Annotated in this window: 36 protein-coding genes and 2 pseudogenes; 15 read left to right on the plus strand and 23 right to left on the minus strand. The window is 68.3% G+C overall.

What is annotated here, in order from left to right; all coding sequences use genetic code 11:
- The first annotated feature begins 168 nt into the window (after window positions 1-168).
- The 3 genes from BT264_RS07015 to BT264_RS07025 all read left to right on the plus strand — a co-directional run bounded on the left by BT264_RS07015 (window position 169) and on the right by BT264_RS07025 (window position 3,671).
- Window positions 169-1,392 (plus strand): RtcB family protein, encoded by a 1,224-nt coding sequence (locus BT264_RS07015; protein WP_072442291.1) that lies wholly within the window; start codon window positions 169-171, stop codon window positions 1,390-1,392.
- A gap of 55 nt (window positions 1,393-1,447) precedes the next feature.
- Complete coding sequence (locus BT264_RS07020; protein ID WP_072442066.1) at window positions 1,448-2,263, plus strand: nucleotidyltransferase domain-containing protein; 816 nt, start codon at window positions 1,448-1,450, stop codon at window positions 2,261-2,263.
- Window positions 2,264-2,522: 259 nt separating this feature from the next.
- Window positions 2,523-3,671 (plus strand): DUF1176 domain-containing protein, encoded by a 1,149-nt coding sequence (locus BT264_RS07025; RefSeq protein WP_072442068.1) that lies wholly within the window; start codon window positions 2,523-2,525, stop codon window positions 3,669-3,671.
- A 24-nt stretch (window positions 3,672-3,695) separates the two neighbouring features.
- Here the strand turns inward: BT264_RS07025 and BT264_RS37930 are convergent.
- A pseudogene (locus BT264_RS37930) lies at window positions 3,696-3,797 on the minus strand (methyltransferase); the annotation flags it as partial.
- A gap of 150 nt (window positions 3,798-3,947) precedes the next feature.
- Here BT264_RS37930 and BT264_RS07030 point away from each other — a divergent pair.
- The gene (locus BT264_RS07030) at window positions 3,948-5,243 is read left to right on the plus strand and encodes an O-acetylhomoserine aminocarboxypropyltransferase/cysteine synthase family protein (protein WP_072442070.1); all 1,296 of its coding nucleotides are present in this window, start codon (window positions 3,948-3,950) and stop codon (window positions 5,241-5,243) included.
- 18 nt (window positions 5,244-5,261) lie between these two features.
- Here BT264_RS07030 and BT264_RS07035 read toward each other — a convergent pair whose 3' ends face one another.
- From BT264_RS07035 to BT264_RS39805, 3 genes are all read right to left on the minus strand, one after another.
- A complete protein-coding gene (locus BT264_RS07035) occupies window positions 5,262-5,765 on the minus strand; it encodes a hypothetical protein (protein ID WP_072442072.1) in 504 nt (167 codons plus the stop codon).
- A 66-nt stretch (window positions 5,766-5,831) separates the two neighbouring features.
- Entirely contained in the window at window positions 5,832-6,107 is a 276-nt protein-coding gene (locus BT264_RS07040; protein ID WP_072442073.1) for a DUF4148 domain-containing protein, read from the minus strand.
- Window positions 6,108-6,540: 433 nt separating this feature from the next.
- Entirely contained in the window at window positions 6,541-6,963 is a 423-nt protein-coding gene (locus BT264_RS39805) for a hypothetical protein (RefSeq protein WP_256260580.1), read from the minus strand.
- 114 nt (window positions 6,964-7,077) lie between these two features.
- On the opposite strand from BT264_RS39805, the gene BT264_RS07050 reads away from it, so the two are divergent.
- Window positions 7,078-7,362: a DUF4148 domain-containing protein gene (locus tag BT264_RS07050; protein ID WP_072442077.1), complete on the plus strand. Its 285-nt coding sequence runs from the start codon at window positions 7,078-7,080 to the stop codon at window positions 7,360-7,362.
- 82 nt (window positions 7,363-7,444) lie between these two features.
- On the opposite strand, the gene BT264_RS07055 is transcribed toward BT264_RS07050, so the two are convergent.
- From BT264_RS07055 to BT264_RS07105, 11 genes are all read right to left on the minus strand, one after another.
- A complete protein-coding gene (locus tag BT264_RS07055) occupies window positions 7,445-8,869 on the minus strand; it encodes a heavy metal sensor histidine kinase (RefSeq protein WP_072442078.1) in 1,425 nt (474 codons plus the stop codon).
- Window positions 8,866-9,549 carry a heavy metal response regulator transcription factor IrlR gene (gene irlR, locus BT264_RS07060; protein WP_006490455.1) on the minus strand — a complete coding sequence of 228 codons (684 nt, stop codon included), beginning with the start codon at window positions 9,547-9,549 and terminating at the stop codon, window positions 8,866-8,868. The genes BT264_RS07055 and irlR overlap by 4 nt, the downstream gene beginning before the upstream one ends.
- Window positions 9,549-12,773 (minus strand): efflux RND transporter permease subunit, encoded by a 3,225-nt coding sequence (locus BT264_RS07065; RefSeq protein WP_072442080.1) that lies wholly within the window; start codon window positions 12,771-12,773, stop codon window positions 9,549-9,551. Before BT264_RS07065 ends, irlR begins: the two co-directional genes overlap by 1 nt.
- A gap of 137 nt (window positions 12,774-12,910) precedes the next feature.
- Complete coding sequence (locus BT264_RS07070) at window positions 12,911-14,377, minus strand: efflux RND transporter periplasmic adaptor subunit (protein ID WP_072442082.1); 1,467 nt, start codon at window positions 14,375-14,377, stop codon at window positions 12,911-12,913.
- A gap of 26 nt (window positions 14,378-14,403) precedes the next feature.
- Window positions 14,404-15,705 carry a TolC family protein gene (locus BT264_RS07075; RefSeq protein ID WP_072442292.1) on the minus strand — a complete coding sequence of 434 codons (1,302 nt, stop codon included), beginning with the start codon at window positions 15,703-15,705 and terminating at the stop codon, window positions 14,404-14,406.
- A gap of 231 nt (window positions 15,706-15,936) precedes the next feature.
- Window positions 15,937-17,127, minus strand: coding sequence for a phosphotransferase enzyme family protein (locus tag BT264_RS07080; RefSeq protein ID WP_072442084.1), 1,191 nt, complete (start codon window positions 17,125-17,127; stop codon window positions 15,937-15,939).
- Window positions 17,128-17,163: 36 nt separating this feature from the next.
- Window positions 17,164-17,796 carry a nicotinamide riboside transporter PnuC gene (pnuC, locus tag BT264_RS07085; RefSeq protein WP_072442086.1) on the minus strand — a complete coding sequence of 211 codons (633 nt, stop codon included), beginning with the start codon at window positions 17,794-17,796 and terminating at the stop codon, window positions 17,164-17,166.
- A gap of 59 nt (window positions 17,797-17,855) precedes the next feature.
- Window positions 17,856-20,087, minus strand: a complete 2,232-nt coding sequence (locus BT264_RS07090) for a TonB-dependent siderophore receptor (protein ID WP_072442087.1) — start codon at window positions 20,085-20,087, stop codon at window positions 17,856-17,858.
- A 601-nt stretch (window positions 20,088-20,688) separates the two neighbouring features.
- Window positions 20,689-20,892: a DUF2970 domain-containing protein gene (locus tag BT264_RS07095; RefSeq protein ID WP_034182111.1), complete on the minus strand. Its 204-nt coding sequence runs from the start codon at window positions 20,890-20,892 to the stop codon at window positions 20,689-20,691.
- A gap of 121 nt (window positions 20,893-21,013) precedes the next feature.
- Window positions 21,014-23,086 (minus strand): pyridoxamine 5'-phosphate oxidase family protein, encoded by a 2,073-nt coding sequence (locus tag BT264_RS07100; RefSeq protein WP_072442089.1) that lies wholly within the window; start codon window positions 23,084-23,086, stop codon window positions 21,014-21,016.
- Between the two features lie 35 nt (window positions 23,087-23,121).
- Window positions 23,122-23,796, minus strand: coding sequence for a glutathione S-transferase family protein (locus tag BT264_RS07105; RefSeq protein WP_072442091.1), 675 nt, complete (start codon window positions 23,794-23,796; stop codon window positions 23,122-23,124).
- Between the two features lie 127 nt (window positions 23,797-23,923).
- Between BT264_RS07105 and BT264_RS07110 the strand changes: the two genes are divergently transcribed.
- On the plus strand, window positions 23,924-24,877 hold the full coding sequence (locus tag BT264_RS07110) for a LysR family transcriptional regulator (protein WP_072442093.1): 954 nt from the start codon (window positions 23,924-23,926) through the stop codon (window positions 24,875-24,877).
- Between the two features lie 208 nt (window positions 24,878-25,085).
- Complete coding sequence (locus BT264_RS07115; RefSeq protein ID WP_072442095.1) at window positions 25,086-25,349, plus strand: fucose-binding lectin; 264 nt, start codon at window positions 25,086-25,088, stop codon at window positions 25,347-25,349.
- Between the two features lie 315 nt (window positions 25,350-25,664).
- Here BT264_RS07115 and BT264_RS07120 read toward each other — a convergent pair whose 3' ends face one another.
- The gene (locus BT264_RS07120; RefSeq protein ID WP_072442097.1) at window positions 25,665-26,321 is read right to left on the minus strand and encodes a TetR/AcrR family transcriptional regulator; all 657 of its coding nucleotides are present in this window, start codon (window positions 26,319-26,321) and stop codon (window positions 25,665-25,667) included.
- Between the two features lie 88 nt (window positions 26,322-26,409).
- On the opposite strand from BT264_RS07120, the gene BT264_RS07125 reads away from it, so the two are divergent.
- Genes BT264_RS07125 through BT264_RS07135 form a run of 3 tightly spaced genes read left to right on the plus strand, consistent with a single transcriptional unit; the run spans window position 26,410 to window position 29,910 of the window.
- Window positions 26,410-27,336: an SDR family NAD(P)-dependent oxidoreductase gene (locus tag BT264_RS07125; RefSeq protein ID WP_072442099.1), complete on the plus strand. Its 927-nt coding sequence runs from the start codon at window positions 26,410-26,412 to the stop codon at window positions 27,334-27,336.
- Window positions 27,333-28,916: a flavin-containing monooxygenase gene (locus BT264_RS07130; RefSeq protein ID WP_072442102.1), complete on the plus strand. Its 1,584-nt coding sequence runs from the start codon at window positions 27,333-27,335 to the stop codon at window positions 28,914-28,916. Before BT264_RS07125 ends, BT264_RS07130 begins: the two co-directional genes overlap by 4 nt.
- A 7-nt stretch (window positions 28,917-28,923) precedes the next feature.
- Window positions 28,924-29,910, plus strand: a complete 987-nt coding sequence (locus tag BT264_RS07135) for an alpha/beta fold hydrolase (protein WP_072442104.1) — start codon at window positions 28,924-28,926, stop codon at window positions 29,908-29,910.
- Between the two features lie 54 nt (window positions 29,911-29,964).
- Here the strand turns inward: BT264_RS07135 and BT264_RS07140 are convergent, their stop codons facing one another.
- Window positions 29,965-30,363 (minus strand): carboxymuconolactone decarboxylase family protein, encoded by a 399-nt coding sequence (locus BT264_RS07140; RefSeq protein WP_072442106.1) that lies wholly within the window; start codon window positions 30,361-30,363, stop codon window positions 29,965-29,967.
- A gap of 370 nt (window positions 30,364-30,733) precedes the next feature.
- On the opposite strand from BT264_RS07140, the gene BT264_RS07145 reads away from it, so the two are divergent.
- Entirely contained in the window at window positions 30,734-32,818 is a 2,085-nt protein-coding gene (locus tag BT264_RS07145) for a collagen-like triple helix repeat-containing protein (protein ID WP_072467026.1), read from the plus strand.
- A 120-nt stretch (window positions 32,819-32,938) separates the two neighbouring features.
- A complete protein-coding gene (locus tag BT264_RS07150) occupies window positions 32,939-34,222 on the plus strand; it encodes an isoprenylcysteine carboxylmethyltransferase family protein (RefSeq protein WP_072442109.1) in 1,284 nt (427 codons plus the stop codon).
- Window positions 34,223-34,287: 65 nt separating this feature from the next.
- Here the strand turns inward: BT264_RS07150 and cml are convergent, their stop codons facing one another.
- Window positions 34,288-35,481, minus strand: a complete 1,194-nt coding sequence (gene cml, locus BT264_RS07155; RefSeq protein ID WP_072442111.1) for a CmlA/FloR family chloramphenicol efflux MFS transporter — start codon at window positions 35,479-35,481, stop codon at window positions 34,288-34,290.
- 410 nt (window positions 35,482-35,891) lie between these two features.
- A complete protein-coding gene (locus BT264_RS37935) occupies window positions 35,892-36,140 on the minus strand; it encodes a hypothetical protein (RefSeq protein WP_143155766.1) in 249 nt (82 codons plus the stop codon).
- Between BT264_RS37935 and BT264_RS07160 the strand changes: the two genes are divergently transcribed.
- Together BT264_RS07160 and BT264_RS07165 are read left to right on the plus strand one after the other, a co-directional pair.
- Complete coding sequence (locus BT264_RS07160; protein ID WP_072442113.1) at window positions 36,139-36,765, plus strand: histone acetyltransferase; 627 nt, start codon at window positions 36,139-36,141, stop codon at window positions 36,763-36,765. The two genes, BT264_RS37935 and BT264_RS07160, sit on opposite strands and share 2 nt — an antisense overlap.
- 104 nt (window positions 36,766-36,869) lie before the next feature.
- Window positions 36,870-37,442 (plus strand): NADPH-dependent FMN reductase, encoded by a 573-nt coding sequence (locus BT264_RS07165; RefSeq protein ID WP_072442115.1) that lies wholly within the window; start codon window positions 36,870-36,872, stop codon window positions 37,440-37,442.
- 79 nt (window positions 37,443-37,521) lie between these two features.
- On the opposite strand, the gene BT264_RS07170 is transcribed toward BT264_RS07165, so the two are convergent.
- The gene (locus BT264_RS07170) at window positions 37,522-37,827 is read right to left on the minus strand and encodes a DUF4148 domain-containing protein (protein ID WP_072442117.1); all 306 of its coding nucleotides are present in this window, start codon (window positions 37,825-37,827) and stop codon (window positions 37,522-37,524) included.
- 250 nt (window positions 37,828-38,077) lie between these two features.
- Here BT264_RS07170 and BT264_RS07175 point away from each other — a divergent pair, with 250 nt between their 5' ends.
- Complete coding sequence (locus BT264_RS07175) at window positions 38,078-38,581, plus strand: DM13 domain-containing protein (protein WP_072442293.1); 504 nt, start codon at window positions 38,078-38,080, stop codon at window positions 38,579-38,581.
- Window positions 38,582-38,614: 33 nt separating this feature from the next.
- Here BT264_RS07175 and BT264_RS07180 read toward each other — a convergent pair whose 3' ends face one another.
- The 3 genes and pseudogenes from BT264_RS07180 to BT264_RS07190 all read right to left on the minus strand — a co-directional run.
- On the minus strand, window positions 38,615-39,232 hold the full coding sequence (locus BT264_RS07180; protein WP_072442119.1) for a DUF2894 domain-containing protein: 618 nt from the start codon (window positions 39,230-39,232) through the stop codon (window positions 38,615-38,617).
- Entirely contained in the window at window positions 39,229-39,873 is a 645-nt protein-coding gene (locus BT264_RS07185; RefSeq protein ID WP_072442121.1) for an OmpA family protein, read from the minus strand. Before BT264_RS07185 ends, BT264_RS07180 begins: the two co-directional genes overlap by 4 nt.
- Window positions 39,874-39,876: 3 nt before the next feature.
- A pseudogene (locus tag BT264_RS07190) lies at window positions 39,877-40,740 on the minus strand (DUF802 domain-containing protein); the annotation flags it as partial.

Raw genomic sequence — 40,740 nt, forward strand, 5'->3', positions numbered from 1 at the left:
CCCATCTCCTCGGCCTCGGTTGTTCCGATGCCTGAGGTTAACAGCTCGCCGCACAAGTTAACAGCCCCAAACAGCCTTTTTGAAACCGTCTCTTAGGGTATGAAACGGCGCGGCGCATGTGTGCATGTGTACCGCGCCGGGCAAATGAATGAATGAATGGTGAAGCAAATGACTGACATGGATTATCAGGTGATGGAACTGGCGAACGGCAAGCCGGTGAAGATGTGGACGCAAGGTGTCGCCGTCGAGGACGAAGCGCGCGCGCAACTGCGCAACACCGCACAGATGCCGTTCATCTTCCGCCACGTCGCGGTGATGCCGGACGTCCACCTCGGCAAGGGCTCGACGATCGGCAGCGTGATTCCGACGAAGGGCGCGATCATTCCGGCCGCGGTCGGCGTCGACATCGGCTGCGGGATGATGGCCGCGCGCACGACGCTGACGGCGTCCGACCTGCCGGACTCGCTTGGCGGGCTGCGCAGCGCGATCGAACGCGCGGTGCCGCACGGCCGTGCGCCGGGCCGCCGCGATCCGGGCGCGTGGGGCGATCGCACGCCGGCCGCCGTGACCGAATCGTGGAAATCGCTGCTGCCGGGTTTCCAGCGAATCGTCGACAAGTATCCGAAGCTGGAAAAGACGAACCACTACGCGCATCTCGGCACGCTCGGCACCGGCAATCACTTCATCGAGGTGTGCGTCGATGAAGCGGACCACGTGTGGTTCATGCTGCACAGCGGCTCGCGCGGCGTCGGCAACGCGATCGGCAGCCTGTTCATCGAACTCGCGCAGGCCGACATGCGCCAGCACATCGCGAACCTGCCGGACCGCAACCTCGCGTATTTCACCGAGGGTAGCCGGCACTTCGACGATTACGTCGAAGCGGTCGGCTGGGCGCAGGACTACGCGCGGCGTAACCGGCAGGCGATGATGGACGCGGTGATCGGCGCGGCGCGCGGCGTGATCGGCAAGCCGTTCGCGGTCGACGAGCACGCGGTGAACTGCCACCACAACTACGTGCAGCGCGAACGCCACTTCGGCGAAGACGTGCTCGTGACGCGCAAGGGCGCGGTGTCCGCTCAGAAGGGGCAGCTCGGGATCATTCCGGGTTCGATGGGCGCGAAGAGCTTCATCGTGCGCGGGCTCGGCAACCCGGAAAGCTTCTGCTCGTGCAGCCACGGCGCGGGCCGGACGATGAGCCGCACCGAAGCGAAGCGCCGCTTCACGGCCGACGACCAGGCGAAGGCGACGCAAGGCGTCGAATGCCGGAAGGACGCCGGTGTCGTCGACGAGATTCCGATGGCCTATAAGGACATCGACGCGGTGATGGCAGCCCAGCGCAGCCTCGTGGAAGTGGTGCATACGCTGCGCCAGGTGGTGTGCGTGAAAGGATAGCGCGGCGCGCGGCCGATGGCCGGCGGCCGCGCGCAACGAAAGGGAAACAACAAAAATGAAAACGGAAAAGGCAATGACAACCGTGCGCAGCGCGCATCCGGTCGATCCGGCCGTGCGGGCGCGCGTGATGACGGAACTCGCGGAAGTCGAGCGCCGCCACGACGTGAGCGTGCTGTTCGCCTGCGAATCGGGCAGCCGCGGCTGGGGCTTCGCATCGCCTGACAGCGACTACGACGTGCGTTTCGTGTACGTGCACCGGCGCGACTGGTACCTGCGTGTCGAACCGCAACGCGACGTGATCGAGCGGCCGCTCGACGACGAGCTCGACGTAAGCGGCTGGGAGCTGCGCAAGGCGCTGCAACTGCTGCGCCGGTCGAACCCGACGCTGCTCGAATGGCTCGACTCGCCTATCGTCTATCGCGAAGACACGCGCTGGGCGCCGCGGCTCAGGTCGCTGGCGTCGGCGTTCTTCTCGCCGGTGCGCGGGCGCCATCACTACCTCGCGATGGCAAAGAAGAACTTTCGCGGCTACCTGCAAGGCGACACGGTGCGTTACAAGAAGTACCTGTACGTGCTGCGGCCGCTGCTCGCGGTGCGCTGGATCGACATGGGGCTCGGCATGCCGCCGATGCGCTTCGCGGATCTCGTCGAAGGCACCGTGCGCGAGCCGGCGGTGCGCGCGGAACTCGATGCGTTGCTCGCGTTGAAGATGAGCGCGAACGAAAGCGAATACGGGCCGCGCCGGCCCGCGATCCACTCGCTCGTCGAGACGATGCTCGCCGATGCCGAACACGATCGCGAATACAAGCGGCCGTGGGGCGATGTGGCGATGCTCGATACGTTCCTGCGCGACGTGGTCGACGGTCGATGAAAGACGAACGGCGCGATGCCTGTGGGCATCGCGCCGTTTCCGCATCTGCATGCGCCCGGACGCTGCCGGTGAGCAACGTGCGTGCCCGCACACTACGCGTCGTCGCGCCGAACGCTGCCCGTTGCGGCTGTATACTTGATCCCGTTCTGCAAAGCCCACCGCGTCATACGCCACTGCACTCCACGTGCACCGCTTGCCGACGATGCGCCTGCAGCGCCGACGTCTTCCGCCCGCCCGTTCACAGCCGATACGAACCGTCATGTCGCACCGCCTTTCGCTTGCCCTCGCCGCCCTCCTCGCCGCTTCTCCGCTCGCCGCACAGGCACGCCCGCTCGCGCGGCCGCCGGTCGAGCGCGACTTCAAGAGCTGGTCGGTCGTCTGCGATAACGGCAAACGCTGCATTGCCGAAAGCCACGCCGACGATATCGACGACGCGCGCCCCAACCTCATCCTGCGCGTGACGCGCGATGCCGGCCCCGACGCGCAACCGTCGCTCGACATCTTCGCGTCGGCGCCACTGGATCTGCGCACGGCACGCACCGATGGCCGCCCGTTCGATGCGATGCCGGCCCAATGGCATGCGTTCGGCGACAAGCCGGACAATGACGACGCGCACCCGTTCCGGATCCGGACGAGCGATCCGGCAACGGTTGCCGCATGGCTCGCCGCGTCGCGCAATGCGCAACTGCTGAGCTTCGGCGATCCGGCGTCGGCGCAAACGCCGCGCACGCCGCTGTCGGGATTGAATGCCGCGCTGCTGCTGATCGACGACACGCAGGGCCGCGTCGGCACGGTCACGGCGCTGCTGCGCCCCGGCAACCGGCCCGCGTCGTCGGTGCCGGCCGCGCCGGCACTGCCGCCCGCCGTCGTTCCGGCGCCGCCCGTCGCCGGCCTGTCGGCCGCCGAACAGCGCCCGCTCGTCGATGCCGTGCTCGCGAAGTTCGGCACCGACGTGAAGCAATGCGCGGCCGATGTCGAAGACGAAATGTCGGCCGGCGATCGCAGGAAGGCGTCGCGCGCCGTGGCGATCTCGGCCGACGAGGCGCTCGTCGCGATCCCGTGCCAGACCAGCAGCCTGTATAACCACACCGACCTGTGGTACCGCGTGCGGCGGTCGGCGCCGTATGCGCCGACGGCGATGAACTTCGGCGAGAACGCGAACGCCGGCCTCGACTCGGCGTCGTTCGCGAACGAACTGACCGACGCCGGCTACGATCCCGTCAGCGCGATGCTGTCGAGCAAGGTCCGCTTGCGCAGTGCCGGCGATTGCGGCTCGACCGCGTCGTGGGTCTTCGACGGCCGGCGCTTCCTGCTCGCCGACATTGCAACGCACGGCACCTGCAACGGCCTGTTCCAGGATCAATGGCCACGCCTGTATCGCCGGGCCGATGCGACGGGAAAGCGCTGACGCGCGTGGCGTGCCACCGTCACGTCACTCGCCGACGATCGAGATCGAGAATCCGTCCCAGCCCTTCTGCCCGACCGTCTGCACGGCCGTCGTCGTGAGCTTCGGCTCGGCAGCGAGACGCGCGAAGCACTGGTCCTGATCCATCGCGCGCCTCCTGTCTGCGGAAAACCGCATTCCATGCGCGGCATCCCCATAAGCAACACACCATTCGTTCTAAGGACAGCAGCACACGTGCTCCTATAATCGCTCGACATCACAACAACAGACGGAGCACCCATGACCGATCAGGCCTCTTCGAACTGGCGCCTCGAAACCATCGCCGTGCACGGCGGTTATCGTCCCGACCCGACCACGCGCGCGGTCGCCGTACCGATCTACCAGACCGTTGCGTACGCATTCGACGACACGCAGCACGGCGCCGACCTGTTCGATCTGAAGGTCCAGGGCAACATCTACACGCGGATCATGAACCCGACGACGGACGTGCTCGAGCAACGGATCGCCGCGCTCGAGGGCGGCATCGGCGCGCTTGCGCTCGCGTCGGGGCAATCCGCTGTCACGTACGCGATCCAGACGATCGCCGAAGCCGGCGACAACATCGTGTCCGCGAGTTCGCTGTACGGCGGCACCTACAACCTGTTCGCGCACACGCTGCCGCAATACGGGATCACGACGCGCTTCGCCGATCCGCGCGACCCCGCGTCGTTCGAGCCGCTGATCGACTCACGCACGAAGGCGATCTTCGCGGAATCGGTCGGCAACCCGCTCGGCAACGTCACCGACATCGCCGCGCTCGCGGAAGTCGCGCATCGCCACGGGATCCCGCTGATCGTCGACAACACGGTGCCGTCGCCGTACCTGCTGCGCCCGTTCGAGCACGGCGCGGACATCGTCGTGCACTCGCTGACGAAGTATCTCGGCGGGCACGGCACGAGCCTCGGCGGCGCGATCGTCGATTCGGGCAAGTTCCCGTGGGCCGAGCACGCGGACCGCTTCAAGCGGCTGAACGAGCCGGACGTCAGCTATCACGGCGTCGTCTATACGGAAGCATTCGGGCCGGCCGCCTATATCGGCCGCGCGCGCGTGGTGCCGCTGCGCAACATGGGCGCGGCAATCTCGCCGTTCAACGCGTTCCAGATCCTGCAGGGCATCGAAACGCTCGCGTTGCGCGTCGAACGGATCAGCGACAACGCACTGAAGATCGCGCAGCATCTCGCGCGCCACGAGCACGTCGAATGGGTGAACTACGCGGGGCTGCCCGATCACCCGGACCATCCGCTCGTCGCACGCTACCTGTCGGGCCGCGCGCCGGGCATCCTGACGTTCGGCGTGAAGGGCGGCCGCGACGGCGGCGCGAAGTTCCAGGACGCGCTGAAGCTGTTCACGCGGCTCGTCAACATCGGCGATACGAAGTCGCTCGCGACGCACCCGGCATCGACGACGCACCGGCAACTGTCGCCGGCCGAACTCGCGAAGGCCGGCGTGAAGGAGGAAACGGTGCGGCTGTCGATCGGCATCGAGCATATCGACGACCTGCTCGCCGATCTCGACCAGGCGCTCGCGCAGCTTTGACCGGAACAGGCGCGCCGGCTACCACGTCGTCGCGCCCGCCGGATACGTGTCGACGATGCGTGAGCCGTTGGCGGGCGTGACGCCCGCGTTGCGCAACGCGGTCCACAAGTCGATCGCACGCTCGCGCGACTTGCGGCTGCCGTCGTCGGTCAGCACGTTCAGTGCGATCACTTCGTCGCGTGTCGTCAGTTGCAGTTGTTCCTTCAACTTGCGCGACTGATACGACGCGGTACGGACATCGCCCAGCACGATCCGCTTCTCCGCGACATTCGGCTCGCCGCCCGTGTCGGCCGGCACGAACGTCAGCCGGCCGTTGTCGAGCTCGCATTGCCCGCGCGTGAACGTCGCGCTCCACTCGCCCGACGGAACGGCCGCGAACTCGCAGCGCATCCGCTCGTTCGCGCGGCGGCCGGCGTCGTGCGCCGACGCATGCGACAGCGCCCGTTCCGGCCAGCCGGCCGCCATCGCGGCCGGCGACATCAAACAGACAGCCAGCATGATTCCTGTTGCGATAGTGCGCATGGCATGCTCCTTTTCATATGGAAAACCGGCCGAGCAGCGGCGTCGCATCCGGCCGCGGATGAACGATCAACGCACCGCGAAGCGGTTGTCGTGCGCATCGACCGTCGGTGCGTTCTCGCCGCGGTGAACCGTCGATCGATGGATTTCCTGATTGCGCGCAACGGCGGCCGGGCTCGCCGGGTAGTCGTGATTCGGGCTCGGGATCACGCCGTCGTGCCGCGCGCGCATCAGTTCCCGACGCACTTCCTGACGGGTCTTCGCCTGCGCGGCCACGGTCTGCGAGAAGGCCGCGATCGACAGAGCGGCAACGGTCATGGCGATCATCGGTCGCGGAATGTTCATGTCGTTCGCTCCTTGCCTGGAATCCGTGACAGGAGCCGTCACTTTGATCCGGCGGCGGTGCGGCATCGTGATCCCGGCATGACGGATTCGTCATGGTTCGCGCATTCATCGCGTCGCAGTACGAAGTAAACTCGTCTCGAACAACGGCGCAGGCATCGATCGGCTCCTATGGCTACGGCGGAACGCGCACGCAAGGCATCGTCAATCTCGGGTTTCGCCATCGATTCTGATCGCGGCGACGGCACGCTCGCGCCTGCGTGACAAAAAATTCATGTTCCGATCAGGTTCACGATGCGTCGTTTCGCTACCATCGGAACGGTAACGGGCCATGCCCGTTCCCATCCACGCAGCGGGTCGCTGTCGCACGGCACGATCACGCGTTAGGCCCGGACTCATCGAGTACCGGGCCTTTTTTTGATCGCAAGGCAGACGATCAGCGTGCTGGATTGCGTCGCGGGAACAGACACGGATGCGTCTTCACGTACAGGTTCGGATTGCCGCAACGATGCCCCGCATAGTCGATCTGCTCGCCGGGCATGAGGTCGGCCGGCACCGGCTTGCGCGCGGCGGACGACGCGGTCGTGCCGGTGTCGGAACGTGGCGATTCGCAGCCCGCGAGAAACGGGACGATCAGGACTGCGATCAACGATAGGAGAATGGCGGGACGATGCAATTTCCGGTCCGAAATGAAAGCCTGAACATGACCGCCCGCTTTCGATTCTGCTGTCGCGAACGGCGCGAATGCCGTCGGCCGCGCGGGCCATCGGCAGGCTTCATGTTCCGCTTCCCGCTCATCGCGCTCATGACGCGAACATGACGATTGCGTCACATCGATCGAGCGCGTACGGTGCGCCACCGCGTCACGCAATCTGACGTTTTTTTCATCTGCCGATCACGGTGGCGCATGGCTGCTTTCGCATACTGGGTCCATGGTTCGCCACCCGGCGACCCTGATCAAGGAGAGAGCTCAATGAAAACGGCAAAACTCGCAGCACTGTTCGTCACCGCCACGCTGTCGCTCGGCATGGCCGCGCAGGCCGCGTTCGCACAGACGCAAACGCAGGGCAAGACCCGCACGCAGGTCGTCAACGAACTGAAGCAGGCGCAGCACGACGGCGTCGTGCCGACGGGCAAGACGCAGTACCCGCCGAGCGGCGAGCTCGTCGCGCGCAACAAGGAACTGCACAGGATCTCGGTGCATGGCGGCGAGAAGGCGCCGCAGGCCGACAACCACGACAACCTGGCGACACGCTGATGCCCCTCGGTCGTACGATCGCGGGCAACGTGCCGCTCGCAAACGCCTTGTGGCGAACGTGCGGGCGTGCCCGCCCGCGATGTCAGGTGCGGATGACGGCCGGCCGCGTCGGCTCGGCCGGCCGTCGCGGAAAGCGCAGCCAGAACGTCGTGCGCCGGCCGGGATCGCTGTCGACGCCGCATTCGCCGCCGTGGTTGTCCATGATCGACCGGACGATCGCGAGGCCGAGCCCCGTCCCCGACGCCGAATTGTGCCGCGACGGATCGACGCGATAGAAGCGCTCGAAGATCAGCCCGACATGTTCCGCCGCGATGCCCGGCCCCGTATCCGACACGGCGATCGTCGTCGCACCGCCCTGCTCCACGCAGTCGATCGTGACGACGCTGCCGCGCGGCGCGTAGGCGAGCGCATTGGACAGCAGGTTGCTCAACGCACGCTGGTACAGCGTGAGATCCGCATCGACCCACGCATGGCCGTCGACCTTCACCGACACGCCCGCATCCTCCGCGAGCGGCTCGTAGTAGCCGACGACACGCCCGGCCTCTTCCGCCGCATTCAGGCGCCGCACGTCGATCGACGTGCCTGCCTGTTCCGAGCGCGCGAGAAACAGCATGTCCTCGATCATCCGCGACAGCCGCTGATACTCGTCGATGCTCGACTCGATCACGTTTCGGTATTCATCCGCGCTGCGCGGCTGCGACAGCACGACCTGCGCGGCCGCCTGCAGGTTCGTGAGCGGCGTGCGCATGTCGTGCGCGAGATTCGACGAGAACTGGCTCAGCCGCGTGAACGATTCGTTCAGCCGCGCGAGCATCCCGTTGAACGCATGCTCGAGCTCCTTCAGCTCGCCTGACGTATCGAGCTCCGGCAGCGGATGCGCAAGCCGGCTCGACGACATCTGCTCGGCGCGCGCCGCGAAACGCCGCAGCGGACTCAGCCCGAGCGCCGCGATGCCATACGCGATCGCGGCCGCGAGCACCACGCCGAACACCTCGATCACGACGATCGTATAAGCATGCGTACGCAACAGCAGCACGTCGGCGCTGCGATCGTACTGCACCGCGACGCGTACCACCGGAGCGCCCGCGCCGGCGAGCGGCACGGTCGTCACCAGGTACTGGTGCCGCGCGCCGGGCGGCGCGACGCCGACCGGCACGCGCCCCGCGTCCAGCGACAGCAGCGGCGCGTATGGGCGAAAACCGGGCGTGCCGACGAGGCGCGTGCCCGTCGCATCGTAGATCGCGAGATCCATGTTCGGATGGCCGTGCAGCTGGTCGATCCAGATGTCGGTGTTGCGCGCGACGTCGGCCGTCGTGCGCGCTTCGGCCAGATGCGTGCCCAATGCGGCGGAAATGCCGGCCATCTGCTCGGCCGCCGTCGTTTCGACGCGGTTGCTCAGCGCTTCATAAAGCGCGACGCCGCTCGACGCGAGGATCACCGACGTCGACAGGATGATCAGCGCGGTCAGGCGTCCGCGCAGCGTGCGCGGCAGCAGGCGCGCGATCATGCGGCCGCGCCGCCGCGCGCTTCGAGCACGTAGCCCATCCCGCGCACCGTGTGGATCAGCTTCGGTTCGTATGCGTCGTCGATCTTCGAGCGCAGCCGCCGGATCGCCGAATCGACGACGTTCGTGTCGCTGTTGAAGTTCATGTCCCATACCTGCGATGCGATCGTCGCGCGCGGCAGGATCTCGCCCTCGCGACGCATCAGCAGCCACAGCAGCGCGAATTCCTTCGCGGTCAGCAGGATCGTGTCGCCCTGCCGCGTGGCCTTGCGGCGCGTCAGGTCGAGTTCGAGGTCGGCCACGCGCAGCGTGTTCGAATCGCGCGGCTGGCCGCGCCGCAGGATCGACTTGATGCGCGCGGTCAGCTCGACAAAGTCGAACGGCTTCGCGAGATAGTCGTCGGCGCCGAGTTCGAGCCCCTTCACGCGATCACCGACGTCGTCGCGCGCGGTGAGGAACAGCACGGGCGTCGACTTGCTGCGCCGCAGGTTCTGCAGCAGCGTCCAGCCGTCCTGCCCCGGCAGCATCACGTCGAGCACGAGCAGGTCGTATTCCTCGGTCTCGGCCTGGTGCTGGCCCGTGATGCCGTCCTCGACCCAGTCGACGACATAACCGGCCTCCGTCAGGCCCTTGCGCAGATAGGCACCCGTCTTCGGTTCATCCTCGACAATCAGAATTCGCATTACGCATTACCCTTGAAGAAACCCAGCCGGCGCAGCAAACCGGCGCCGACCCCGCCGCCGAAGCTGTCCAAAAGCGCGGCGCGCCACGACACCGCATGGCTGACGCGGTACAGCACAGGCAGCACCAGCAGCGTCAGCGCCGTGGACGACAGGATACCGCCGATCACGACCGTCGCAAGCGGGCGCTGCACCTCGGCGCCGGTGCCGGTCGCGAACGCCATCGGCAGGAAACCGAGCGACGCGACCAGCGCGGTCATCAGCACGGGCCGCAGCCGCGTGAGCGCGCCTTCGCGCACGGCGGCGTCGAGCGGCGTCCCTTCGTCGCGCAGGTTGCGGATGAACGAGATCATCACGAGACCGTTGAGCACAGCGACGCCGGACAGCGCGATGAAGCCGACCGCCGCCGTGATCGACAGCGGAATCCCGCGCAGCCACAGCGACACGACGCCGCCGCTCAGCGCGAACGGAATGCCGGTGAATACGAGCAAGCCGTCCTTCACGTTGTTGAACATCACGAACAGCAGCACGAACACCATGAACAGCGCGAGCGGCACGACGAGCTTCAGGCGCTCGCTCGCGCTTTGCAGCTGCTCGAACTGGCCGCCCCACGACACCCAGTAGCCGGCCGGCACGCGCACGTCCTGCTGCAACTGCTCGCGCGCATCGGCGACGAACGAGCCGACGTCGCGGCCGCGCACGTTCGCGCTGACGACCACGCGCCGCTTGCCGTCCTCGCGGCTGATCTGGTTCGGGCCCGGCGCGACGTCGATCGTCGCGAGTTCAGCGAGCGGCACGTACGGCGCTGCCGCCAGCGGCGCGCTGGCACCGGCCGCCGGCGCGGGCAGCGCGATCGGCAGCCGCTTGATCGCCTCGATATCCGAGCGCAGCTCGTCGGGCAGCCGCACGACGATATCGAAGCGGCGGTCGCCCTGGAACAGCGTGCCGGCCTTCTGCCCGCCGACGGCCGCGGCCACCGTGTCCTGCAGGTCGGCGACGCTCACGCCGTAGCGTGCGAGCTTGTCGCGGTCGAGGTTGACGGTCAGCACGGGCAGGCCCGTCGTCTGCTCGACCTTCACCTCCGATGCGCCCGGTACCTTCTGCAGCGCGGCCGCGATCTGCTCGCCGGTCTGGTTCAGCACGGCCATGTCGTCGCCGAAGATCTTCACGGCCACGTCGCTGCGCACGCCCGAGATCAGCTCGTTGAAGCGCAGCTGGATCGGCTGCGAGAACTCGTACGCGTTGCCCGGCAGCTCTGCGAGCGCTTCCTCGATCTCGCGCACGAGCGTGTCGCGCGGCTTCTTCGGGTCGGGCCACCTGTCCGTCGGCTTCAGCATGATGTAACCGTCCGACAGGTTCGGCGGCATCGGGTCGGCAGCGATCTCCGCCGTGCCGGTGCGCGCGAACACGCGCTCGATCTCGGGGAAACGCGCCTTCAGCGTCTTCTCGATCGACTTCTGCATCCCGACCGACTGCGACAGGCTCGTGCCGGGAATCCGCAGCGCGGCGACCGCCAGATCGCCTTCGTCGAGGCTCGGGATGAACTCGCTGCCGAGCCGCGTGGCGAGCCCGAGCGTGACGAGCACGATCGCACCCGCGCCGAGCATCACGCGCACCGGGCGCGTCATGAACGCGGCGAGTACCGGTTCGTACGCGCGCCGCGCCCAGCCCATCAGCCGGTTCTCCTTCTCCTCGACCCGCTCGCCGATGAACAGCGCGACGGCCGCCGGAATGAACGTGACGGTCAGCACCATAGCGGCCGCGAGCGCCATCACGACGGTCATCGCCATCGGGTGGAACATCTTGCCTTCGACGCCGGTCAGCGCAAAGATCGGCAGGTACACGACCATGATGATCAGTTGCCCAAAGATCAGCGCGCGGCGCGCTTCCTGCGACGCGCCGAACACTTCGGCGAAGCGCTCGTCGCGCGTGAGCGGCCGCCCGGCGGTGGCCTGCGCATGCGCGAGCCGCCTCACGCAGTTCTCGACGATCACCACCGCGCCGTCGACGATGATCCCGAAGTCGAGCGCGCCGAGGCTCATCAGGTTCGCGCTCACCTTCGCGTTGACCATGCCGGTGAAGGTCATCAGCATCGACAGCGGAATCACGAGCGCGGTGATCAGCGCCGCGCGGATGTTGCCGAGGAACAGGAACAGCACGGCGATCACGAGGATCGCGCCTTCGAGCAGGTTCTTCTTCACCGTCGCGACGGCCTTCTCGACGAGCACGGTGCGGTCGTACACGGGAATCGCCTTCACGCCGGCAGGCAGCGTGCGGTTCACGTCCTCCATCTTCGCGGCGACGGCCTTCGCAACCGTCCGGCTGTTCTCGCCCATCAGCATGAAGACCGTGCCGAGCACGACCTCCTCGCCGTCCGACGTCGCGGCGCCGGTGCGCAGCTCGCGGCCGATGTCGACCAGCCCGACGTCCTTCATCCGCACCGGCACGCCGCCGACGTTGGTCAGCACGATGTTCGCGATGTCGTCGACGGTGCGCGCCTGGCCCGGCACGCGCACGAGATACTGTTCGCCGCGCTTTTCGATGTAGCCGGCGCCGACGTTGTCGTTGTTGCGTTCGAGCGCGCGCACGACGTCGGCGAGCGTCAGCCCGTACGACATCAGCTTCGCCGGGTTCGGTGCGACACGGTATTCCTTCACGTAGCCGCCGATCGAATTGACCTCGGTCACGCCGCGCACGTTCCTGAGCTGCGGCCGCACGACCCAGTCCTGCAGCTCGCGCAGGTCGGCCGCCGTATAGCGCGTGCCGTCGGGCTTGCGCGCGGCCGCGTCGGCTTCGACGGTCCACAGGTAGATTTCGCCGAGGCCCGTCGACGTCGGACCCATCGCGGGTGCGATGCCGGCCGGCAGCTTGTCCTTCGCTTCCTGGATGCGCTCGTTGACGAGTTGCCGCGCGAAGTAGATGTCGGTGCCGTCCTTGAAGATCACGGTGACCTGCGACAGCCCGTAGCGCGAGATCGAGCGCGTCTGCTCGAGGCCCGGCAGCCCGGCCATCACGGTCTCGATCGGGTAGGTGATGCGCTGCTCGGCTTCGAGCGGCGAATAACCGGGCACGGCCGTGTTGATCTGGACCTGCACGTTCGTGATGTCGGGCACCGCGTCGATCGGCAGCTTCTGGTAGCTGAAGACGCCCAGCGCGGCCACGGCCGCGATCGCCAGCATCACGAGCCAGCGGTGCGCAATCGCAAAGCGGATCAGGCGCTCAAACATGGCGGGATTCCTTGAAACGGGGAACGGTCACCCTCATCGGACGGGCCGCGCGACCGGTCACTCGACGGGTCGCAAATCGAGCCGCATATCGGGCCGCATAGCGGGTCGAAAACCGTGCAATGGCACGCGCGTGACGCTCATTCATGTTCCGCGCTCCCCTTGCCGAGTTCGGCCTTCAGCACGAAGCTGTTCGACGCCGCATATTCCTGGCCGGGCTTGAGCCCCTTCAGCACTTCGGTCGCGCGCTCGTCGCGCCGCCCCGTCTCGACCGCCTGCGCGACGAACCCCTTCGGCGAGCGCACGAACACCGACGGCGCGCCGTCGACGTCCTGCAATGCATCGCTCGCGACCGCGAGCGCCACGCCCTGCTTGCCCGCGTCGACCGACACGTTCACGAACATGCCCGGCCGCCACACGCCATCGGGGTTCGGCAGCACGACGCGCGCCGGCGCGGTGCGCGTCTGTTCGCCGAGCAGCGAGCCCACATACGCGATCGGGCCGCTCGAACGCGATTCGAACGCGGTCGCGCTGACGGTCGCGTCGCGGCCCACGCGCACATCGTTCAGCCGCTGCGCCGGCACGGCCATCTCGGCCCACACGGTCGACAGGTCGGAGATCACGAACATGCTTGCATCGGCGGCGATCGCCTCGCCGGGCGTCGCATGCTTCTCGACGATCGTGCCCGCGAACGGCGCGCGCAGCTCGTAGCGGTTCAGCGCGCCCGCGCCCGCCGGCGCGTTCAGCGCGGCGAGTTTCTGCCGCGCGTTCTGCACGGCGATCTCGGCCTCGCGCAACTGCACCTGTGCCTGCTGGTAGTCCTGTTCCGCCGAGATGCGCTCCTGCCACAGCGTGCGTTCGCGCTCGTAGGTTGCGCGCGCACCCGACAGCCGGCGCTCGGCCGTCAGCAGTTCGCTGCGCCGGTCCGCGAGATCGGTGCTCGCGATCACGGCCAGCACCTGCCCCTTCGCGACGTTCTGCCCGAGCGACACCGATACCTGCTCGACGATGCCGGCCACGCGCGGCACGACGTGCGCGGTGCGATCCTCGTTGAACTTGATCTCGCCCGGCAACTGGAACGGCGTCGCGATCTGCGCGGGGCCGGCCTTCGCAAGCCCGATCTTCGAGGTCGCCAACTGCGCGTCGGTCAGCGCGATCGCGCCGTCGGCGCGCGCGAACGGGAACGACGCCGCGTCGCCGCCCGCCTTGACGTCGATTGTCGCATCGAACACGTGCGGCTTGGCGATCGACAGCGCGGACACGAACTTCTGGCCGGCCGCGTCGAAACGCAACGGTTCATGCGTGCGGTCGTAGCGGACCAGCGTGCCGGACACGGTCACGCCCTTGTCGGCCGGCTTGCCGTCGACGAACGGATAGACGACGAGCCGCGCGTCGCCGGGCTTTTCCGTCATGACGATCTCGACGGACAGCCTGCCGCGCTTCAGCACGACACCGCCCCGCGCGCCGGCGCCATCGGCCGGCGGTGCGGCTTCGGCGGCCGATGGCGCTGGCGCGCCGCCGCCCCGCGTGACGGCGAGCGCGCCGAGCACGATTCCGGCGCCGCCGAGCACGGCCGCCGCAATGATGAAGATTCTGCTGCGTGACATGACGATCCTTCAGGTAAGAGGGGCGCTTATTGCGCGATGGCCGCGAGCGGCGTACCGACGAGCCGGCCGATGTCGGCGCGGGCTGTATGGGCGTCGGCGAGCGCGCGCACGTATTGCGATTGCCCCTGGAACAGCGTGCGCTGCGCATCGAGCACGTCGAGGAAGCCGAACTTCCCGAGCTGGTAGCCGCGCGACATCGCGTCGAGCGCGGTGCGCGCGCCGGGCAGGATGTCGGTCTTCAGGCGCCGCGCCTCCTGTGCGGCGGCCTCGAAGTTCGCATAGGCCTGCGTCAACTCCAGCCGCAGCCGCGCGCGTTCGCGATCGAGATCGGCATTCGCGCGCTCGGCCTTATGCGTCGCTTCGAGCAGCGCGCCCTTGTTCGTGTTGAACAGCGGAATCGGAATCGACACGCCGACGACGGCCTGGTTGTCCGGCACGCCGCCCGTGGTCACGCGTTTCACGCCCGCGCTGACCGTTACGTCCGGAATGCGCCGCGCGCGTTCGAGCGACACGGCCGCGTTCGAGCGCAGCATCTCGGCGCGCGCGATGCGCGCGAGCGGTGCGTCGTCGAGCCGCTCGACGAGCTCGGGCAGCGGGTCGACCGGCGGCACGGTTTCGAGATCGCCGAGCACCGCAAGCCGGCCGTCGCGCGCTTCGCCCATCACTGAGTTCAGCTTCTCGCGCGCGACCTCGACACGGCCGCGCGCGGTCACGACTTCGATCTGCACGCCGGCCGCCGCCACGTGTGCCTTGGTCGCCTCGACCGGCGACACCTTGCCGGCCTGTGCACGGCGGCTCGCGAGATCCGCAGAGCGCGCGGCGATCGCGGCCGATTCCTCGGTCACCTGAAGCTGCCTCTGCGCAGCGAGCAAGCCGTAGAACGCGGCGATCACGTCGGCGCGCACGACGGCGCCCTGCTCGTCGAGCGACGCATCGGCGAACTGCCGTCCGTACGACGCGACGTCGAGCCGCGCGCTGCGCTTGCCGCCCAGTTCGATCGTCTGGTTGAGCAGCACGGTCGACGTGCGCTCCGCGCGGCGAAAGCCTTCCTGCAGGAACGAGAGTTCCGGGTTCGGGCGCGTGCCGGCCTGCATCAGCGCGCCCGAGGATGCATCGACGTCGGCGCGCGCGCCGCGCAGAGCCGGGTTGTTGCGCGCGGCCGCGTCGAGCGCGCCGGCGAGCGTCAGCGGCGCGGCACCGGCCGCATCGGGCTGAGGCGAAACGGTTGAGGCCGGCTCGCCTGGCGCGGCGGGTGGCGGGGACGATTGGGCATGGACTGTCGCCGCCGTCGCAAGGACGGCGAGCGCAACCAGGATGTGCGTGAACATGTGCGAGCCTGCGGTTACGGTTTCGCGACCGATGCTACGGAGCAACCGCAGTGCAAACATGAGGCGAAGATGATATTTCCGTCATCTTCGTTGAAGCGATCCGGCGGAACCGTGGCGCGCGGGGATGATGCGCTGCGCCCGCGAAAACACCTGAAGCGCAGCGAGAACCGCCGCGCCCGGTCAGAAGGCCTGCGTTTTCGTCTGGACGAACGGAAGCGCGCGGCACGACGCTCAGACGTTGCTCGACTTCGCGCGCCGGCGCCGTTCGAGCCAGTCGAGCAATTGCCGCCCATCGCGTTCACCGAACCACCGCGCGTGCCCGATCAGGTAACCGTCATACGCGATGTCGACGATGGCCGGCGCATCGATGATGCAGCCGAAATACGCGACCTCCGACAGCGCGAACTCCGTATGCACGATCGGCAGCAGTGCGACCAGTGCCGCATACGCGTCGTCGCTCAGCGGTTCGAGCGATTCGTAGCCGTTGAGCAGCGCGTCGATCTGCGCGTATTCGACGCGTCGCGCGTCGGCCGGCGCCATCCAGTCGACCGTATTGCGCTCGATCGCGAGCGCGAGGTCCATCACTGCGCAGGTGCGATCCGACAACCCGAAATCGAGCACCGTCCGCACCTGCGCGCCGGGCTCCGCATCGGTCCACAACAGGTTCGACGCGTGCCAATCGCCGTGCGTCCACAGCGGCGGCAACGCGGGCAGCAGCGGCACGAGGCGCGCGTGATACGGGCCGATCGCGTCGGCGACGTCGCTGCGCCAGTCGCGCGCGCCGAGCGCGCGCACGAGCAGCGGCTGCGCATCGACCCAGCGTTCGAGCGCGCCCGCCAGATCGGCCGACGACAGCACACGGAAACTCGACAGCAGCGTGCGGACAGGCCGCGCGGGCGCGTCGTAGCCGGCCGACGCACGATGCAGCTCGGCCAACGCGCGGCCGGCCGCGTACGCATGCGACGGATGCGTGAACGGCTGCCACGACATCACGCCGCGATACGGGTCGACGCCGGGCGCGAGCACATGCACCTCGTACGTCCATTCGCCGGATGCGAACGCGGTCGCGCCGTCGCGACCGGCGAGCACGTCGACCACGGGCATGCCGCGTTCGCGCAGATGCGCGATGAAGCGATGCTCTTCCTCGAGCCCCGCGACATCGCGCAGGCTCGCGTGATGACGCTTGACGAACAGCCCGCGCCCATCCGCCATCCGCACGAGCACGGCCGCCGCGAACTGCCGCGGGCTATGCCACGTCAGCCGGGCCGGCTCGCCGGCACCGTCGATCCGCGCGAGCACCGCCGCGACCTCGTCGTGCGTCATCAGCGGCCAGTCGCGTTCGGCCTGCTCGCCGTCGACGCCGAATTGCGGCGGCGCGACGTCACGCGATACTGGCCCGTCCGGCTCGAGTGGGAATGACATGAACGACGTTGCTCCGTAGTTGAATCGATGCGTGAATCAGCGCGCGCCGCCGCCCGACGCGAGCGCGCCGCCGGCCGCCGCGCGCAGCGCCGCGGCCGTCCGGCTCCAGTCGCGCCAGCCGACGACGGCGAGCCCGATGAACAGCGCATAGAGTCCGGCCGTCAGATACAGCTCCTTGAACACGAACATCCCGACGTACACGACGTTCACGACGATCCACAGCCCCCACGACGCGATGTAGCGCCGCGCGGTCCAGTATTGCGCGACGAGGCTGAACGCGGTCAGCGACGCATCGACGAACGGCAGCGCCGCATCGGTCCAGCGCGCCATCATGCCGCCGAGCAGCGCGCTGCCGACGACGGCCGCGATCAGGTCTGGCAGCATCTGCCGCGGCCGCACGCCCGTGACGGGCGCCACGTCGCCGGCCGGCGCCGCGCCGCCGTCGGCTTCGCTCGCGCGCTGCGCGAGCCAGCGCTGCCAGCCGTACACCTGCAGCACGGCGAACGCGCCCTGCAGCAGCATGTCCGAGTACAGCTTCGCGTCGAAGAAGATCCAGCCGTACAGCGCGACCGACGCGAGCCCGACCGGCCAGCACAGCATGCGCCGCTTCGCGGTCAGCCAGATCGCGAGCGCGCTGACGATCACGCCGGCGATTTCGAGTGGGGACATCGTCTGTGCTCTCCTGGGTAGCTGCCGGGGCCGCGCGTCATACGGCCGGTTCCGGACGATCAGAAATCATAGGTCAACGACACGCGCGCGGTGCGCGGCGCACCCGGGAACAGGTACGCATCGCCCTGCTGCTCGCCCGCGTCGCGCCAGTAGAACTTGTTGAACAGATTGTCCACCGATACGCGCAGCACCGTGCGATGACCGCCGATCTTCGTCGTATAGCGTGCGCCGAGATTGAACACGAACCACGACGGCACGCGCGCGGTGCCTTCCTCGTTCGCGTTGCGGGCCGCACTGTACTCGACGCCGCCGAGCACGTTCAGGCCCGCGACGCCCGGCACCGCATAGTCCGCATACAGCGACGCGCGCAGCGCGGGCACGTTGATGATCTGGTGCCCTTCGTACGCCGGCGAACCCGAATCGACCGCGCGGGCGCGGATCGCGGCGACGCTGGCCGTCAGCGCGAGGCGCTCGGTCATGCGCCCGGCCGCGCCGAGCTCGATCCCCTGGTGCCGCTGCGTGCCGCGCTGCACGAACGTGTAGGTCGCACCCGATGCGTCCGGGTCGGCGAACTGGAACGGTTTGCTGATCGAGAACACGGCGGCCGTGAGGCTCAGCCGGTCGAGCCAGTCGTATTTCGCGCCGACCTCGATCTGGTGCGATTCGACGGGCGGCAGGAACGCATACGCGTTGGTCGCGCGCACCGGCGCCTGATCGCCTAGCGACAGCGCCTTGCTGTACGACGCGTACAGCGACAGCACGTTCACCGGCTTGTAGACGAGCGCGACCTGCGGCAGGAACACGGAGCGGTCGGTGCGCGTATCCGCGCCGTCAAGGCTGCTCCAGCTGCGCTGGCGCAGCAGCACTTCCTTGCCGCCCGCGAGCACCTGCCAGTGTTCGCCGATGCTGATGCGGTCGAGCCCGAACACGCCGTACTGCCACGCGTCGAGGCGCGGATACGACGGCCCGGGCGAATTCGGCGACGGCGCGAACGCCACGTCGGGCCCGTAGATGTTCTCGCTGCCCACGTAGTCGTACACGGCGTCGGCCATGTGCACGACGCGGCGCTGCACGCTCACGCCGAGCGTCAGCTCGTGCCGCAGCGGCCCCGTCGCGAACTTGCCCGTCGTGACCGCGCGCAGGTCGTCGTTGCGCCGGTATTCGCCGGGGCTGCGGAAATCGTATACGTCGTAGTCGCCGTTCGCGCCGAAGAAGAACGGCGATGTCGCGCCTGCCGCGCAGCTTGCCGCGTATGAACAGCCGTACGCGAACGCGCTGTTGTCGTCGATCATCGTGCGGCTGCGGCCCGCGGCGATGTACGCGTTCCAGTCGTCGTTGAACCGATAGTCGAAGCGCGCGTTCAGGTTCAGCGCGTCGGTCGTCACCGGTTTCGCCCACGGCTGCGTGCCGAGCGCCTTCGACGTCGTCTTGACCGACGGCACGACGGTGCCGCCGAGCAACTGGTAGCCGGGCGCGGAACGCTGGATCCACTGCTGGAATTCAGCGTTGAGCTGCAGGCTCGCACGCGGGCTGATGTCCCAGTCGGCGGCGATCGAGCCGAACGTGCGCCGCCCGTTCGTGCCGTCGATATACGAGTGCATGTTCTCCTTCGCGGCATTGATCCGGAAGCCGAACTGATGGTCGGGGCCGAAGCGGCGGCCGAGGTCGACGGCCGCCGACGTCGAGCCGCGGCTGTCGACACCGGCCGTCACGCTCGCGACGTTCGCGGAGCGCTTCGTCACGAAGTTGATCACGCCGCCGGGCGCGACGACACCGCTGTCGATGCCGGCAAGCCCCTTCAGGATCTCGACGCGCTCCTTGTTCTCGAGCGGCACGTTCTGCTCGCCGGACACCGTCAGCCCGTCGATCCGGATCGCGCTCGCGAGATCGACCGGAAAGCCGCGGATCGCGAAGCCTTCGAAATAGCCGACCGGCGCGTAATCGTTGACGACCGATGCGTCGTTGCGCACGACGTCGCTGAGCCGCTTCGCCTGCTGGTCGTCGAGCTGCGCGCGCGTGACGACGCTCACCGACGCCGGCGTATCGCGCAGCGGCGTGTCGTCGAGCCCCGCGACCGACGCGTTGCGCACGCGAAACGCGTTGCCGCGCTCGCCGCTCACCGTGATCGTCGGCAGCGTCGCGCTGCCGGCCGCATCGGCGTCCGGTGCCGGCGCGTCGCCCTGGGCTGCCGCAGCCTGCGCCGCGAAAAGCGTGATGCCGAGACCGACTCCGAGCCCGACCTTCGCGCGCCGCCGCCGTACGGGCGACGCTGTTGTTTTATTCACCGTCATTGTTCTGGATGGAAACTCGCCACTCGACCCTGTCGAAACACGTTACGAAGCTGCGAAGCGCACGCTCGCGGACGAATCTTCACCCGCGGCGCATCCGGCCGGCACGACATTCATCGGACGAATCGGACGAGACGGCACGCATGCGTGCCGGTCGATCGATCGGGAAGACGCAGGATGGGACATCGGATTCGGGTGACGCACCGGGAGCCGACGCAGCCGTCGACGGGTTCGTCGGGTGCCTGTCGGGCGGCCGGCGGCCTCGCGCGGTCATGTCATGCGGGGGACGCTTCGAACGCCGCGGTGCGGGCGTCGGGCAGTTGTGCGCGCCGTTCGTCGGAACGGCGGCCAACCCGTCGCACGCGACATCGCGGCGTGGCGCGCATTTTACCCCGGGCGGGCATCAAGACCGTGGAATCTGGCGGAACGGGAGGCGGGAAAGAACGGGAATGGGGAAACGCAATTCGTGCCACATGGCAACGGCGGCAATGCGGCAGCGATGCTCGGCGCGCAGGACAACCTCGAAGACCGGCACAATCATGCGCCGGTCATGCGGCCGGAAACCGAAGCGGGAATGATCTCCCGCTCGCAATTCACGCGCCGCTCAGAACCCCTGCATCGTCACGGTCGGATCGACGACCAGATGCACGACGCCGTAGATGACCGCGCCGACGAGCAGCGCGAGCAGGATCGCCACGAACGGCAGCAGCGTGAAGTTGACGTTCGCGAGATCGGCTGCGTGCGCCTTGCTGTTGCGTACGCCGAAGAAACTCCACAGGACCAGCTTGATCATGCCGAGCAGTTTCATGATGCGCTCCTTTCATCGAATCGGTTGACGCTATCGTCGATCCAACCGGCATCCGAAAAAAGAAGCAGTTGCGCGCGCTTTTCGCGCAGCAGGCCGTCTGCGGCCGCATGTCGCAGGCGCGTCAGCGGTCGAGCACGAGCGGTTCCGTGGCGCGTTGCGCGGGCCGCGCGACGCACAGCAGCGCGCAGCCGGGTTCGACCGCCGCGTCGGGCGTTTGCTCGTAGTCGACCGCGCCGGACAGCACGCGCGTCGCGCACGTGCCGCACGAACCGGAGCGGCATTCTGACGGCACGGCGACGCGCTGCCCTTCCGCGAATTCGAGCAGCGTGCCGTCGGCAGGCGTCCATGCGGCTTCGCGCCCGGTGCGCCGGAACACGACCGGCACGCTCGCCGCCGGCGAGCCTGCCGTGCCTGCCGCTCGGGTCACGCTGCGCGCCACGCTCGACGGCCCGAACGCCTCGAAACGGATGCGTTCGTCCGGCACGTTCAGCGCGCGCAACCCGTCGTACAGGTCGCGCATGAACGCCGACGGGCCGCACAGGTAGAAGTCGTAGTCGTCGAACGGCAGGAGCCGCTTCAGTTGCGCGATGTCGATGCGGCCGGCCCGCGCTGCCATGTCGCCGTGCGGACGGCTGTCGAACCAGTGCAGCGACAGCCGCGTATCGGCGGCCGCGATGTGCGCCAGTTCCGCCGCGAACGGCCGGTCGGCCGCTTCGCGCGCGCCGTGCACGAACACCACGCGGCGCGACGGCGCGGCGTCGGCCAGCGCGCGGCGCAGTATCGCGATCATCGGCGTGATGCCGATGCCGGCCGATACGAGTACTGCCGGGCGCGGGCTCGCGAGATCGAACGTGAAGCGGCCGCGCGGCATCTGCGCGTCGAACGTCATGCCCGCCCGCGCGTGATCGTGCAGCCATGCCGACACGCACCCTTCGCGCTTCACCGTGATCCGGTAATGCGCGCCGCCCGGTGCCTCGGAAAGCGTGTAGCTACGAATCAACGGTGCATCGCCGCCCGGCAACGCAACACGCAGCGTCAAATGCTGCCCGGCGTCATATGCGGGCAACGTGCCACCGTCCACCGGTTCGAAATGGAACGAGCGGATCGCGCGCGCTTCGTCGACGATCTTCGCGATGCGCAGCGATCGCCATGCGGGTGCTAATTGGTGTGCCGATGCGGACGCCACCGGCGCGACCGCCGCCGTCACCGCTCCACCCGCGGCCGCCGCCATCGCAGCGAACTGCGGCGCGCGCTCGACCGCCGACCACCGGAACGGCAGCACCGCGCGCATGCGCCGCACCTCCCGCACATGGAACCGCACGACACGCTGCGCGCCGTCGAACGACGCGACGAGCGGCCCGTCCCACACGATCTCGGCGCGCGCGGCGACGTACAGCAGGTCGCCGCTGTCGAAATCGACGAACAGCAGCCCCGCGCGCGGATCGTGCTGCAGGTTGCCGAGCGTGTTGAAGAAACGGTTGCCGCTGAAATCCGGCGTCGTCAGCGTGTGCGCATCGTCGACGCGCACGAAGCCCGGCATCCCGCCGCGATGCGACACGTCCGCGCCGTGCGCGGCGCCCGCGTCCGCCGACGTGTTCGCGCTCGCGACGAAGAACGTATCGGCCTGCGCAAGCAGCGCGCGATCCGCATCGCTCAGCCGGTCCGATATGTCGGGCTTGACCTGTGCATCGCCGTCGCGCGCGACGAACGTCGGCGTGCGGCCCTGGATGTACTTCGCGCAGTTGCCGAAGCTCTGCTCGACGGCGATCGTCAGCGCATCGCCGTCGACGGCGCGCACGACGCCGTTGACGCGATTGCGCCGCCGCGTATCGAATTCAATCCCGAGCCCGCCGAGCGGCGCGCCCGGCTGCCACACGCCGCCCAGCGGATCGCCAGGCAGCGCGGGCGCCGCGATGCGCAGCGTGCGCGCATCCGGCGACGTGACGAACCCCGGCGCGCCGGCCCGCAGCGTCGCCCACGGCTGGCCGTGCGCATCGACGCCGCCGAGCACGAAGAACGGCAGCTGCGCGAAAAACGTCCGGTGCTGGTCCGGCATGAAGCGCCGGATTCCGCGCCGGCCGGCCGCACCCGCGGCTTCCGTTACGCCCGCGCGCTGCTGCACCGCGAGTTCGCCCGCGTGAAACGGCGCGGCGTCGAGTTCCCAGCCCGGTACGGCGGCGGTCGGAGCATTCATCGCGTTCTCCTGAACAGGCGCGGCTTCGGTTGGCGTTATGCGGCGAGCAGGCCCGCGCGCGTCGTCGGCATGCCGACGAAACCCGGCAGCGCCTCGACGCGCGCCAGCCATGCGCGCACGTGCGGATACGGTTCGAGCGATACGCCGCCTTCCGGCGCGTGCGCGATGTACGTGTATGCGGCGATGTCCGCGATCGTCGGCTCGGCGCCGGCGGCGAACGGCTTGCCGGCCAGTTCGCGGTCGATCACGTCGAGCAGCTTCGCGGCCGTGCGCTTGGCCGCTTCCTGGTCGAGCGGCGCGCCGAACACGGTCACGAGCCGTGCCGCGGCAGGCCCCGACGCGATCGGCCCGGCCGCATATGACAGCCAGCGCTGCACGACCGCCGCGCCGGCCGGATCGTCGGGCAGCCAGTGCGCGTCGCCGTAGCGCTTAGCGAGATACACGAGGATCGCGTTCGAATCGGCGAGCACGGTGCCGCCGTCGTCGATCACCGGCACCTGCCCGAGCGGATTGAGCGCGAGGAACGCCGGTTCGCGTTGCGCGCCGGCCGCGAGGTCGACGTCGATGGTCTCGGACGGCAGGCCGAGCAGCGACAGGAACAACCGGACGCGATGCGCGTGCCCGGACAGCGGGAACGAATAGACGCGAATCGGGGCGACGGGCTTACCGGCGACGGGCGCTGCGGAGGCAGGCTTGCTGGCGACGGACATGGAAAACACTCCGGAATCTCGCGTCGCCGGGAATCGGCGACGAACGGCCCCAGAGTAGCCCTCGCGGTTCGCGGCCAGAAGATGGATAATCACTGAAACATTATCCGCTTTCATAGGACAATCGACGATGGCCGATCTGCGCGACGTGAACCTGAACCGACTGGCGATCTTCGTCGCGGTGGTCGATGCCGGCTCGCTGACGGCCGCGGCCGAGCGGCTCGGCCTCGCGAAGACGGTCGTCAGCACGCACATGCAGCGCCTGGAATCCGAGGTCGGCGCGAACCTGCTGGTGCGCACGACGCGGCGGCTGAGCGTGACCGACGCTGGGCGTACGTTCTACGACGCGTGCCGCGCCATCGTGCGCGCCACCGAAGCCGCGCTCGACGCGGTGTCGTCAGACGCGGGGCCGCTGCGCGGCACGCTGCGCGTGAGCGTGCCGATCGACTACGGCGCGCAGGTCGTCGCGCCGGCCGTCGTCGCGTTGCGCGACGCGCATCCGGGGCTCGACGTCGAGCTGGTCGCGAACGACCGCGTCGTCGATCTCATCGCGGACAACCTCGACGTCGCGATCCGCATCGGCCGCCTCGCCGATTCGAACTATCGCGCGGTGCAGCTCGGCACGTACGAGAAATGGCTGGTCGCGAGCCCCGCGTTCGTCGCGCGCTACGGGCTACCGCGCGATACGGATGCGCTTGCCGCGCTGCCGTTCGTGATGCTGTCGACGCTGCCGCGCCCGCACACGTTCGAACTCGACAACGCGCGCGGCGGCAGCGTGTCGGTGCGCTGCGTCGCGCCGGTCGTGTCGAACACCGCAACGGCATGCCGCGCGATCGTGCTCGCGGGCGGCGGCTTCGGACTGCTGACGGATTTCTCGACCGCCGACGACGTCGCAGCCGGCCGGCTCGTGCGGCTGCTGCCCGCGTGGCGCTCGGCGCCGGCCGGGATTCATGCGGTGTATCCGTCGACGCGGCTGCCTTCGCCGAAGGTGCGGGCGTTCATCGATGCGATGAAGCAAAGGATCGGCGAAACGCCGCCGGCGGCGCCGGTACGCTCGACACGATCGAAACGAGCCGCAGGCTGAATCCGGATCGCCACGCGTTTTTGCCCCGCTTCCAATCCCCTTTCCCCGCGGCTTTCCCGCCCCGAATAAATACGCCCTTTTATTCCCTAAAAAATAGCGCATTGCTTTCCAAATTTTCTACTAACCTTATTCCCGGTAATACGCCAATTCGCGTTTACCGAAACGTTTTCAATTCCCCGTTTTATTCAATCAAACAAGGAGTCTGGAAATGCAAACCGCTGCGATTTCATGGGGAACCACGCCGTCGATTCGTGTCTACACGGCCAACGGCAACAAGATCACCGAACGCTGCTACGACGGGCAGAAGTGGTACACGGGCGCGTTCAACCAGGCCGGCGACAACGTGTCCGCCACCTGCTGGCTGGTCGGGAGCGCCGTTCACATCCGCGTGTACGCGACGAGCGGCGGCACGACGACCGAGTATTGCTGGGATGGTGACGGCTGGACCCGGGGCGGATACACGGGTTCCTGATCAATCGTGCCTGGGGCGCGAAGGATTTCGCGCCACGATCGGCGCAATGCGAGCTGACTCTTTGCATTGCGCCGCTTTTTAATTCGCTCCACATTGTTTTCATCCATTCATCGCCGCATCGAACCGGAATCAAAAACAATGACGACTTTTTGACAATCATTAACCCCCAAAAATCGATCGCCTTTTAATTATTAAAAAGGCGACTAAAACGCAAAAATCGGCACGACGTCCGGCGCGCCGTGTGATTGCTGCGTTCTTTTCATTTTCAGACTGCAATTTTCCGGGGGGTAACACGAACGATGCAATGCCATCCGGTTATCCAATCTCCCGCAATGTCCCCAGCAACACCTTCCTGCAGCTCGCGACCATCTGCGCTTCCGGATCGCGATAGTCGGTGAGCAGCCACGCCGCGCCGACGTTCGTCATCGCGCCGACGAGCGCGAGCCCGATCAGCCGCTGCTCGGTGCGCTCCGCGGGCGTCGCGGCCTCGCGCGGCGCGCCGATCGCCATGATCAGCTTGCCGAAGTCGATCAGCATGCGCTGGTACGTCATGTCGGTATCCGCGCTCACGCCCATCACCTCGAGCAGCAGCACGCGCGCCGCGCACGGGTCGCGCAGGAATGCGAAGAACGCGGCGAGCCCCGCGTCGACGCTCTCGCGCAGATCGCCGCCGCGCGCGGCGACCGCCTGCGCGACCGCGTCATGCAGCCGCTCCGCGTGATGCAGGTAGGTGCAGCGCAGCAAATCCTCGGTGCTGTCGAACGCCGCATAGAAATAGCGATCGTTCAGCTTCGCTTCCCGGCAGATCGCCCGCACGGTCGCCTTGCGGAACCCGACCGTGCCGAACACGCGCGTCGCCGCGCGGATCAGCGCGTCGCGCCGCTCGGCGGCACGCACCTCGGGCGCCACGCCGCCGTACGACCGGCCCCGTTTTTTCGTTTCGAGTGCTTTCTCCATTCCGCTATTTGACATCAGGACACCCTAAAACTAAAGTGGTGACGACCAACACCACAATAGACGCGCCGCCGGCGCAGTACAAGCGGAGCGGGAGGAGCAACGGATGAACGGGTTTTCCGGCAAGGTCGCCGCGATCACGGGCGCCGGTTCGGGCATGGGTCGCAGCCTCGCGGTCGAGCTCGCGCGGCGCGGCTGCGAGGTCGCGCTCGCCGACGTCGGCGAAACCGGGCTCGCCGGTACGGCGGCCGCGTGCGCGCAGCACGGCGTGCGCGTGAGCACGCGGCGGCTCGACGTCGCCGACCGCGATGCGGTGTTCGCGTGGGCCGATTTCGTCCGCGCCGAACACGGCAAGGTCAACCTGATCTTCAACAACGCTGGCGTATCGCTGGCCGCCAGCGCCGAAACCGCGCGCATCGCCGATCTCGAATGGATCGTCGGCATCAATTTCTGGGGCGTCGTGCACGGCACGCAGGCGTTCCTGCCGCACCTGCGTGCGTCGGGCGACGGCCACGTCGTCAACACGTCGAGCCTGTTCGGGCTCGTCGCGATGCCGACGCAAAGCGCGTACAACGCCACCAAGTTCGCGGTGCGCGGCTTCACCGAGGCGCTGCGGATGGAGCTCGAACTCGACGGCGCGCCGGTGAGCGCGACCTGCGTGCATCCGGGCGGCGTCGCGACGAACATCGTCGATGCGGGCCGCGTCGATACCAGCATTCACGCGCTCACGGGCCAGGACGAAGCGACCCACCGCCGGCAGGCGAACCGCCTGATCAGCGCGACGACGGCCGACGATGCCGCGCGGCAGATCCTCGCGGGCGTCGAGCGCAATGCACGCCGCGTGCTCGTCGGCGCCGACGCGCGTCGGCTCGACCGGATCGCGCGCCTGCTCGGCGCCGGTTACCAGTGGCTGATGCTGCGCCATGTGCGCCGCGCCCGTGCACGCAACCTTCGCCCGAAGGAAGCCCCCGTGGGAGAACGCGCCCACGCCCCGGCCGCACGCCCGACCACGCCGACCAAGGACCCCGCATGACCTCGACGACGACCGACCGGCGCGACGCGCCGCCCGCCCCCGGCGCCCGCCATGACCGTGGCGACGGCAACGACCTCGACGTGCTGATCGTCGGCGCCGGCCTGTCCGGCATCGGCGCCGCGTATCACCTGAAGCAGCGCTGCCCGCATGCGAGCGTCGCGATCGTCGAGGCGCGCGATGCGATCGGCGGCACCTGGGACCTGTTCCGCTATCCGGGCGTCCGTTCGGATTCCGACATGTTCACGCTCGGCTACAGCTTCCGCCCGTGGCACAGCGACAAGGCGATCTCCGACGGCCAGACGATCCTCGACTACATCCGCGACACCGCGCGCACGTACGGGATCGACAAGACGATCCGCTACGGCCAGAAGGTCGTCGCAGCCGACTGGGACTCGAACCGCGCGCGCTGGACGGTGCGCATCGAGCGCACGCGCGACGGCGCGACCGACACGCTCGTCTACACCTGCCGCTTCCTGTTCATGTGCAGCGGCTATTACGACTACGACGCCGGCTACCTGCCCGACTGGCCCGGCATGGACACGTTCGAGGGCAAACTCGTGCATCCGCAGCACTGGCCGAAGGATCTGACCTACGCGAACCGGCGCGTCGTCGTGATCGGCAGCGGCGCGACGGCCGTCACGCTCGTGCCGTCGATGGCGGCCGACGCGCGGCACGTGACGATGCTGCAGCGCTCGCCGACCTACATCGTGTCGCTGCCCGCGCGCGACAGGATCGCGAACGCGCTGCGCCGCGTGCTGCCGTCGCGGCTCGCGCACCGGCTCGTGCGCGTGAAGAACGTGCTGCTGACGATGTACCTGTACAACGTGTCGCGCCGCAAGCCCGACCAGACGAAGAAGTTCATCATCCGCGCGGCCAGCAGGCAGCTCGGCCCCGGCTTCGACGTCGCGAAGCACCTCACGCCGCGCTACATGCCGTGGGACCAGCGCGTGTGCCTCGTGCCGAACGGCGACCTGTTCAAGTCGATCCGCGCGGGCCGCGCGTCGATCGTCACCGACGAGATCGAGCGCTTCACGCCGACCGGCCTCACGCTGAAGAGCGGCCAGCAGCTCGACGCGGACGTGATCGTCACCGCGACCGGGCTGAAGGTGAAGCTGCTCGGCGGCGCGCGCGTCACGGTCGACGGCCGCACGGTCGACCTGCCGGAGACCGTGTCGTACAAGGGAATGATGTACAGCGACGTGCCGAACCTCGCGTCGTCGTTCGGCTACACGAATGCATCGTGGACGCTGAAGGCCGAGCTGATCGCGCGCTACGTGTGCCGGCTGCTCAACCACATGCGCGCGAACGGCTACGACACGTGCGTGCCGCGGCTCGGCGCCGGCGATCTCGGCGACGTGCCGGCCGTCAACCTGAGCTCGGGCTACATCCAGCGCGCGGCCGGCATCCTGCCGAAGCAGGGCCATCGCAAGCCGTGGAAATTCCACCAGAACTACGTGCTCGATCTCGCATCGCTGAAGTTCAGCGCGCTCGCCGATTCGGCGATGCATTTCGAACGCCGCGCGAAAACCGGCCCGGCTGCGACAGCGCCGGTTGCCGAACCCGCACTCGAAAACCGCTGAGGCCGACATGACCCCTACGCTCCATCTGATCCAGAACGTGCTGCTCGGCGTCGTCGCGGTGCTCGCCGCGCTCGCGCTGTTTTCCGGCTACGTCGCCAGCCGCGTGACGCGCGCGTTCCCGCCCGAAGGCCGCTTCGTCGACATCGGCGGCGACCGCATCCACTACGTCGAATACGGCAACGGCCCGCCAATCTTGTTCGTTCACGGGCTCGCGGGGCAACTGCGCAACTTCGCGTACCTGCCGCTCGCGCGGCTTGCGCAGCGGCATCGCGTGATCCTCATCGACCGGCCCGGCGCCGGCCGCTCGACCCGCGGCGCGGGCTCGCAGGCGAACGTGTTCGCGCAGGCGCGCACGGTCGCCGCGTTCATCGACGCGCTGCGGCTCGACAAGCCCGTGCTGGTCGGCCATTCGCTCGGCGGCGCGATCGCGCTCGCGGTCGGCCTCAACCATCCGGACCGCGTGAGCCGGCTCGCGCTGATCGCGCCGCTGTCGCACGAGCAATCCGAGCCGCCGGCGCCGTTCCGGCCGCTGATGCTACCGTCGCCGCTGGTGCGCCGCTTCGTGTCGTGGACCTTCGCAATCCCGCTGACGATCCTGACCGGCCGCAACGCCGTGCGCCAGGTGTTCGCGCCGGAAGACGTGCCGCGCGACTTCCCCACCAAGGGCGGCGGGCTGCTCGGGATGCGGCCGCATGTGTTCTACGCGACCGCGACCGACCTGCTGTCGGCGCCCGTCGACCTGCCCGCGATGGTGCGCCGCTATGCGGAGCTCACGCTGCCGGTCGACGTGCTGTACGGCCACGCCGATCCGATCCTGAACTGGCGCGAGCACGGCGACGGGCTCGCGAAGAAATCGGCGCGCGTGCGGCTGAAGGTCGTCGAGGGCGGGCACATGCTGCCGGTCACGATTCCGGATGCGACGGCCGACTGGCTGCTCGAAGTCGCCGCCGCGCCAGCCGACGCCGTCGCACGAGCTGCGCGTATCGAGTCCTGAACGGGAACGACACGGGGCCTGATTCAGTGCCGCGCAGCCGGTGCTGCGACGGAATCAGGCTTCGTCGTCGGGCACCGACAGCCCGAGATCCGCGATCACCTCGCGCGCGTTGCGGAATGCCTCGACCGCGGCCGGCGCGCCCGCGTACAGCGCGCTGTGCAGCAGCACCTCGCGGATCTCGACGAGGCTCGCGCCGTTATTGAGCGCGCCGCGAATGTGACCCTTCAGTTCCGTGCCGCGGCCGAGCGCCGCCAGCATCGCGCAGGTGCACAGGCTGCGCGTCTTCAGGTCGATCCCGCCCCGGTGCCACGTGCTGCCCCACGCGTGTTCGTTCAGCCAGTCCTGCAACGGACGCGAAAATCCGTCGAGGTCGCGCATCGCGCGCTCGACGAACGCCTCGCCCATCACGTCGATCCGCCGCGCCTTGCCGTATTCCCTGTCCTGTTCGCTCATGTCCGTGTCCTGGGTGAAGTCGTGGTCGTGGCGGCGTCGCCGGCGGCCGGGAGATTTCGCGCCATGTTCACGGGGCCGGCGCGTTTCGTCAAAGATGCGGCCCTCGGTTCGCGGCCGTTCGCGGCTGTTCGCGTGACGGGCGGTCGAACGCTACGTAACATCCGGCCGCGCGTTACGGTGGCTTACGGGAACATCGCCACCGCCGCATCCATGCACGGTGCGTGCCCGTCGCGCGAAACCGCCATTCCTCCGTTTAAATCGCGTTGATATTCCCGATTCGTGCAACAAAGCGCGACGCCGTTTCGATAAATCCGTCATGGCGCGGAATTTGCAGAGGAGGCTTGGACACACTTCCAATGTCGAGGCCTACATGCACAATATATTCAAGAAGACGACGGTAACGATGGCCGTCTCGTCGCTGCTCGCGCTGTCCGGTTGCGGCTCGGTCGATGGACCGACGACCCCGCCGTCGATCAAGCCGAGCACGTCGGGGGGCGGCGGTACATCGGGGACGTCCGGTACGTCGGGCGGCGGTTCGTCGGGGACTTCGGGTGGCGGTAGTTCGGGTACTTCGGGTACTTCGGGCACTTCCGGCACCTCGGGCACTTCCGGCACTTCCGGCACTTCCGGCACCTCGGGCACTTCCGGCACCTCGGGTACTTCCGGCACCTCGGGCACCTCCGGTACCTCGGGTACTTCCGGCACGTCGGGCACTTCCGGCACCTCGGGCACCTCCGGCACCTCGGGTACTTCCGGCACCTCGGGCACCTCCGGCACCTCCGGCACCTCGGGTACTTCCGGCACGTCGGGTACCTCCGGCACGTCGGGTACTTCCGGCACCTCGGGCACCTCCGGCACCTCGGGTACTTCCGGCACGTCGGGCACCTCCGGCACGTCGGGTACTTCCGGCACCTCGGGCACCTCCGGCACCTCGGGTACTTCCGGCACGTCGGGCACCTCCGGCACGTCGGGCACTTCCGGTACCTCGGGCACTTCCGGTACCTCGGGTACTTCGGGCACCTCCGGCACGTCGGGTACTTCCGGTACCTCGGGTACTTCCGGCACCTCGGGTACTTCGGGCACCTCCGGCACGTCGGGTACTTCCGGTACCTCGGGCACTTCCGGTACCTCGGGCACTTCCGGCACCAGCGTCACCCCGCTCGGCAATGTCCTCCAGCAATCCGGCAACCTCGTGACGGCACTCGGCACGACGGTCGCGAACGGTGGCGCGCAGATCGGCGGCGTGCAGATCCCCGGCACGAATCCGACGACGGCCACCAGCGTCGGCAACGCGGTCACGAGCCTCGGCAACGGCGTGCAGTCGCTCGGCAACGGCGTCGCGGCCGGCCTCGGCTCGATCGGCGTGTCGCCGAACCCGCTCGGCCCGACGCTCACGTCGACCACCGGCCTGCTGACCGGCGCCGGCGGCGCGGTCAACAACCTCGGCAACGCAGTGACGAGCCTCGGCACCGGTCCGCTGTCGCCGCTCGCGCCGGCGACGACCCTGGTCGGCAATCTCGTCAATACGGTCGGCAATGCGGTCAACTCGACCGCATCGGCGCTGAATACCGCGCTGAACAGCGCGCCGGTCCAGCAACTCGAGACGCAGCTCGGCAGCGTGATCAACCCGATCACGAACACACTGACCGGCGGCGTCACGACGCCTGGCGCCACGCAGATGCTCGGCGGCGCAACCATGCTCGGCGCCCCGCTCAGCGGACTGCTGAGCACGCTCGGCAGCAGCCTCGGCCTCGCCGGTTCGCAGATCGGCAGCGCGACCGGCAACCCGGTCGGCACGAGCGCCGGCAACGGCGTGTCCCAGCTCGGCAACACGGTGGCGTCGGCAGGCGGCCTGCTGTCCAGCGGCAGCTCCAGCAGCGGCACCAACCCGCTCGCCCCGATTACCGGTCTGCTCGGTACGCTGACGGGCGGGCTCGGCGGCGGCAGCAGCTCCAGCGGTACGGGTGGTACCGGCGGCACGAGCGGCACCGGCGGCGGCCCGCTTGCACCGGTCACCGGCCTGCTCGGCACCGTGACCGGCGCGCTCGGCGGCCTCGGTTCGAGCGGCACGAGCGGTACCGGTGGCTCGGGCGTCGGCGGCCTGCTGGCGCCGGTCACCAACCTCGTCAACTCGCTGACGCCGCTCGGCGCAAGCCTCACCGGCACGGTCACGACGCCGGGAGGCAACGTGACGGGCGCCGTCGGCGGCCTGCTGACGAGCGGCCCGGTCGGCACGCTGACGGGCGCGCTGACGACGCCGGCCGGCTCGGCGGGAGCCATCGGCACGGCCAGCCCCGGCGTCGCAGCCGGCACGGCGACCACACCGGCCGGCAGCGGCACCGTGGCGGCCCTGACCGGCAGCTCGAACGGCGGTACCGCGGGCGGTGCAGCCAGCCTGCTGTCGCCGGTGACGAACCTGCTCGGCGGTCTGCTGGGTGGCGGCACCAAGAAGTAACGCTTTACCGACCAGAACCACAGGCCAATGGCCGGGCACGCATCAATACAAAGCCCGGCCGACGGCCGGCGTCACCCGCCAAGCGGGGGCGCCGGCCGTCATCCCGACGAGGATCCGATCATGAATTCCACGCTCGACGGCATCGCCGCGGTCCAGGACCGCCCGCCCCGTTCCGCCACGCCCTTCCGTGCCGGCCTGCTCGGCATCGCGGCCGGGCTCCTCGCGCTGTGGTTCACGCGCGACCAGCCGGCCCTCGACGCCGCGACGCGCGCAATCATCGCGAGCCTCGCGATCATCGGCGCGATCTCGCTGCACGAAATCCTCATCTCGCGCGTCTACCTGCGTCCGAGCGCCGGCCTGTCACGCCAGGCCGTGCGGCCGCTCGGCCTCGCGCGCGTCGCGACGCGGCTCGGCGCGCTCACGTCGATCTATGCGGGCATCGGGATGCTGTACTGGCTGCTGCCCGAATATCACGGCGATTTCTACCGGCCGTTCTGGTCGCTGCTGCGCGCGCTCGCCCCGTACGTGATCGTCGCCGCGCCGTTCTATTTCATGTGGATGGACCGCCATCAGCGCGAAACCGATGACGCGTACCTGCTGTGGGGCCGCTTCCTGTTCCGCCGCGAGCGGCCCGCAAGCTGGCAGCCGGTGCGCGAGATGCTCGCCGGCTGGGGCGTGAAGACGTTCTTCCTGCCGCTGATGACCGTCTACCTGTCGAAAGACGCCGATCATCTGACCGCGTCGCTCGCGCACGCGATGAATGCGCCGATGTCGCTCGCGACGTTCTCGTTCCTGTACGACCTGTCGTTCACGATGGACCTGATGTTCGGCACCGTCGGCTACCTGTGCACGTTCCGCATCCTCGACAGTCACGTGCGCACGGTCGAGCCGACGGCGCTCGGCTGGGGCGCCGCGCTGATCTGCTATCAACCGTTCTGGTCGCTGATCTCGAGCCACTACATCCGCTACGAAGGCTCGCTGTTCTGGGACAACTGGCTGCTGTCCGCGCCGACGCTGCGCGTGATCTGGGGCGCCGTGATCATCCTGCTGCTGATGACCTACGCGCTGTCGACGATCTCGTTCGGGCTGCGCTTCTCGAACCTCACCAACCGCGGAATCATCACGTCGGGCCCGTACCGCTTCACGAAGCATCCGGCGTACATCACGAAGAACCTGTCGTACTGGATGGTGTCGGTGCCGTTCGTCGAGCCGCTCGGCTGGCAGATCGGGTTCATGCACTGCGCTGCGCTCGTCGCGGTCAACCTGATCTATTACCTGCGCGCTAAAACGGAAGAACGCCACCTGATGCGCGATCCGGACTATCGTGCGTACGCCGAATGGATCGCGCAGCACGGGTTGCTTGCACGGATCAGGCAGGCGTTCGGGGTGCAGCAGCCGGCGTGACGCGTCGGCCGGCGGCCGGGGAGGCGCTGCGTCGGTCCGGCCGACGATGCACACGCCGCCCCGGCTCATCCGCGCCTGCGCTTCAATACGGCGATTGCCGCGAGGCACGCCGCCGGCATGCCGAAGCAGAATGCCGCAAGCGGCCACGGCGTATCGCCCGGCAGCACCAAAGTGGCAAGCGTACCGACACCGCCGACGATCAGACTCTGAATGCAGTAATACAGCGCGACCGCCGTTCCCGCGGCATCGTCGAAATCCCGCAGCGCCCCGTTCGCGGTCACCGACGACATCAGGACGATGCCGACCGCGACGATCCACATCGGCATCACGAACGCGACGAACGACGGCGCCATCAGGATGGTGCAGGCGGCCAGCACGATTGCGCCCGTCATCATGACGCCGGCACCCCGGACAAAGCAGCCCCGAATGCCCCAATTCGACACAAACCATCGCGCAAAGCGCGCGGCAACGATCATCACGATCGCGACGGTGGCAAAAGCCGCGCTGAATTCGGTGCGGGAATAACCGGCATGACCGATGAGCACACGCGGCGCGATCGAGAAGAATACGAAAAATGCGCCCATTGCGGTACCGAAGCCGAACGCATGAACCCGGAACGACAAGTTGCGCACGATCGACGCAACGGGCCGCCGGGGCCTGTCCGCCGCCGGCGGCCGCGTTTCGTGCCATCGCGACCACGCGCGGCCGAAGGCCACGCACCCCGCCAGACCGAGGGTCACGAAGATCGCGCGCCATCCGCCGGCGCGCGCAATGCCAGCGCCGAGCATCGGTCCGAGCGCCGGCACGATGGCGAGGATCGCGCCGAACTGACTGTAGATGGTGCTGCCTTCCGGACGGTCGGCATAGACATCGCGAACCGTCGCGAAAGTCGCCACGAGGGCGGCGGATGCGCCCAGCGCCTGCAACATGCGCAGCACGACGAACACGACACCGTTGCTCGCCATCGCGAGCGCCAGGGAGGCTGCCGAGAAAAGCAGCGCGCCGCCCAACAGCACCGGCCGCCTTCCGAAACGATCCGACAACGGACCGAACACCAACTGGCCCAAGCCGAGAAAGACCATGTAGGCGCTTAGCGTCAACTGGACCATGGCGTGCGACGTATGCAACGCCGACGGCATCTCCGGGATCACCGGCAGATACACATCCATCGCCAACGATGCGAGAAGATCGAAAGGAACCATCAGCAGCAATGCCGACGGCAACGAGTAGGCCCATGCAGGCGCAGATTGATCGGGCATGACAAAGCCTCCGCTCGGAAAAGGAAATCCGGCGGCAATCTGCCTGCTGAGTCATCGACGAGAGGAGATCGCCGCAACAACCGGGTGAAGAAGGTTGCTGCGGCTCAGCGATCCGTGGACGGGCCCGCTCCCATGGTCAGATCCTTGTGGGGTTCGTTTGCCGTGAAGTGTATGCGATTTCGCGACACGATCGCGGACATCCGCGGCGAGTCGCGCGGCATCGGCTCACGCATCCATTGCGGCCAATTGTCGCGAAACGCCGCGATTCCCCGCTTTTCGTCGCTTTTCTCCGCCAGTCCGATTGCCCGCCCCCGGCACCTCGCGTATGGTGCTGGCCGTCCGCGCTCGAACCGTCGCGCGGACACCCGACCGTCGTCCCGCACGACGGCCGTGCGGGCCGTGCCCGCCGCTCACCGTCTCCGCGATGCCGCCCGCCGGTACCGCGCATTGATGAGGAAAGAGGCGTGATCCACAAAGTCCTGATCCTGTTCGCACTCTGCATCGCGGGCCTCGCCGCGATCGCCGCCGGTTTCCAGCACATCCCCAGCTGATTCGCGGCCCCGGCCCGCTTCGCCGAGCCCGGGGGCCGCCCCCATTCCCTTTCCCTTGTTGCGATGAACCTCTTTCTCGAACCGCCCGGGACGGGCGACCTTTGCCATGCGCATCGACGTACAGCATTCCCAGCACGACATCGACGATGAACTCGACACGCTCCACGCACGCCTCCACCAGCCGGGCCATCGCCTGCACGGCCTGCCGGCCGTCGCGCTCGGCCGCTCGGGCCTGATCGTCCGCCACCGCGAAGCGGACGGCGAATACTTCCTGTATGTCGAAGACCCGGCCGCGCGCCAGCTCGCCGGCTATACGGTGTTCAACCGCCTTCCCGAAATCCCGCGCCGCGCCGACCGCTACCTGCGCGCACCGCATACGCGGCTGCGCGGCTCGGCGCAACGCAAGGGCCTCGCGACGACGCTGTATCGCTGGGGGCTCGACGCGGGCCTGTGCCTGATCAGCGGCGCGCGCCAGTCGGTCGGCGCCGCGCAGTTGTGGACGGCGCTCGCGCAGCATTACCGGCATGGCTTCGTCGATGTCGAGGGCCGCGCGCTGCGTTATCTCGGCGACACCGTTCCTGACGACGTGCACGGCGCGCTGCATACGCGGCGGCTGTTGCTCGGCAACGGGTGGGCGATGATGGAATTCGCGCGGGCGGCCGGGATGAGCGACGCCGAAGCGGCTCGCTGCGATTCCGAGACCATGTTCAACGCATCGGCGCGGACCGCGTAGCATCGGCGGCACGCACCGCGCACCACGCCGCCCGAACGCCGATGCGATAATCCGTCCGGTCCGCGCGACGCGGCAGCGCACCACGCCAACCGAAACGCTCATCGATGACCACCGATCCCCGAACCGACGCCGACCGCCGCATCGACATCGTCGCCCTGTGCGGCAGCCTCCGGTCGCAGTCGTACAACGCCGCGCTGCTCGATGCAGCCGCGCTCGCCGAGCCGCGCGGCATGCGCATCGCGCGCTTCGATCGCCTCGGCGAATTCCCGCTGTTCAATCCCGATACCGAATACCCGTCGCCGGCCGCCGTGCGCGACCTGATCGATCGCCTGAACGCGGCCGACGGCGTGCTGATCGCGAGCCCGGAATACGCGCACGGCGTGACCGGCGTGATGAAGAACGCGCTGGACTGGGTCGTCGGATGCGAAGCGCTCGTCTACAAGCCGGTCGCGGTGCTGAATGCGTCGCCGCGCGCGACGCACGCGGACGCGGCGCTGCGGGAAACGCTGTCGGTGATGTCCGCACGCATCGTCGAGCGCGCATCGATCGCGCTGCCGATCCTCGGGAGCCAGCTCGATGCGGCGGGCATCGCCGCGCATCCGCCGTTCGCGTCGGCGCTGGCCGATGCGTTGCACGCGCTCGGCGCGGCAATTGCCGAAGGCGCGCCGCCGGGCTGATGTTGCGCAACCGCAAACGCATCGCAGTCCAGACGAATCGGACATTGCGCCCGTCGACAGGCGCAATGTCCTGTGCGGATCATCGTCCGCGATAGATCGGCCTGTCGGCGGCAATCGAGCCCGATTCGCTCGCGGTCGGCGACATCGTCCCGTATCCGCTCGTATCGGCAACCGACGTACCCGTCGAGCCGATCTTCGTCAGCGCTTCCGCCAGTTTCGCCGGATAGTGCGGGTCTTCGCCGGTCTGACGGTAGCCGGCCGCGTGCAGTGCGGCCAGTTCGGCCGTGACCTCCGCGCGCGTCACGGTGGACTGCGGCGCGGCCCAGGCGGAAACGGAAGCGGTCGCGGCAACCGTCGCGAGAACATACAGAGCAAGCTTGTTCATGAGAACTCTCCTTGGCATCGACGACGTTGTCGACAGAGAGTGAGTCGATCCGCGAGCGCAAAGATGACACCCGCCGACGGAATTCATTCGACGTCGTGTCGCCATGCCGCGCCGTACCACGGCCCGGCGTCGCGGCCGATGTAAACGGCATGATCGGACGAAAACCGATCGGCTGTCAGATTTCGCCGGCTCGCGCGACTACACGCATGTGGCCATGCGCCACCGCCTGTTCTCGTTCAAAGGGTCCGACATGAAAACCAGCATCTGGATACTGATCGCGTCGCATCTCGCGACGGGTCTCGTTTCATTCGCCGCGGGCATCTACGTGCTTCCGATCCTGACGGCATCGGAGGGCGCAAGCGCCGTCGAACTGCAAGTGGCCGCCGAAAACACGCGACATACCGGTCGCTTCGAACGCGCTCTGCCGGGAAGCGATCCGCTGCACTGGGCAGACGGCAAGCTGACGATCACCGATTCGTCGATCGCCTTCGAAGGCGACATCGCACCGGGGCCCGACTACAAGATTTATCTCGTGCCGGAATTCGTCGACACCAAGGCGTCGTTCCTCGCGATCAAGGCGCGTGCCGCGCGCGTGGGCGACCTGAAGACATTCGGCAATTTCGTCATGCCGCTTCCCGCCGACGTGAATCCCGTGCAATACACGTCGGTCGTGATCTGGTGCGAACGCTTTTCGAAATTCATCAGCGCGGCCCGGTATCAAAGCGCAGCGACGTCGGGCAAGGTGTCGATGTAACAGGCCCCGGCTGCAACGACGCGCGGTCGCGCGCTACCGGCTCTTGCTCCGCGTGCCCTTCTTCACCGCCTTCGCGCGCGGCGCTTCCTTCTCGGGCTGCGCGCCGCCGCCGGCGAGATCCTCGAGCCACGCGAGCGCATCGACGTACGACAGGAACTGCTGCAGATATTCCGGCGACAGCTCGCGCATCGTCGACAGCGACCGGTGCACGAGGCTATTCGAATTGAGCGGCCCCGCATTGCGCGGCACCTGGTCGAGCGATTGCCGGTACTGCTGCTCCGTGCGGACTTTCGACCACATCGTGCGGAAGTAGTCGACCAGATCGGGATCGAGCCCGCGCCGGTCGGCCTGCGCATCGCGCGCAAGCCGTTCGACGAGTTCCGCAATCGCGCCGCGTACGGGCGCACCGGCCGTGGCTTGCGCATTGTCGCGCGCGGCCTTCGCTTCATCGGCCCGCGCGACGACCTCCGCGAAGCCGTCGATCAACGCTGCCAGCCGCGCGTCGAGCAGGTCGCGTGCGTCGCCGTCGAGCACGGCCGCGCGCCGTTCGAGCGCGTCGATCCGGTGAAAACGCACGGGATCGAGCCGGTCGGCGCCCTGCTCGCGCCATGCGTCGAGCGTCGCGCGGGCGGGCGTCGAGTCGTCCGTCACTTCGCCTTCCCTCCGTTCGATGCGCTCTTGCGCGGCACCGGCGCGATCTCCACGCGGCGATTCTTCGCGCGGCCTTCATCGTCCGCATTCGAGCTGACCGGCTGTTCGGAGCCGAACGCGGCCGCGAACACCGATGCCGCCGGCACGCCGGCGTCGATCAGCGCACGCGTGACCGTCAGCGCGCGCTTCGCCGACAGTTCCCAGTTGTCCGCGAACTGGCGGTTGCCGGCATGCACCTGCTGGTCGTCGGCAAAGCCGCTGATCATCAGGATCTCGTCGCGCGTCTTCAGATAGGCGGCCAGCGGCGCGGCCAGCGTCTTCAGCAGGTCGCGGCCCGCGGGCTGCAACTGGTCGGAGTTCAGCGCGAACAGTACGTTGCCGCTGATGCCGATGCGCCCGTTCACGAGCGTCACGCGGCCGGCCGCGAGCGGCCCGGCGAGCGCCTGTTCGAGCGACTTGCGCTGCTGCGCTTCGAGCTGGCGCGCACGCACGGCTTCCTCGAGCTTCGACGTGAGCTGAAGCTGCATGCCGATCACGCCGACGAGGATCAGCACGAACGCGCCGAGCAGCACCGACATCAGGTCGGCGAACGCGGGCCATACCGGCGCGGATGGCGCGCCGCCGTCGATTTCGTCGTGCATGCGTTACGCTCCGACAGGCGCCCGCCGGCCGGCGAGCTGCTGCAAGTCTTCGACGATCTGCTTCTGCGACATCATGCTCAGGTCGATCACCTCGCGCGCCTGCGCGACGTAGTACTCGAGCTGCTCGTCGCTGCGCGCGAGCGATTTCTCGAGCGCGGCCTCGATGCGCTGCAGATGGGTCAGCAGCTTGTCGTTCGACTCGCCGAACACCTGCACGGCCATCCCGAACGCATCGCCGAGGCTCGCGACCTCGACCGCGCCCGCGGTGACCTGCGCGGCCACCGAATCGAGCTTGCGCGTTTCGGCATCGACGGTGTCGTTGAAGCGCGCGCCGACGCGGTCGAGCAGGTCGGCCGACGTGCTGACGAGCGCGTCGATCGCGGCGCGCTGTTCGGTCGATGCGTGGTTGACCGCGCCGAGCAGCGTTTCGAGCGTCGCGAGCAGGCGGCTGCGTTCCTCGAGCGTCGCGGTATCGCGCACCATGCTGTCGGACAGGCGCTGGCGCAGCTCGGCGACGACGTCGGCCGCGGCCTTCGGCGCCTCCGACGCGGCCTGCACGAGGCGCGCGATCTCGTTGATCGTGTCGCTCGCGTGTACCTGCGCCTGCGCGGTGATGTCGTTCGCGGTGCGGGCCAGCGTGTCGCAGATGTCCTGCTGGCGCGTCGCGGCCAGCGCGCTCGTCTGCGCCCATTCGTCGCGCAGCGCGGCCACCATCGCGGCGAGCGAATCGTTCCATGCGGCGAGGCGCTGTTCGTCGCGCACCGCGAGTTGCGTTTGCAGGCCCGTGTGCGAATCGCGAATCGTCGTCAGCAGTTCGTTCGAGCGTTGTTCGAACGTGGCGGCCTGCGTGGTGAGATCGCGCGTCGT

It is taken from the genome of Burkholderia sp. NFPP32 (genome assembly GCF_900119325.1).
GTDB classification, from domain to species: Bacteria; Pseudomonadota; Gammaproteobacteria; order Burkholderiales; family Burkholderiaceae; genus Burkholderia; species Burkholderia pyrrocinia_C.

Coding starts and splice junctions, on each gene's coding strand:
- BT264_RS07015 (WP_072442291.1), top strand. CDS start 169: ATGACTGACATGGATTATCAGGTGATGGAACTGGCGAACGGCAAGCCG.
- BT264_RS07020 (WP_072442066.1), top strand. CDS start 1,448: ATGAAAACGGAAAAGGCAATGACAACCGTGCGCAGCGCGCATCCGGTC.
- BT264_RS07025 (WP_072442068.1), top strand. CDS start 2,523: ATGTCGCACCGCCTTTCGCTTGCCCTCGCCGCCCTCCTCGCCGCTTCT.
- BT264_RS07030 (WP_072442070.1), top strand. CDS start 3,948: ATGACCGATCAGGCCTCTTCGAACTGGCGCCTCGAAACCATCGCCGTG.
- BT264_RS07035 (WP_072442072.1), bottom strand. CDS start 5,765: ATGCGCACTATCGCAACAGGAATCATGCTGGCTGTCTGTTTGATGTCG.
- BT264_RS07040 (WP_072442073.1), bottom strand. CDS start 6,107: ATGAACATTCCGCGACCGATGATCGCCATGACCGTTGCCGCTCTGTCG.
- BT264_RS07050 (WP_072442077.1), top strand. CDS start 7,078: ATGAAAACGGCAAAACTCGCAGCACTGTTCGTCACCGCCACGCTGTCG.
- BT264_RS07055 (WP_072442078.1), bottom strand. CDS start 8,869: ATGATCGCGCGCCTGCTGCCGCGCACGCTGCGCGGACGCCTGACCGCG.
- irlR (WP_006490455.1), bottom strand. CDS start 9,549: ATGCGAATTCTGATTGTCGAGGATGAACCGAAGACGGGTGCCTATCTG.
- BT264_RS07065 (WP_072442080.1), bottom strand. CDS start 12,773: ATGTTTGAGCGCCTGATCCGCTTTGCGATTGCGCACCGCTGGCTCGTG.
- BT264_RS07070 (WP_072442082.1), bottom strand. CDS start 14,377: ATGTCACGCAGCAGAATCTTCATCATTGCGGCGGCCGTGCTCGGCGGC.
- BT264_RS07075 (WP_072442292.1), bottom strand. CDS start 15,705: ATGTTCACGCACATCCTGGTTGCGCTCGCCGTCCTTGCGACGGCGGCG.
- BT264_RS07080 (WP_072442084.1), bottom strand. CDS start 17,127: ATGTCATTCCCACTCGAGCCGGACGGGCCAGTATCGCGTGACGTCGCG.
- pnuC (WP_072442086.1), bottom strand. CDS start 17,796: ATGTCCCCACTCGAAATCGCCGGCGTGATCGTCAGCGCGCTCGCGATC.
- BT264_RS07090 (WP_072442087.1), bottom strand. CDS start 20,087: ATGACGGTGAATAAAACAACAGCGTCGCCCGTACGGCGGCGGCGCGCG.
- BT264_RS07095 (WP_034182111.1), bottom strand. CDS start 20,892: ATGAAACTGCTCGGCATGATCAAGCTGGTCCTGTGGAGTTTCTTCGGC.
- BT264_RS07100 (WP_072442089.1), bottom strand. CDS start 23,086: ATGAATGCTCCGACCGCCGCCGTACCGGGCTGGGAACTCGACGCCGCG.
- BT264_RS07105 (WP_072442091.1), bottom strand. CDS start 23,796: ATGTCCGTCGCCAGCAAGCCTGCCTCCGCAGCGCCCGTCGCCGGTAAG.
- BT264_RS07110 (WP_072442093.1), top strand. CDS start 23,924: ATGGCCGATCTGCGCGACGTGAACCTGAACCGACTGGCGATCTTCGTC.
- BT264_RS07115 (WP_072442095.1), top strand. CDS start 25,086: ATGCAAACCGCTGCGATTTCATGGGGAACCACGCCGTCGATTCGTGTC.
- BT264_RS07120 (WP_072442097.1), bottom strand. CDS start 26,321: ATGTCAAATAGCGGAATGGAGAAAGCACTCGAAACGAAAAAACGGGGC.
- BT264_RS07125 (WP_072442099.1), top strand. CDS start 26,410: ATGAACGGGTTTTCCGGCAAGGTCGCCGCGATCACGGGCGCCGGTTCG.
- BT264_RS07130 (WP_072442102.1), top strand. CDS start 27,333: ATGACCTCGACGACGACCGACCGGCGCGACGCGCCGCCCGCCCCCGGC.
- BT264_RS07135 (WP_072442104.1), top strand. CDS start 28,924: ATGACCCCTACGCTCCATCTGATCCAGAACGTGCTGCTCGGCGTCGTC.
- BT264_RS07140 (WP_072442106.1), bottom strand. CDS start 30,363: ATGAGCGAACAGGACAGGGAATACGGCAAGGCGCGGCGGATCGACGTG.
- BT264_RS07145 (WP_072467026.1), top strand. CDS start 30,734: ATGCACAATATATTCAAGAAGACGACGGTAACGATGGCCGTCTCGTCG.
- BT264_RS07150 (WP_072442109.1), top strand. CDS start 32,939: ATGAATTCCACGCTCGACGGCATCGCCGCGGTCCAGGACCGCCCGCCC.
- cml (WP_072442111.1), bottom strand. CDS start 35,481: ATGCCCGATCAATCTGCGCCTGCATGGGCCTACTCGTTGCCGTCGGCA.
- BT264_RS07160 (WP_072442113.1), top strand. CDS start 36,139: ATGCGCATCGACGTACAGCATTCCCAGCACGACATCGACGATGAACTC.
- BT264_RS37935 (WP_143155766.1), bottom strand. CDS start 36,140: ATGGCAAAGGTCGCCCGTCCCGGGCGGTTCGAGAAAGAGGTTCATCGC.
- BT264_RS07165 (WP_072442115.1), top strand. CDS start 36,870: ATGACCACCGATCCCCGAACCGACGCCGACCGCCGCATCGACATCGTC.
- BT264_RS07170 (WP_072442117.1), bottom strand. CDS start 37,827: ATGAACAAGCTTGCTCTGTATGTTCTCGCGACGGTTGCCGCGACCGCT.
- BT264_RS07175 (WP_072442293.1), top strand. CDS start 38,078: ATGAAAACCAGCATCTGGATACTGATCGCGTCGCATCTCGCGACGGGT.
- BT264_RS07185 (WP_072442121.1), bottom strand. CDS start 39,873: ATGCACGACGAAATCGACGGCGGCGCGCCATCCGCGCCGGTATGGCCC.